This window comes from Streptomyces sp. T028, from assembly GCF_048159505.1.
Lineage (GTDB): Bacteria > Actinomycetota > Actinomycetes > Streptomycetales > Streptomycetaceae > Streptomyces.
The window spans coordinates 126116-182601 of the sequence record NZ_JBLRVZ010000052.1; the positions used below are offsets into that span (position 1 = coordinate 126116).

The window sequence follows — 56486 nt, forward strand, 5'->3', positions numbered from 1 at the left end:
CGCCGGCCCCCGTTCCACCCGATGTCGCCGGCACCCCCAACCCTCACCACCCCCCCCAGAAAGAGGACCCGCACCTCATGACCGCCGCAGCCACCCGCAGCGAACACGACCTGCTCGGAGACCGGGACGTCCCCGCCGACGCGTACTGGGGCGTCCACACCCTGCGCGCCATCGAGAACTTCCCCATCACGGGCACCACCATCTCCGCCTACCCGCACCTCGTCGACGCGCTCGCCGCCGTCAAGGAGGCCGCCGCCCTCGCCAACGAGGAACTCGGCCTGCTCGCGCCCGAGAAGGCCGCCGCGATCGTCGCCGCCTGCCGCGAGATCCGCGCGGGAGAGCTGCACGACCAGTTCGTCGTCGACGTCATCCAGGGCGGCGCCGGCACCTCGACCAACATGAACGCCAACGAGGTCGTGGCGAACCGCGCCCTGGAGCTGATGGGCCACGAGAAGGGGCAGTACCAGTACCTGCACCCCAACGAGGACGTCAACCTGGGCCAGTCCACCAATGACGTCTACCCGACCGCCGTCAAGACAGCGACGGTCTTCGCGGTCCGTGGACTGCTCAAGGCGATGGCTGTACTGCAGGACTCCTTCGCCCGCAAGGCCGTCGAGTTCCGCGATGTGCTCAAGATGGGCCGTACACAGTTGCAGGACGCGGTCCCCATGACACTCGGTCAAGAGTTCTCGGCCTATGCGGTCATGATGGACGAGGACCGCAACCGTCTTGACGAGGCCGTCCAGTTGATCCACGAGATCAACCTCGGCGCCACGGCCATCGGTACCGGACTCAACGCCCCCGCCGGCTACGCCGAGGCCGCCCGCCGCCATCTCGCCGACATCACCGGCCTCCCACTGGTCACCGCCGCCAACCTCGTCGAGGCCACCCAGGACTGCGGCGCGTTCGTCCAGATGTCCGGCGTGCTGAAGCGGATCGCGGTCAAGCTGAGCAAGAGCTGCAACGACCTGCGCCTGCTGTCCTCCGGTCCGCGCGCGGGCCTCGGCGAGATCAACCTCCCGCCCGTGCAGGCCGGATCGTCCATCATGCCCGGCAAGGTCAACCCGGTGATCCCCGAGGTCGTCAACCAGGTCGCCTTCGAGGTGATCGGCAACGACGTCACCATCACCATGGCGGCCGAGGCCGGACAGCTCCAGCTCAACGCCTTCGAGCCGATCATCCTGCACTCCCTGTCGGAGAGCATCACGCATCTGCGGACCGCCTGCCTCACCCTCGCCGAGCGCTGCGTCGACGGCATCACCGCCAACACCGAGGCCCTGCGCGTGACCGTCGAGAACTCCATCGGCCTGGTCACCGCCCTCAACCCGCACATCGGGTACACGGCGGCCACCGACATCGCCAAGGAGGCCCTCGTCACCGGCCGCGGTGTCGCCGAACTCGTCCTGGAGAAGGGCCTGTTGCCAGCCGAACGGCTCACCGACCTGCTGTGCCCCGAGGTCCTGGCCGGCAGCGGAGCACCCGCCGTATGAACCCTTCCTGACCTGCGGTGACGCACCAGGACCGGCCCGGAGGCACAATGGTGATCATGACAACGACGTCGTCCCTCTCCTTCCAGCCGGTCCTGGAGCGCATCGCCGAGGAGATGGAGCACACCCCCGGCCGAGGCCGACCCGCGGACTACATCCCGGCGCTCGCGGCCCGTGATCCGCGCAGCTTCGGCATGGCCGTGGCCGAGCTCGACGGCACGGTGTACGGCGTGGGGGACTGGCGCGAGCCGTTCTCCACGCAGTCCATCACCAAGGTCTTCACCCTCGCCCTCGACCTGGCCCGCGAGGGCGACGAACTCTGGGAGCACGTGGGCCGCGAGCCCTCAGGCAACCCGTTCAACTCCCTGGTCCAGCTGGAGTACGAGCACGGCATCCCGCGCAACCCCTTCATCAACGCGGGCGCCCTCGTCGTCACCGACCGCCTCCAGACCTGTACCGGAGACGCCGCAGGGGAACTCCGCGCCTTCCTGCGTGCCGAGAGCGGCAACCCCGCGCTCGACTTCGACGAGGAGGTCGCGGCCTCCGAGGCCGGGCACGGTGACCGCAACGCCGCCCTCGCCCATTTCATGGCGTCCTACGGCAACATCGACAACCCGGTGCCGGACCTCCTCGACCAGTACTTCCGGCAGTGCTCGCTCACCGCGTCCTGCGCCGACCTCGCCCTCGCGACCACCTTCCTCGCCCGGCACGGCATCCGTGCCGACGGCACCCGCCTGCTCACCCGCAGCCAGGCCAAGCAGGTCAACGCGGTGATGCTGACCTGCGGCACCTACGACGCGGCCGGTGACTTCGCCTACCGTGTCGGCCTGCCCGGCAAGAGCGGTGTCGGCGGCGGCATCATCGCCGTCGTACCCGGCCGCTGCACGCTGTGCGTCTGGAGCCCCGGCCTGGACGAACGCGGCAACTCGGTGGCGGGCGTCGCGGCCCTGGACCGCTTCACCACCCTCACGGGCCTGTCGGTCTTCTGACCCCCACCGGTCCTCCGCCCTTTCTGCCCCCTCCGCCCCCGCGGCCCCGTTCCGGCGCCTCCGCAATTCGGTTGAGCGCGGCTCGGTCACCCGCGAAGATCGCACACATGTTCTCGCGCAAGCATCGCCGCCGCCCCAAGTCCCCCGAACTGCTCAAGGCATGGGAGTACCTGGACGGGGGAGACGTCCCCGGTGCGCTGCGCCAACTGCGGCACGCCTCGGACAGCCTGCCCCTCGCCGAAGTCTCCCTCGTGGTCGGCCGGGCCGCCGGGGCGGCCGGTTTCGACGACCTGAAGGAGGCCGCCGCGGCCCTCGCCGACCGGCCCGACCAGGCCAAGCCGCTGTACGAGTACGGGTACGCGTGCGTGGAGCGCGGCGTCCCCTACCTCGCGATCCCCGCCCTGCGTGAGGCGCTGCGGCTCACGCCCGGCTCGGCGGCGGTACTGCGGGAGCTGGTCTCGGCGTACGAGCGCGAGGAACGGCACCGCGACGCAGTCGACGCGCTGTCCGCGCATGAGGACGCCCTCGCCGACTGGCCGGACCGCTACCTGCTGGTCTTCAACGCGGTCCTCGCGGGCGACCTGGATCTCGCCCGCAGGCAGCACGCCCTGCTGCCTGCCCCCGACGACGACATCTGGCTGCCCGCCCGCGACCGGCAGAACCGGGTCCTCGCCCGCGCCGCGAGCGCCGCGGAGGCGAGCCCGCTCGACGCCGCCGACCTGCGCGGCTGGCAGTACGTCATGGGCGGCACCCTGCTCGGCATGCTCTCCCCGTTCGGCTTCGAGGACGGCATGGCGGGCCGGTACGCCTGGCTCCAGGACAGCCATGAGCAGTGCCTGCGCGGTCTGCTGCGGCTGAAGGCCGTGCTGGAGGCGGCCGAGGCACGGCCGACGTCGGTCTCCCTGCTGCCCGACCGGGGCAGCCGCATCCTCGGCCTGGCCGCCGCCGAGGTGCTGGGCCTGCCGGCCCACCCCTTCGAGGAGGGACGCCACGACACCGTCGTGATCGCCTACGACCTGAACGAGACGGCCCGTGCCGAACAGGGCCCGGGCCCGGAGATCATCGGACAGCTCTTCGAGCGCGCGCCCGGTCAGATCCTCCACGAGCACGCGAGCTGCTGGACCGACCCGCCGGTGATCACCGCCGACAGCGTCACCCTCCTCCACCAGTCGCTGATGGCCCCCTGGGACGCGCAGCTGCGCCAGAGCGCCGACGGGGGAGTGGAGTCCGGCGAGCCCGACGACCGGCCGCAGACGGAGATCGCGGCGGACATCGTCGCCGCCGATCCGGCACCGGAAGAGGACATCGACCCCGTCGGCCGGCTCACCGACTTCGTCACCGCCGTCCGCGGCACCTGGCTGCACGGCGACCGGGCGGGACTGAAGTCCGCGGGCCCGGTACGGAGTTCCCGCTTCCACTGAGACCCGCTCCCGCGATCACCCGCCGGTCATGCGCAGGACCCCGCGGCGAGAGCGGCATGTCAGGTTCCGGCCACCCCGCGTTGACACGCTGACCGAGTGTTGGCCATGGGTTTCCCCGTCGATCTCCGTCGCTGCCAGGTCATCGGCCTGGCCGGGACGGCCTGTCTCGCGCTGGGCGGCGAGAGCGCCGGCGCGCTGCCCGCGCGGGAACTTCTGGCCCCGTCCTCCGTGCACGCCGTACTCGGTCTGGTCGGCGTGTACTTCGGGCTGGTGCTGCTGACCGCTGCCTGGGTCCTCCTCGGCGGGCTCGTCCGCAGCGCGGACCCGCCGACACCGCGCGCCCTCGTGTTCGTCCTCGCGGTGTGGGCGGCGCCGCTGGTGGTCGGGCCGCCGCTGTTCAGCCGGGACGTCTACAGCTACCTTGCCCAAGGGGCGATGGTGGACGCGCACATCGACGTGTACGCGTACGGCCCGGCCCAGCTCGGCGGCCCGCTCGCGGCCGAGGTCGCCCCGTTGTGGCGGCACACGGGAGCCCCGTACGGCCCGGTCTTCATGGCCGTCGCCTCCGCGCTGTACGGACTCACCCGCGGGGAACTGCCCGCCGGGCTCCTCGGCATGCGGCTGGTCGCGCTGTGCGGGGTGGCCCTGATGGCGGCGGCCCTGCCCCGGCTGGCCCGGCACAGCGGCGCCGACCCGGCCGCCGCGCTGTGGCTGGGCGTCCTCAACCCGCTGGTGCTGCTGCATCTGGTGGCGGGCGCCCACAACGACGCCATCATGCTGGGCCTGCTCGGGATCGGACTCGTCGCCGCGCTCGCCCGCCGCCCGCTCCCCGCTGCCGTTCTCGTCACGCTCGCCGCCCTGGTCAAGGCCCCCGCGATCCTCGGCCTCGCCGCGGTCGTGCTGCTGGCCGTGCGCGCGGGCCGGCATCCCGTACGGGCCGTCCTGACCACCCTGGCCGCCAGCGCCGCCACCACGGTCGCCGTGACCGCCCTCGCGGGCACCGGATACGGCTGGATAGCCGCCCTCAACACCCCGGTCTCCCCGCAGAACTGGGCCCTCACCAGCCTCCTCGGCCGCGCCACCGGCGCCCTTCTCGAACACCTCGGCAGCGACCTCGCCCCGCTGGCCGTTCCCGCCTGGCACGTGTTCGGACTCGCGGTCACCGCCGTCGCGCTGGTCGCCATATGGTGGCGGCTGCGCCCGCGCCCGGTGTACGCGCTCGGCCTCAGCCTCGCCACCGTGGCCGCGTTCGGCCCGGCGATCCGCCCCTGGTACGCCCTGTGGGGCCTGTTCCTCATGGCCGCGGCGGCCCCCAGCACCTCCGTACGGCACCGCATGGCGGCCGTGGCCGGCGTCCTCGCCCTGGCCGTGCTGCCCGACGGCGGGCCCGCCGACGGCAGCCGACTGCTCCTCGCGGTCTGCGGCGGCGCGCTCGCCGTGGTCGTCCTGTGGCAGGCCCACCTCGCGGCCCAGGCCCCGGCCGCGCTGGGACGTACGGCATGAGAACACCCGCCACGGACCGTGGCCGTCTGCTGCTGCTCGGCTGCCTGGTCGCGGCCGTCACCCTCTTCACGGCGACGGTCCCGCTGCTGCGCGACTGGTTCGACCTGCGCGTCTACTACGGCACCGTCAACACCTGGATCCACCACGGCGGCCACGTCTACGACTACCTGGTGCCGGGCACGCCGTACGGTTTCACCTATCCGCCGTTCGCGGCCGTCACCATGCTGCCGATGGCGCTGGTCGGCCTGCGGACCGCGATCGCGACCGCCCTGCTGCTCAACCTGGCGGCGCTCGCCGTCGTCGTACGCGTCCTGGCGGGGCCGGGCTGGCGGCGGCACGGCTGGTACGGCGTGGTCCTCGCGGCCTGCGTCCTCGCGCTGTTCGAACCGCTGCGGGACACCTTCAGCTTCGGCCAGGTCAATCTGCTCCTGCTGGCCCTGGTCCTGGCCGACGCCTGGCTGCTGGCGAGCGGCCGGGGCCGCTGGGCCGGGGTCGGCATCGGGCTCGCGGCGGCCGTGAAGCTCACGCCCGCCGTCTTCATCGGTCTGCTGCTGGTCGCCCGCCGCTGGCGCGCGGCCGCCGTCGCGACGGCCGTCGCGCTCGCCGCCACGGTGTTCGCGGCCCTGGTCGCCCCGGACGCGTCGCGCTTCTACTGGACACAGGCCCTGTGGGACACCAGCCGCGTGGGTCGGCTCGGCTATGTGTCGAACCAGTCGCTCCAGGGCGTCCTCGCCCGGCTCGATGTGGAGAGCAAGGCCGTGTGGGCGGTGCTGGTCGTGGTGGTGCTGTGCGTGTGGGCGCGCCGGGCCCGGCAGGCCGTGACCGCCGACGACTGGCAGGCGGCCTTCGCCCTCACGGGCGTCACCGCCTGCCTGGTCAGCCCCGTCACCTGGGTGCACCACCTGGTGTGGCTGCTGCCGTCGTTCGCCGTTCTGCTCCGCGCCGGGCACGCGCGCGTGGCGGGTGCCCTGTACGCGGTGCTGTGCACCAGCGTGGTGTGGCTCTGGTTCGACGACGCGTCCGGCGTCGACGGCTTCCTCGGCAGCAACACCTACACCTGGGTCACGCTCGGCCTGCTGCTGTTCCTGCCGGTCGGTCACCTCCGTGCCGAGCGCCGCCCCACGAGCCACAACGCCAGCGCGACGGCGGACCCGCCCAGCACGGCCGCCCCCGCGATCGCCGCCGCCCGCGACCAGCCCGGACGCAGGCCGACGGCGGCCACGGGGACGGCCGCCGATCGCGCCACCGACCGTGCCGACGGGGCCGCCACCGGCCCGGCAGCGGGCCTGGGCCGGGCGCGCAAGGCGTCCAGCGACCCCACCGGCTCGACCCGCCCCTCGGCCGCGAACCCCCAGTCGAGCAGCTCGCGCGCCTCCTCGTAGACGGCGTACCCGCCGCCCTGCCGAGGGTTCATCACCGTCACCACGAGCGTGCGCCCGCCCCTGCGGGCGGCGGCGACCAGGGTGTTGCCGGCGTTGCTCGTGTAGCCGTTCTTGACCCCGACCAGCCCCGGGTACGGCTCGACGCCGTCGTGCCCGGTCAGCAGCCGGTTGGTGTTCGCGATCCCGTACGACCCTCCGTCCCGGCCGGGGAACGTCGCCTCCGCCAGGCCGCAGTACCGCGAGAAGTCCGCTCTGCGCAGCCCGGCCCTGCCGAACACCGCGAGGTCGTACGCCGACGACACCTGACCGGGCGTGTCGTATCCGTCGGGCGAGCGGACGTGCGTGTCCAGCGCGCCCAGCGCCCGCGCCTTCTCCTGCATCCGCGTGGCCGTCGTCCGCCAGCCGCCGTTGAGGGCCGCCAGGACGTGCACGGCGTCGTTGCCGGAGTTCAGGAACACCCCGCGCCACAGATCGGCGACCGAGTACGTCCGCCCCTCGGCGACCCCGACGAGACTGCTGCCCGGCCCGATGTCCGCGAGTTCCTCCTCGGACACCTCGTGCCGGACGCCCGCGGGCAGGACCGGCAGCACGGTGACCGCGAACAGGGTCTTCAGCGTGCTGGCGGGCGGCAGCTTGCGGTGCGCGTTCGCCGCGGCGAGCACCTCACCGCTCCCGACGTCGGCCACCAGCCACGACAGCGCCGAGAGATCCGGCACCTCGGGGGCTCCGCGGTGGGGTCTGACCTGCGTACCGGGACGGAAGAGGAGCGACGGCCCCGGCGCGTGTGCCCGCGACGGCGTGCGCACGGTTCCGGGGCCGGGGTCGGCTCCGGGAGGGGCGGCGGCCGCGGTCGGCCCGAGGGCCAGGGCACCTGCCGCACAGAAGACACAGGCCGACAGTCCGACCCGAGAAGGGAATCCGATCTTCATATGGTCAACGTAGGAATGGGTGCGGTGTTCCCCGCGCTTCCCGTGCCGTGCGCCGGTCAGTGAGCACCCGGATGCCGCACGCTCAGCGGTCCGAGGGCAGTGTCGGCTGGATCCGCCGCAGGAACGTCGCGTTGTCCGGGGTCTCCCGCAGCCGCTCCAGGAGGGTGTCCAGGTTCGCCTGCCCGTCGCGGGTCTGCAGCGCCCGGCGCAGTCCGCGGGTCGCGGTCAACTCGGCGGAGGAGAGAAGGAGTTCCTCACGGCGGGTGCCGGAGCCGTTGATGTCGACGGCCGGGAAGACACGGCGTGAGGCCGGTTCGCGGTCGAGGCGCAGCTCCATGTTGCCGGTGCTCTTCAGTTCCTCGAAGAAGAAGCCGTCGGCACGGGAGCCCGTTTCGACCAGCGCGGTGGCGAGGATGGTCAGCGAGCCGCCCTCCTCGGTGGCCCGCGCGGCGCCGAAGAACCGCTTGGGTCCGATCAGCGCGGTCGCGTCGACGCCACCGCTGAGCGTACGGCCCCCGGCGGCGGCCGCGTTGTTGTGCGCCCGGCACAGCCGGGTCAGCGAGTCGAGGAGGATCACGACGTCCTCGCCCGCCTCGACGAGCCGCTTGGCCCGTTCGACGACGAGTTCGGCGAGAGCGATGTGCTGCCGGGGCGCCCGGTCGAAGGTGGAGGCGTACACCTCGCCGCGCACCGAGCGCCGCATGTCGGTGACTTCCTCGGGGCGTTCGTCGAGCAGCAGCACCATCAGTCGGGCCTCGGGATGGTTGCCGGTGACGGCGGCGGCGAGCTGCTGGAGCAGCACGGTCTTGCCCGTCTTGGGCGGCGCGACGATCAGCCCGCGCTGGCCCTTGCCCACGGGCGCGATCAGATCGGTGACCCGCCCGGCCAGTCCGGCGGCCGGGTGTTCGAGGCGCAGCCGCCGGTGGGGGTGCAGGGGAGTGAGGTCACGGAAGTGCCGGCGGCCGCTCAGGGTCTCGGGCGTACGGCCGTTGACGCACGCCACCTCGGTCAGGGCGCGCTGCGTGCCGCGCACCCCTTCGACGAGGTCGCCCTTGCGCAGTCCGTGACGACGGATCAGCGCGGCCGGGACCTGGAGGTCGGCGGGCGTGGGCAGGCAGTCGGCGGCGCGCAGGTGCCCCTTCCCGCTCGCGTCGATGTCGAGGACACCGGAGGCGACCCGGGCCGGGGGCTGCTGCAGAGGGGGGTGTTCGAGTGTGGTGGTCATCGTGGTCGGTCCTTTCACGGACGGAAGGCATGAGACATGCGAAGGAAGGGGGGTGGCGCCGCGAGGGGAGGGCGCACAGCGCACCTCGGGCGGCGAGAAGCAGCACCTCGGGTACGGCGGAGCGGATCCGCTGCTGAGGTGGTGCGGGAAAGCCACTGCACCGGCCGATGAGAACGGCGGGCGGATCAGCGAGCTGAAGGAGAATCAGTACCTTGCCCGGATCGGGACTTACACAGGTACTGAACGCACTGTACCACAGGAAATTCCCGGGCAGGCCGGCCGCCGGACTCGGCACCGGCCTGATCCACTTCCCCGGCGGCCACAACAGCGACCTCACCCACCCGAATGGCTTTGCGGACAGCCTCCGCGCCATGCTGGGGGCGTCCGCCGCATACCAGCCATACGAACCCCCGATGGCCCCGGCCTGACACATTTCTTGTTCCGGCGATTTCCCCTCCCTACGCTGCCACCACCGCACTCGGGCGGCATGAACAAGGGACTTCTCCATCATGGGTCGACTGGCCGGGAAAATCGCCTTCATCAGTGGAACAGGAGCCGGAATCGGCCGGGCCGCGGCACAGGTATTCGCGGCCGAGGGCGCGCTGGTATTCGGCTGTGACATCGACGAGGAGAACGCGGCCGAGACCGTGGAACTCGTCGAGAAGGCCGGTGGAGTCATGCGCTCCCTCGCCCCGGTCGACCTGTCCACCCGGGACGGCGCACGGGAGTGGATCGAGGCCGGGATCGAGGCCTTCGGTGGGATCGACATTCTCTACAACAACGCCTCCGCGCTACGGAACGGCCCGTTCGAATCCATGCCGGCCGAGGACTGGTACTTCACCATCAGGAACGAGCTGGACATCCCCTACTTCTGCACCCAGGCGGCCTGGCCGCACCTGATCGCGCGCGGTGGAGGCGCGGTCCTGAACGTGGCGTCCGTGGCCGCCGTACGCGGTGCCCCGTTCCTGCCGATGGTGCCGCACGGCGCCGCCAAGGGCGGGGTGCTGGCGATGAGCAAGCACCTGTGCGCGGCCGGCGCCCCGCATCACATCCGCGTCAACACCATCGCCCCCGGCATGACCCACACCTCGGCCACGGCGCCCTTCCTGGACGACCCCGAGGGCCCGAAGGCGCACCTGGAGGCCCGCATCCCGGTCGGGCGGATCGCCCAGCCCGAGGACATCGCGCGGGTCGCCGCGTTCCTCTGCTCCGACGAGGCGGCCTTCGTCAACGGCGCCAACCTCATGGTCGACGGCGGCGACAGCGCCATGGCCGGCTGAGCCGGTATGGACGCGCGACTCGACCATGTGGGCGTCAACGTCCGCGACCTCGCCGCCCAGACCGCCTGGTACAAGGCCGCGTTCGGGCTGGAGTCCGTCTTCGAGTTCCGTCTCGAAGGGCCCGGCCTCAGCGGTGTCGTCCTGGAGCATCCGCACGGCTGGCGGCTCGAACTGCTGGCCCGAGCCGGCTCCGCACCGGGCCTCAGGGCCCCTGACCCGGTGACCGCCGTCCTCACGGAGGGCTACGGCCACTTCGCGGTCACCACCCCCGAACTCGACCCCGTCCACGACGCCCTGCGGGCGCTCGGGGCGGGCGAGGCCCTCGCACCCGGACCGTCCCCCGAGCCCGGCGTACGCATGGCCTGGGTCACCGACCCCGAGGGAAATCTCATCGAACTCATAGAGCGACGGAGTACGGAATGACAAGCGTGCTGAAAAGACTCGACAGGGGAACTCTCATAGCCTGCTGTCTGGCCGTTGCCGCCGCACAGCTGTGCATTACCGTCCCTTCTCCCATCAACGGAGAAATCCAGGCGGCATTCGGCGCCTCCGGTTCCCAGGTCGCCTGGGTCACCTCGGCGTTCATTCTTCCCACCGCGATTCTCGAGCTGAATTTCGGTGTGGTCGGCGACCTGTTCGGCCGTAAGCGTCTGCTGGTGCTCGGCGGGCTCGTCCTGGCGCTCGGTGAGCTCCTCAACGCCCTCTCGCAGAACATCACCATGCTCTGGATCGGCCAGGCCCTGGCGGGTATCGGCGCCGCCGCGCTCTTCCCCAGCTCCCTCGCCGTGATCGCGGCCGCCACACCCGACGGGAAGGACCGCGCCAAGGCCGTGTCCACCTGGGCGCTGAGCATCTCCCTCGCCTCGGCCGTCGGCCCGCTGTCCTCCGGTCTGCTCGCCACCGTCGCCGACTTCCGCTGGGCGTTCGTACCGCCGGTCGTCCTGGGTTTCGCCGTCGCGGTCTCCAGCCAACTCCTCGTCACCGACTCCAAGGCCCCTGAGGGCCGCGCCCTGGACTGGCCCGGACAGATCACCGTCGCCGTCGGTCTCACCGCCCTGCTCTGGGGTGTCATCGAGGGCGGCGAGCGGGGCTGGAGCAGCCCGGCCATCGTCGGCTCCCTCAGCCTCGCCACCGTGGCCCTGGTCGCCTTCGTGATCGCCGAGAAGCGCGCAGAGTCGCCGATGTTCAACCTCGACCTGCTGAAGATCCCCTCCTTCGCCGCAGCGGCCGTCGTCGCGCTGGCCGGCATGTTCGGCTTCATCGGCACCGCCTACTGCGTCTCCATCCGCCTTGGCGCCGTCATGCACCTCAGCCCCCTGCGGGCTGGCATGCCGTTCGTGATCCTCCAACTGGTCCCGCTGCTCCTCGCCCCGGTCCTGAGCCGGATGCTCACCCGCGTCGAGCCCCGCTGGCTCCTCATGGGCGGTCTGCTGCCCATGGCCGCCGGCCAGTTCTGGATCGCCGCCCTGCCCATCACCACGACCTCCCTCGCCGCCTTCATCGGCCCGGTGCTGCTGCTCGGCGTCGGCTTCATCTGCGTCGTCTCCTCGCTCACCTCCGCGGCCGTGAACGCCGTACCGATCCACATGACCGGCATGGCCAGCGGCGCGACCAGCCTGGTCCGCGAGTTCGGCCAGGGCCTCGGCCCCGCCGTCATCAGCACGGTCGCGATGAGTGCCGCGTCCTCCGCGCTGGCCGGCAAGCTCAGCGGCGCCGACGCCGGCATGGAGGCCGCGGCCGGTCCGCTGGCCGTCGTCAACGCGGGCAGCGACAGCGCCAGGGCCGCCGCCCAGACCGCCCTCGCCCACGGCATGTCGCTCGGCGTGGTGATCTGCGGCTGCGCCTCCCTGCTGGGCGCGCTGGTCACCCTGCTGCTGGTCCGCAAGAACACCGCCCGCGCGGCGGTGCCGGCGCCGGTGCAGACCGCGTCCGCCTAGGACCTGTCCGGCGGATCAGGTCGGAGGAAAGCAGCGGCACCTTATCGGCGCAGGTGAGCGGGGCTTGGTGGGTCTGACTGCAAGGCGGAGGAGGGCGTCGACGCGGAGCGTCGGCAACCGACGACAACGCCGCAGGCAGGCGTGCCAAGCCCCGCGTCTCCGACAAGATCCGCCGGACAGGTCCTGGTCGGCGGGCCGCGGCCGTCGGCCGGCGACGGGCGGCTGGGCCCGTCCGGGGGAGCGGGCTTCCAACCGCCGCGCCCCCGGATGCGGCCTCTCGTCGTTCCCGCCTTCGTCCGGCCGCCGGCTTCGCGCTCCCTCGTCCGGCAGCCGTCGGTCAGCCCGGGCGAGGAGGGGTCCGTGGGGACTTCGGGGCGCCGGGCGTCGTCCCCGCTTCGGCGGTCCGTCTCCAGGGGTCGGCTCGGCGGGCCAGGGTGCGGGCCCTGTGGCGCAGAGCCGGTGGGAGCCGGTGGAGGGCGGCTCGGGCGGCGCGGCGGACGGGGGCCGCGGCCGCGGTGCGCAGGAGGATCTGGTGGGCGACGGTCGTGCCGGCCGGTGAGCCCACGGCGAGGCGCAGTTGGTTGTCGCGGGCGGTCCAGCCGGGGATGACCAGGCGGGGTGGGGTGCCCACGGTGGCCGGGGTGAGCCGGGGGTGGGAGTCGGGGCGGGTGAGGCGGATGCGGCGGCCGATGCCGAGGAGTTGGGCGTCGGCCCAGATCTGGTGGGTGCCGGGAGGCATGGGGTGGCCGCCGGTGAGGGTCAGGGGGTCGATGACCGTCACGCCGGAGACGAGGACGTGGTGCCGGCCGGCGCCCAGGGGTTCCGTGCGGGGGCGCAGTTCGGTGTGGGGGAACCACCAGTGGTTGCGGGTGGTGTCGTGGACGAGGAGTTCTCCTCGGGCGTAGGCGAGGGGGTGGGGGGCCTCCCAGCCTTCGGCGCCCTTGATGCCTTGGAGGAGTTCGGGGTCGAGGAGCAGTCGGCCGTACCGTTCGTGGAGGGTGAGGGGTTCGCCGTCGGGGCGGAGCATGCCGATGGTGGTCGTGATGTGGAGCCTGCCATCGGTCCAGCGGATGTCGTCGATGGTGAGGCGGGGCTTGACGTGCTGGGTCCGGCGGGCCAGTTCGACGAGGGAGTCGAGGAGTCCCTCCTCCAGCAGGGTAGCCCTGAGCCGCGTGATCGCCGGGAGTCCGTGCCGTACGCCCCGCGGGTAGGCGTCGAGGGCCATCCGGCGCACGACGTCGAAGTAGCGTTCGAGGGCCTTGCCCGTGCGCTGCAGGACGCGGGGCTCGCTGACCGGGCGCAGGAGTTCGACGCGGTAGGAGCGGCGCAGCAGGTGGTCCTGGAGGGGGCCCGGCTCCGTGCCCTCCTTGATGCTCTCCACGACCGTGCGCAGGTGGGCGTAGTACTCCTCGGGGACGGCGGGCCGGCTGCTGGTGTTGCCTCCGTCGTCACGGCGGTTCCACAGGTAGCAGGGGTAGTCGCCGAGGATGGAGACCGTCTTGGCGCGTACGTACGCCCGGGCCATGAACACCTGGTCCTCGAGGCGTACGGGGCCCTCGAGGAACTGGATGCCGTGGTCGAGGAGGAAGGCGCGGCGGAACATCTTGTGCGGGGAGAGACTCTCGAAGAGGGGGGTGTCCGCGGCCGTGCAGCGCTCGACGGTGCGTCTGAAGAGGTTGTGGGGCCCCTGCATGGTGCCGGCCACCTTGCCCATGACGATGTCGGAGCCGTTGCGGACGGCGAGGGCGTGGAGGCGTTCCAGAGCCTCGGGGGTCAGTTCGTCGTCCTGGTCCACGAACTGGACGTACGCGCCGCGGGCGTGACGGACACCGACGTTGCGGGGCTTGCCGGGCCAGCCGGAGTTCTCCTGGCGGAAGACGCGCACGTGCGGGTGGCGGGCGGCCAGCCGCACCAACCGCTCGCCGGAGCCGTCGGTCGAGCCGTCGTCGACGTAGACGACCTCGTACGACTCCCGGCCGATGCTCTGGTGGAGCAGCGAGGGCGAGCAGAGTTCCAGGTAACGGCCCGCGTTGTAGACGGGCACCACGACGCTTACTTTGAGCACGAGACCCCCAGGGGGTTGCCGAGCGCCCGAATCCCGAGTCCGGTCACCACGCTAGGCGCAGACGTCCCTGAGCGCCTTACGCGGCCGGTCCCGCTGGTCCGAACGGGGGGCACGACCCGAAGGGGGACCGGGTGAAAAACCCGGCCTCTCAGAGGTTTACGGCAGATGTCCCTAGAGCGTAACGATCCGTCACGTCAAGGGACTTGACTGCCATCAGACCATTATCTTCACGTCATGTCCACGCCGCCTGAGCCTCCGCAGCAGCCCCAACCGCCGTCCGGCGCTCCGGCCCAGCCGAGCGCGTACCCCTATCCGAGCCCGCAGTCGCCCGGCCCCGGCGGCCCGCTGGGATTCCCGCCGGCCGCGCCGGCGCCTCCCGCGGCCCAGACCGGGCCGCAGAGCGTCTACGCCCAGCCGACCCTGGTCGGCGTGCCCGCCCAGCCGGGCCAGCCCGGTCAGCCGCCCCAGCCCCAGCCGGGGAACCCGTACGTCCAGCAGGGCCCGTACCCCGTGGTCGGACCGCCGCCCGGCAGAGGGGGCGGCGGTGCCGGGAGAGCCGTCCTGTGGGCCGCGCTCGGCGCGGTGGTCGCCTCCGCCGCCTGGGCGGCCGGCGTCTTCCTGATCGCCGCCGGCGACAAGGCGGACCTGGCCGGCTACACGGCACCGTCGAACCTGTGCAACGCCATCGACTACTCGTCCTTCAAGGAGGAGTACCCGGACAACGACGGCGCCCCCACCCGCAACCGGCTCGAGGACGACGCCCTCGACGAGGGTCTGTGCAGCATCAGCCTGAAGAAGAGCACGTCGACCTACGCGGACGCGTACCTCTACGCCCAGCTGGACCTGCACAAGAAGACCGATCCGGGCCCCGAGTTCACGGCCACCTGGAAGAACTACGGCGACAGCCACACCGGGTACGACGTGGAGACCGTCACCGGCATCGGCGACGAGGCCTACCTCGTCAGCGACGACACCACCTCCGGCTCGTCGAGCGGCTCGCTCTACGCCACGCTCGCCGTACGGGACGGCTGGGTGACGTACACGATGAGCTACAGCGCCTACTACTCCTCGTACGACGACGACACCGACCCGCCGACCCTCGACGAGGTCACGGACATGCTCAGGACGGACACCAGGACGACCCTGGCGGACCTCAAGGACTGAGGCCCACCAGGGTCACCGGGTTCCTGCGGCACGGTGGCCGGCACATCCCCCGCGTCAGCGGTCGGCCACCGGTGCGTCCAGCGCGTTCGTGATCGCCTTCACCCCGCCGTGCGCCGCGTACCCGCCGTCGACGGTGATCTCCGCGCCGTTGACGTACGACGCCTCGTCCGAGAGCAGATAGACCACGAGCGGGGCGACCTCCTCCACCGAACCCGCGCGGCCCTGGGGCGTCATCGACAGGTGCGCCGCGACGAACACCGGGTTCGCGGTCGCCATCAGCGGCGTCTCGATATAGCCGGGATGCACCAGGTTCGTCCGGATGCCCCGCGGCGCGAGCTCCAGCGCCGCCACCTTCGACAGGCCCCGCAGCGCCCACTTGCTCGCCGTGTACGCCACCGCGTGATGGGCCGTGAGCGCGGCCACGGAACCGACGTTGACGATCGACGAGCCGGCCGGCATCAGCGGCGCGAGGGCCTGGATGCCGAGCATCGCGCCGGTCGTGTTGACCGCGAACGCCCGCTCCCAGTCGGCGAGATCGACCTCGCCCAGGCGGGCCCGCACCGGGATGCCCGCGTTGTTCACCAACCCGTGCACGACGTCGAGCCCGCCCGCGAGCGCGGCCCAGTCGTCCGGCGAGGACACGTCCAGACGCCGGTACGTCACGTCCAGCCCGTCGGCGCGCAGGGCCGCCGCGAGCTTCTCGCCGGTCTCGTCCAGGACGTCGGTGGCGATCACCGCCGCGCCCTCCCGGGCGGCCGCCGCGACCTCCGCGGCCCCCTGCCCCTGCGCTGCTCCGGTGACGACGACGGTGCGTCCGGCCAGACGGGTACGGCTCACGGCTCCTCCAGGGTCGGTGCGGGTTCCCACCCGTCCACGCTAGGAAGCCGCGGACAGCTCCGGAAACGCGTGTTCCCCATGGCTGTCATCCACCTCGGCGATCACCGGCTCGTCCAGCGACGCCCCGACCCTGCGCACGGTCTCCCGCAGCCAGCGGTGCGCGGGGTCGGCGTGCCGGTTGTGGTGCCAGTACATTGCCTCCACCAGCGGGACGTCCGGGAACGGCGGCTCCACCACCGCACAGCGCGCGAACCCCTCGTAGCGGCGGGCCAGCCGCTCCGGCACCAGCGCCACCAGGTCGGTCCCGCTCACCAGGAACGGCAGCACACTGAAGCCCGGCGTGCTGACCTGCACCTTCGGCGTGATGCCGAGGGTCTCCAGCTGCCGGTCGGCCGGTGTGTGGCTCTTGCCGATGGCGCACGCCGCGTGCGGCATCTCCGCGAGATCGCGCAGGCTGAGCCGTCCGTCCACCAGCCGCGGATTGCCCGGGTCGACCAGACACACGAACCGGTCGTGCATCACGGCCTCGCTGACCCCCGGCAACTGGTAGCCGAGCGGCACGATCATCAGGTCGTGGCAGCGCAGATGCGTCTCCGTCTCCAGTTGGCCGTCGACGATCGGATGGAAGTCGATCCGCACCCCCGGAGCCTCCGCCGCGATGACCCGCAGCAGCGGCTCCACGAACACCGTCATCACGTAGTCGGACATCACCACGGAGAACCGCTGGCGGCTGCGCGCCGGGTCGAAGTGCCGGGTCAGCGACAGCGCCTCCTCCGCCTTGTGCAGGGAGGCCTGGACGACCGGCAGCAGCCGTTCCGCGAGCGGCGTCAGCTCGTACTCGCGGCCGACCCGGATCAGCAGCTCGTCGTTGAAGTGCCGGCGCAGCCGCGCCAGCGAGCCGCTCATCGCGGACTGACTGGTGGACAGCCGTACACCCGCGTGAGTGACGTTCTTCTCCTCCAGGAGGGCTTCCAGCGCCACCAGAAGATTCAGGTCGATCGCTCCCAGACCCACGTATGTCCCCTTCCGGCCGCGCCGCGTCCCTGAAGCTCGGTTGAATCGGAGAGTAACCAGCGCGGGCGGTGGCGAGGAAGACTCCGGGACGCAACTCACAGGGATCCGATAACAGCCATCGGATCCCTGGATACCCGCAGGTCAAGACCGTTTACGGGCGAGGGGTGCGGCCCCGCTTGCGGGCCTGCGGCAGATAGGCGTCCGCGCGGCCCGGCACCACCCGGTTGCGCAGGGTGCCCAGCCGCTCCACGGTCAGCTCCACCACGTCACCGGGGGTGAGCGGCGGCGGGACGCGCTCCCCGAGCCGGCCCCAGTGCTCGGCCAGCGCGCCCCAGCCGCAGGTGCCGGAGCCGAGGACGTCCCCGGGCCGCACCCAGGCATCCCGGGAGGCGTAGGCCACCATCTCCTCGAAGGTCCACGACACGTTGGCGAGGGTGTCGCGGCCGATCAGCTCCCCGTTGAGGGTGACGGTCATCTCCAGGTCCAGGAAGCCGTCCGGGTCGCGCCGGTCCTCCACCTCGTCCGCGGTCACCAGACACGGGCCCAGTGTGTTCGCGAAGTCCTTCCCCTTGGAGAAGCCCAGCCCCAGGTTCTTCTCGGGTTTCTGCAGATCACGGGCCGACCAGTCGTTGAACACCAGATACCCGGCGATGTGCTCGCGCGCCTGCTCCGGGGTGAGGTCCCGCCCCGCGCGCCCGACGACCGCCCCGACCTCCAGCTCGAAGTCCAGCACCGAGCAGCCCGCCGGGACGCGTACGTCGTCGTGGGCGCCGTGGCCGGCGTGCGGGTTGGTGAAGTAGAAGTTGGGGGCCCGGTACCACTCCTCGGGTACGTGCTCCAGACCGTCCAGGGACTTCGACACACCCTCGATGTGCGCCTCGAAGCCCACGAAGTCACGGATGGAGGGAGGCTGGAGCGGCGCCAGCAGCCGCACCTGATCAACCGTCAAATCACTGTCCACCGACAGCGCTTCGGCTCCGGCGGTGTGCAGAGCACCGTCCTCCAGGAGCCGCAGGACCGTGACATCCTCGGGCAGCGGGTGCACGAAGCCACCGTCCCGGACCACCCCGGCGCGCTCCACGCCCCGGTACTCGTATGTCGCGAAACGCATGCCTCACTGCTCCCAGTGGTTGGTGTTGGTGACGGTGTCCGAGCTGAGGTAGCCCGCGAACACGCCCTTGGGGTCGCGGGCGGCCCGGATCCCCTGGAGCCGTCGCCACTGCGCGTCTCCCATGAACCTCAGCTGCCGTACGGTGAAGTCGGAGTCGCCGAGGTACTGGCCGGCCGTCACCGGCTGCATCGCCGCCATCGCCGAGTCCAGCCAGGCACGGAGCTCGCCGTCGCGCGCCGGGTCGTCGTGGACGACGTACGTCGCGCAGTAGATCTCGGACTGCAACGAGAAGGCCATGTCCGGCAGTTGACGCAGCGGGGCCATGGAGAACCAGATGGTGAAGGTGCCCGGGGTGGGCTGCTCGGTGAACGCCCTGCGGATCGCGGGGACCACCTCCTGCGCCTCACCGGTCAGCCACGCGTTGTCGACGAGATAGCGGTGGCCCTCGGGGTTCGCGGTCCGCTGGTTCTCCAACTGCGCGGCGAGCGTGGTGGGTTCGGCCTCCACCCGGAACAGGGCCCGGTCCGCGAAGGGGTTCGCGTGCAGCGGGGCGAGCGCCTCGGCCGCCTGTGCCGGGGTGTCCGTCAGCGACACGCCCGTGACCAGCAGTACGGGGGTGTCGGAGCCGGGCGGGGTCTGGGTGAGGGCGACGATCTCCACCAGGTCCGACACCGTGTGGTGCATGCCGTGCAGCCAGGTCATGACCTCGTCGAACAGATCCAGCGGATAGGCGTGGACGGTGTGGGCGAGGTGCCGGGGCAGGGGGCGGGTGCGCAGATGGAAACGGGTGACGACACCGAAGAAACCGGGGCCCGCGCCGCGCGCCGCCCAGAGCAGATCGCTGTTCTGTGTCTCGTCCGCGCGCACCAGCTCGCCGTCGGCGGTGACGACGTCGATCGCCGCGATGTTCTCCGCCGCCCAGCCCCAGCCGCGCGCGTTCCAGCCCTGCCCGCCCTGCAGCAGGAACCCGCCGATACCGACGGAGGGACAGTGGCCGCCGTTGAAGAAGCGCCCGAACCCGGCGAGATAGGGGTTGAGTTCGTCGCCGCCCTTGACGCTGGACGTGGCGGCCACGATCTCCGTTTCCGGGTCGTAGGCCAGCTCGCGGAAACCGCCGAGGTCGATCAGCAGCGCGTCCGCGCGCACCGACCAGGCGGCCCAGCTGTGCCCGCCGGAGCGGACCGCGACCTGCCAGCCGCGCTCCAGGGCGAGCCGTACCCCCTCGACGACGTCCTCCTCGGAGACGGCCATGAGGACGGCGGCCGGCATACGGTCCGACGGGCGGCGCGCGTTGAAGACCCGGCCGAGGACCGCCTCCTCGAAGTCGTCGTCACCGGGCAGGTGGAGCGTGCCGGAGAACCTGTTCATGCGCGTCCTCACTTGATCGCGATCGGGTTGACGGGGGCGCCGACCGCGCCGGTCACCGGAAGCGGTGCCGCGACCAGCAGGAACTCGTACACGCCGTCGGCCGCGCAGTCCTCCGCGAGAGCCTCCAGGTCCCACATCTCACCCAGCGGCAGGCCCATGTTGGGGATCGCGATCTGGTGCAGCGGGGACATCGCCGGCTCGGCGAACTCGTACGGCCGTACCTCCAGGCCCCAGGTGTCGGAGGCGATGGCGGCCAGCTCGGTGCGGTGCAGCCAGCCCAGCGAGGTGAACGAGAGGCCGGGCGCGTCACCGGCCGCGTAGGTGCCCCACTCGCCCAGCCGGCGCACCCGGCCCAGCTGCCCGGTCCGCAGGAGGACGAGATCGCCGCGCCGTACGGTCGAGGTCGCGCCCTGCGCCTCGATCGTGGCCCGCAGGTGCTCCTCCTTGACGGGGAAGCCGTCGGGGAGTTCACCGTGCTCGTCGCCGACCGCACGGCCCACGTCGAGCAGGACGCCCCGCCCGGTGAACGCGTCCCGCATGTGCTCGATGCCGGTGACCGAGTCCCCGTCGCCGTTGACGATGGTGCACGGACGGCCGTTCCACGCCTGCTTGTTGTCGTAGATGTGGCCGAGTCCGTCCCACTGCGTGGAGGCCTGCAACGGCATCACCACATGGTCGTCGGCCCCGCCGAACCCGTGCGGGAAGCCCTGGGTGCCCGCCGCCGCGTCCGAACCGGTGTCCTTCATGTAGTGCACCGGGTTGATCCGGCCCCGGAAACCGCGCTGCGGCCCCGAGTCGTTGAACTCCAGCGAGAGGGAGAAGGAACGCCCCCGCCGGACCAGTCCGGCCGCGTGGGCGCGGATCGCGTCGTCGATGAAGTTGAGCGTGCCCAGCACGTCGTCCTCGCCCCAGCGGCCCCAGTTGCGGTAGGCGGCACGGGCCTTGGCGAGCTCCTCCTCGACGGGACCGAGGGTACGGCCGGAGGTCATCGGGTACGTCCTTTCAGCAGCAGGTGGAGAGCGTTGCCGCCCGCGACGGCGGCCCGGTCGGCCGGGGCCAGACCGGCGGCGTCCAGCCGGGCCAGCGGGTCGTCGACGCCCATGTCGAAGGGGTGGTCCGTACCGAGCACGACCCGGTCCGCACCCACCTCCTCCACCAGATGGCGCAGCGCGCGCGGGGTGTAGACGAGCGAGTCGAACCACATGCGCCGCAGATAGGCGCTCGGCGGCTCGGCACAGCCGCGCGCGTCGTCCCGCACCCGCCAGGCGTGGTCGGAGCGTCCGATGTACGTCGGCAGATAGCCGCCCCCGTGCGCCGCCACCAGCTTCAGCCGGGGGAAGCGGTCCAGCACACCGGTGAAGATCAGATGGGAGAGGGCCACCGTCGTCTCCACCGGCTGCCCGACCGTGTTGCCCAGGTAGCGCGTGGCGAGCCGCTCGCCCAGCGAGCACCCCCACGGGTGCACGAACACGACGGCCCCGAGGTCCTCGGCCGCCTCCCACACCGGGTCGTGCGTCGGGTCGGCGAGCTCCCGTCCGTCGACGTTCGTGGAGACACTGACACCGTGCAGGCCGCACTCGGTGACCGCTCGCTCCAGCGCCGTCACCGCCAGGTCCGGGTGCTGGAGCGGGACCGTGCCGAGCCCGTACAGCCGCCGAGGCTCCTCGGCGCAGTGGGCGGCGACGGCCTCGTTGACGGTACGGGTGAGACGTACGGCACTCGCCCGGGCCGTCCAGTAGTGGTGCATCGGCATCGGACCCACCACCTGCACGTCGACACCCATCGCGTCCAGGTCGGCCAGCCGCGCCGACACCTTGGTCAACCTGGGCTGGAGCCGGTCCAGTTGGGCCCGGTTGACCGCCATGGAGGCGGGGGAGTGGGCGCGCTGCTCGGCGGCCAGCTCGGCGGCGAACCCGGGCGCGCCCGCGACGAGGGCGGCGGCCGCGGGGACGGCGAGATGGCCGTGGAAGTCGACGACGGGGGTGCCGGACGGGTTCCCGTCGGTTTCCGGGGCGCCCCGGGTCTCCGGCGGGCTCACGCGGCCGCCGTCAGGTTGTGCAGCGTCTCCGACATGATCCGGGCCGGGTCGGCGCCGGGCGTGCCCGGGTGGATCTCCCACTCGGCCAGTTGGAGGGAGTTCTCCAGCACCATCCGCACCCGCGGCAGCCGCCGGGCCATGAAGTGCTCCAGCGACTTCTCCAGGGGCTCGTCGCCGGTCACCAGCTCGGCCAGCAGCACCGCGTCCTCCATGCACATGGCGGCGCCCTGGGCGATCAGCGGGGGACAGGCGTGCGCGGCGTCGCCGATCACCGTCGCCCGGCCCCGGTACCAGGGCTCGTCGACCAGCACCGCCTCGATCCACCGGTAGTCGACCGCCGTGTCGTCGGGCAGTGCGGCGAGGATCCCGCCCCAGGTGCCGCCGTAGCCGGCGCCGCGCTCGCGGAGCAGGGCCAGCGGGGCGCGCGGGCCGATCAGCGCGGCGTCCAAGTTCTCGTCGAGGAGGTAGGCGTAGCACTGGTCGGCGGAGATCGGGCTGTAGCCGGCCTTGAAGCGGGGGCCGCCGTAGTAGACCTCGGCGCAGTCCATCTCGGCGGGCCGCTCGGCCACCACCCGGAAGATCGACATGCCGACGGGGCGGGGCCGCTGGGGCAGGCCGATCAGGGCGCGGGTGGCCGAGTTGATGCCGTCGGCGCCCACGAGAAGGTCGTAACGGCCGGTGGTGCCGTCGGAGAACGTCACGTCCACATGGTCGGCGGACTGGTCCAGACGTTCGACGCTCAGTCCGAGACGGACGGTGACGCCGTGCGCGTACACCGCGTCGCACAGCGCGTTCTGCAGGTCCGAGCGGAGCGCGCCCGCGGTGGAGGGCAGGTCGGGGCCGCCGGTGTGCGGGGTGGCGAGTTCGGTGATCAGACCGCCGTCGGCCCGGCGCAGCCGCATGACGTCGAAGGGCACCGCCCGGGCCAGCACCCGGTCCAGCACCCCCACGCGGCGCAGTGCCTTCAGGGCGTTGCCCTGGATGGTGATGCCGTGGCCCACTCCGTACCACTGGGGCGAGATCTCGACGAGCTCCACCTCGACCCCGCGCTGGGCGAGCGCGAGACACAGCACGCTTCCGGTGATGCCGCCGCCGACGACGAGCACCTTCTGAACGGGCATGGGCGATCCTTGCGAAAGTAGAAAAGACGACAGTGGGGGGTCAGCCGGAGAAACGCGGGCCCGACTCGTGGTAGTGCTCGACGGCCGGCGGGGCGGCGAAGAACGGCCCGACCAGGGCCCGCCAGCGGCCGAACCGTTCCGACTCCCGGAAGCCGACCGTGTGCGCCTCGACCGACTCCCAGCCGACCAGCAGCAGAAAGGTCCGGGGCCGCTCCTCGCCGCGCAGCAGCTCGGCCCAGCGGAACCCGTCCGCCTCGGCGAGCACCTCACGAGCCTTGCCGAAGACCTCCTCGAACTCCGCTTCCCGGCCTTCCTCGACGGTCAGCTCGGCATGCTCGACAACCACGGCGTACTCCTCGGTTCGGGGTGGCTCCGAGCCTGATCGGCGGTACGTGCAGGGTCAACGGATCGAGTCATCGGCAAGGGGGACGTCATCCATTCCGGACGGCGATGGCGGCCGTACGGAGCAACCGCACATCGCCGCAGGCAGGGGCGGGGGCAGGACCGGGAACCGCGGGCGATGGCAGCCATCGCGGATGCCCATTTCCGCCGTACGCCCCAGGTGCCTAGCGTCGATGGCGAGCCCCCACCCGTACGAGGAGAGCCGCCCGTGCACCCACCTTCCCCCTCCCATGCCGGCCCCTTCGCGCTCGGCACCTTCAGCGGCGGCGCGGCCGCCTTCCCCGGTCTGGTCACGGGCGCGCGGGTCCGTGACCTCTCCGACCTGGTGCCGTCGGTGCGCACCCTGGTCGAGGACTGGGACGCCTGGCTGCCCCGCCTCCACGAGCTGGCCGACGAGGCCGATGGGACCGACGAGGCCGGCGGGACCCACGGCACCTGGCACGACCTGGCCGAGCTGAGGGTCCTCGCCCCGATCGAGCCCGGCCAGATCCTGCAGAGCGGCGCCAACTACCGCAAGCACGTGGTCGACCTGGTCGCCGCCGAGAAGGAGAGCGTGCACGGCGCGACCCCCGAGGAGGCCCGCGCGGACGCCGAGAAGATGATGGACGAGCGGATCCGCAGCGGCGTCCCCTACGTCTTCCTGGGCTCCCCGCGCGCGATGTGCGGTCCCTACGACGACGTCGTCCTGCCCGAGCTCGGCGAACAGCACGACTGGGAGCTGGAACTCGCCCTCGTCATCGGGAAGCCGGGCAGGAACATCCCGGCCGAGGAGGCGATGTCGTACGTCGCCGCCTACACGATCTGCAACGACCTCACCACCCGCGACCGCCTCTACCGGCCCGACCTGAAGGCCATCGGCACCGACTGGTTCACCGCCAAGAACGCCGACACCTTCCTGCCGACCGGCCCCTTCCTCGTCCCGGCCGCCTTCGCCGGCGATCCGGACGACCTGCGGATCACCCTCAGGCACAACGGCGTCGTCCGCCAGGACGAGTCGACGAAGGACATGATCTTCGGCATCCCACGCCTGATCGCGTACGTCTCCACGACCACCACCCTGCACCCCGGCGACCTGCTGCTCACCGGCTCCCCGGCCGGGAACGGCGCCCACTGGGGTGTCTTCCTCAACCCCGGTGACGTGCTGGAGGCGGAGATCACGGGCCTGGGCCACCAGCGCAACAACGTCAGGAGCGCCCCGTGACCTTCCGACCCATCAGCCATCTGCGCCATGTCGACCTGGCCGTACCCGACTTCGAGAAGCAGCGCGCCTTCTACGGCACCACCTGGGGCCTGACCGAGATCGCGAACGACAGCGGCCTCGCCTTCTTCGCCGCCGAGGGCAGCCCCGAGCACTACGTCGTCCGGATCCGCGAGGACGAGCGCAAGCGCATGGACCTGGTGGCCTTCGGCGCGGTCTCGGCGGCGGCCGTCGACGAACTGGCGCTGCGGCTCGGGCAGGCGGGAGTTCAACTCGTCCATGAGCCACGGGCGTTGGACACCCCGGGCGGCGGCTACGGCATCCGGTTCTTCGACCCCGACGGCCGTGTGGTGGAGGTGTCGGCCGACGTCGCCACCCGCACCCACCGCAAGATCGAGGAACGCGAGGCGATCCCGGTGCGCCTGTCGCACTGCGTGATCAACTCCCGTGACCCGGAAGGCCTCAGGGACTTCTACGTGAAGCACCTCGGCTTCCGGCTCACCGACACCCTGTACTCCACGCACATGGGCGACCTCATGTACTTCCTGCGGTGCAGCCCCCTGCACCACTCCTTCGCCATCGCGCGCGGACCCCATGTCTCCCTGCACCACGCCTCGTTCGAGATGCGGGGCGTCGAGGAGTACATGCGCGGCACCGGACGTGCGCTCCGCGCCGGGACCCGGCTCACATGGGGTCCGGGCCGGCATCTCGCGGGCGACAACACCTTCTCGTACTTCCATGACCCGCACGGCAACACCGTGGAGTACACCACCGAACTCGCCGTCCTCGAAGAGGACCTGTGGCACCCCGGCCGCCACGACGTCGACGACCCGATCACCCAGGACCAGTGGGGGACCGCCGACCCGATGAGCGAGTCGGTCGCCAAGGAGCAGTTCAACGACCCCGACGTGCTCTTCGAAGCCCCGCCCGTCTGAGCCGGACTCCCAAGAACTCCCCTGAGAAAGGCCGCAGTTGTGGCAGAGATCCTGAAGAACGCCGTACCGAGGGCCGAGGTCACCGCCTCCCTGGAGCAGGTGCGGACGACCGTGGCCGGCGTCATCGCCGACATCCGCGCACGGGGCGACGACGCCGTGCGCGCCTACTCCGAGAAGTTCGACGACTGGAGCCCGGACTCCTTCCGCCTCTCCGACGAGGAGATCGAGAAGATCGTCGCCTCGGTGCCCCGGCAGGTCATCGACGACATCCGCTTCGTCCAGGACCAGGTACGCGGCTTCGCCCGCCGGCAGCTCGACTCCCTCGGCGAGTTCGAGGTGGAGACCCTGCCCGGGGTGAGGCTGGGCCAGAAGCACATCCCCGTGCAGGCCGCGGGCGCCTACATCCCCGGCGGCCGTTACCCGCTGACGGCCTCCGCCCACATGACCATCGTCACCGCCAAGGTGGCCGGCGTGCCGAGGGTCGTCGCCTGCACCCCGCCCATCCGGGGAGAGATACCGGCCGCGACCGTCGCCGCCATGCATCTCGCGGGCGCCGACGAGATCTGGCTGCTCGGCGGCGTCCAGGCGGTCGCCGCGATGGCCGTCGGCACGGACACCATGAGCCCGGTGAACCTGATCGCAGGACCCGGCAACGCCTATGTCGCCGAGGCCAAGCGCCAGCTCTTCGGCGGGATCGGCATCGACCTGTTCGCCGGGCCGACGGAGATCCTCGTCCTAGCCGACGACGCCGCGGACCCCTTCGTGTGCGCCGTCGACCTGCTCTCCCAGGCCGAGCACGGCCCCGACTCGCCCGCCGTCCTCATCACCACCTCCCGCGAGGTCGCCGAGAAGACCATCGCCGAGGTCGAACGACTGCTGCCCGGCATGCCGACCCGGGACTTCGCGGAGCCCGCCTGGCGCGACCACGGTCAGGTGCACGTCGTCGACACGATCGACGAACTGTACGCGCTGGCCGACGAGTTCGCCTTCGAGCACGTCGAGGTGCTCACCCGGGAACCGCGCCTGGCCCTGGAGCGGATGACCCAGTACGGTGCCCTGTTCCTCGGCGAGGGCACCTGCGTCTCCTTCGGCGACAAGGTGATCGGCACCAACCACGTCCTGCCGACCCGCGGTGCCGCCCGCTACACCGGCGGCCTGTGGGTGGGGAAGTACCTCAAGACGGTCACCTACCAGGAGGTCACCGACACCGGGTCCCAGGCGCTGCTGGGCCGGCTGTGCGGCCGGGCGTCCCGGGTGGAGCTGTTCGAGGGGCACGCGCGTTCCGGTGACGTACGCGCTGCGAAGGCCGCGGGCGACGAGCTGCCCTGGAACACCGCGTGAGGCTCGACGGGCGTACGGCGCTGGTCACTGGCGGTGGCGGCCCGCTGGGGCGGGCTTTCGCGCTCGCCCTGGCGGCGGCCGGGGCGCGGGTGATCCTCGTCGGCCGTAACGAACGGGCGCTGGCGGAGGCGGCGGCCCGGGTGGAGAAGGAGGGCGGCACCACCCGTACGGCGGTCTGTGACGTCTCCGACCCCGAGTCGGTGCGTGCGCTCGCGGCCGAACTCGCCGACGAAGACGTGTCGTTGCTCGTCAACAACGCCGGAGTCGCGGGACCGGTCAAGCCGTTGGTGGACATCGAACCCGACGAGTGGGACGACGTGTTCGCCGCCAACGTCCGCGGGGTCTATCTGATGTGCCGGGCCTTCCTCCCGCCGATGCTGGCGGCAGGCCGCGGTGACGTCGTCAACGTGGCCTCCGTGAGCGGCAAACGCCCGCTGCTCAACCGCACCCCGTACACGGCCTCCAAGATGGCCCTGCTCGGCCTGACCCGCACCCTGGCGGGGGAGGTCGGCCCGCGCGGTGTCGCGGTCAACTCCCTCTCCCCGGGGCCGGTCCGGGGACCCCGCATGGACCGCAACTTCCGCCTCACCGCAGAACTGACCGGCTGCACGGTCGAGGAGGCGGAACGGGACTTCGCGTCCCGTGCCGCGCTGGGCCGGCTGGTCGAGGAGGACGAGGTCGCCCGGGCCCTGGTGGCCATGCTGGCGATGCCGGGGCTGTGCGGCGCCGACATCGACCTGTCGGCGGGGATGATCGCACCGGCGTGAACGAGGGGACGCTGAAGGGGGCGGTGTCACACCGCCCCCTTCGTGCTTCTGCCACGCTGTGTGATCCCTGTCAACCCATGCGCACGATCCAAGGCATCGGGTTCCGGGATGTGTGTGTGCCAAGCCTATTCGCCTATTTCCAGGGCTGATTCACTCCCTCGTACGCACCCCAGGTGCCCCACGCGGAACCGTTGCTGCCCCCTGTCCGGCGGCCGGTTCGTCACATCGCGTGACGGTGTACTCGAATCCGTGGAAAGGCAAGTCATGACGCTGATGACCCGACGCTCCCTCCTGATCGCCGGCACCGCCACGGCCGGCGCCCTGCTGGTGCCCGTCGGCTCGGTGCAGGCCGCGCCGGTGACGTCGGCGCGGCAGCTGACGGTGGGCTCCGGCGAGACCTACGAGGTCACCGCGACCACCCGGCTGAACCGGCTGACCCTGGCCGAGGGCGGCACGCTCACCGCCCCCGGGGGATACAGCCTCACCCTGACCGTCGACGGCGTCGAGACAGGCCAGCAGCTCACCGCCACCGGCGGCACCGCCACCGTCGTGCGGCCCGGCACCTACCGCGGTGACGTCGTGCTGACCGTGGCGGCCGCGAACGACATCACCTACGAGACCCTCACCTTCCCGTTCCGGCAGGCGGTGTACGTCGACGCCGACGGTGTCGTGACAGACAAGTCGGTGCCGGCCGCCGTGCTCGGCGGGAAGCTCACCGACACCCTCGCCCGCGACGTGTCGATCACCTCGACGGGGGAGTGCTTCGACGGCGTCTTCGTGCAGGACGGCACCTACACGCTCCAGCGGCCCACCATCTCCCTGACGGGCAACGGCCGGTGCGACTTCGCCGGGTACGGCGCGGCCGTCGTCGGCGACGGCTCCGCCACCACCCTCGTCGTCGAGGGCGCCCGCATCAGCACCAAGGGTGTGGTGCGCACGGCGGTCATCTCCAACGACGGCGCCAACGTCGTCGTCAAGGACTCCTGCCTGCGCACCCGCAACGGCACCCTGCCCGACGACTACGAGGCCACCGTCGAGACCCCGTACATGCAGTCCGTGCCGTGGATGCTGGGCCTGGACGGCAACGTCCGCGCCACCAACCTCATCGGGAAGAACAGCAGGGCCACCTACCTCGACTCCACGGTGTTCTCGGAGACCTGGGGCGCCCTGTCCGTCGAGGGCGGCAGCGGGCTGAAGCTGACGGCGATCAACAGCCATGTCGGCAACACCGGGGAGTACGGCTACGGCACCTACGCCATCGGCGACGCGACCGTGCGCGTGCTCGGCTCCCGCTTCGACGTCGGCAGCTACGCCACGATCATCGCGGGCCCCGCGGCCGTCGTGCACTACGGCGACAGCACCCGCGACGCCGTCGCCGCGCTCAACACCGAGCTCGAACTCGGTCTGTCCGCAGCCGAGCTGAAGGCGCTGCCGGTCCGCAACACGGTCGTGAACTCGGGCCACTTCGGCTACATGTTCTTCGGCGCCGGCACCCTCACGCTCGACGGCGGAACCGTCATCAACTCCGAGCGCGCCACCTTCCTCAACAAGGGCCAGCAGACCGCCATCACCGTCGACGGCTCGGGCGGCGCCCGCCTCAACCCGCGCGACGGCGTCATCCTGCAGATGATCGAGCTGGACGACCCGGGCCCGGTCAGGGTCGACGGCAGGATGATGAACGTCGGCGTCTACACCGAGCCGACCACCGACCCGACCAAGGACTCCACCTTCGACGTCACCGCCGTCCACTCCACCGACGGCGCCGCCACCTTCACCGACATCGAGCTGAAGGGCGACTTCTACAACGGCATGCGCAAGGGCAAGAACATGGTCCTCACCTTCGACAACGCCACCGTCGAAGGCGTGATCTCGGCGACGACGGCCAGGCACCGGGTGTCGACCATCGACGCGTCCACCTTCTACGAGCTCGGCATCGTCACCAACACCGCCCAGGCCGCCGTCAACAACGGCGCGATCGTCACGCTGGACAGCGGCTCCACCTGGACGGTCACCGGCACCTCGTACCTGACCTCCCTCACCCTCGCCTCCGACGCGGCCGTGAAGGCGCCGAGCGGCAAGGCGGTGACCCTGACCGTGGACGGCACGGCCACCGCGATCACCGCCGGCAGCACCTACACCGGCGCGCTCGCCCTCACGGTCGCCTGACCCGCGCGGTGACCGGTCAGGGGGCGGAGGCCGACCGGGCCTCCGCCTCCTTCACGATCTCGTCGAACCGCGCGCCCATCGCCGCGGCGAGCGCCTGCGCGCCCGACAACGGCCGCACCATGACGGTGAGTTCGTCGATCAGCCCCTCCTCGTTCAGATGGATGAAGTCGCAGCCGGTGAGCCGCTTGTCGCCCACCCGCGCGGAGAACACCAGCGCCTGGTCGCGCCCCTCGCCCCCGGCGAGCTCACGCTCGTACCGGAAGTCCTCAAAGACCTGCGAGACCGCGCGCAGGATCGCGGCGGTGATGGCCTTGCCCGGGTACGGCTTGAAGACGACGGGGCTGGTGAAGACCACGTCCTCGGCCAGCAGCGCCTCGACGGCCCCGAGATCGCCGGCCTCGACCGCCTCACGGAACGCGCGCATCGGATCACCTCACAGACAGAGTCACTGAGTCGTCATCGAGTCATACAGGATGCTCGCTGCTCATCGGGTGCCGGGCCGCCGTAGGCTGAGGGCGATGTTCAGTCCCGAAGGCCCCAGTCTGCGCGAGCTCGCCGTCCAGGCCCTGTCGTCCGTCGAGCGCGGCTACGACCTCCTCGCGCCCAAGTTCGACCACACGCCCTTCCGTACCCCGGACTCCGTGCTGTCCGCCGTGACCGCCGCCCTCAAGGAGTCCGGCCCCTACGACGACGGCCTCGACCTGTGCTGCGGCACGGGCGCCGGGATGGACGTCCTCACGGCCGTCTGCTCGCGCAGCGCGACCGGGGTCGACTTCAGCGCGGGCATGCTCGCCGAGGCTCGCGGCCGTACACCGGAGACGGGAGCGCGGGTGTCCTGGGTGCGCGCGGACGTCCGCGCCCTGCCCTTCACGGCCGCCTTCGACCTCGTCGTCAGCTTCGGCGCGTTCGGCCACTTCCTGCCCCGCGAGCTGCCGGGCCTGTTCGCACAGGTGCACGGGGTGCTGCGGCCCGGCGGCTGCTTCGCGTTCCCCGTACTCGCCCCGCCCCGGCCCTCGGACCTCGCCTTCTGGATGCTGCTCGGCTTCGACGCCGTGATGCGGGTGCGCAACGCCGTGTGGCGGCCGCCGTTCGTGATGTACTACCGCGCCTTCCGGCTCGGCGAGGTACGCCGGGAACTGGAGCGCGCCGGGTTCCGCGTGGACCTCCGCGCGCTGCCGGAGTTCGGCACGAGGAGCGACGGAAGCCCACGGGTCCGTGTGGTCGAGGCCCGACGGGTGCGGTGACCTCAGAGCCCGTGTCATATCCCCGGCCGGGCGCGCGACGCCTGGCACTCCCCCAGAGGGGGGAGGACCCCCACCCCCAGAGGGGGCACCCCCACCCCCGGAGGGGGACCCCCAGCGGCGTTGCCGAAACGCCCACGTGGCTCCTCCCCCACGCTCGGCTTCGCTCGCGCGGGAGGGGCCCCCATGACGCCGCGCGCTGATCCGGCCGGGGATATGACACAGGCTCTCAGCGTCACAGGGCGCTGTACAGGGCGTCGACCAGGGCCATCTTGCGCGGGTCGTCCGCGATCTTCGGCCCCATCCGGTTCATCACGTACCCCAGCGACACCCCGGCCTCCGGGTCGGCGAGTCCGCAGGAGCCGCCGAAGCCGTCGTGGCCGACCGCGCGCGGATTGGGCCCGTAGGAGCCGCCGGCGCCGCTGAGCCACAGCCCCAGCGCGACCTCCGTCTCGTGCCCGAGCCCGACGCCCAGCACCAGGTCCCGGCAGGCCCCCTGCCCCTCGCGCACCCGCTCGGCGGCCTCGGGGGAGAGCACGCGGTGACCGCCGTAGGAGCCGCACCCTGCCACGACACCGTAGAGCGCGGCGACCGCGCGGGCCGTGCCGTGGCCGTTCGCCGCCGGGATCTCCGCGGCCCGCCACCCGGGCGAGTTGGCCTCGGCGGCGCCGACCATCGGATTGGCCAGGGCGGCGATCGCCGCCGGCGCCAACTGGGCGAAGACAGCGGCTTGTTCACTCGCCGACGAGGCCTGCGGAGGCACCAGCTCGGCGACCCGCCCGGTCTCCTTCTCCGGCAGCCCGATGGTGAAGTCGATCCCGAGCGGCCCGGTCACCTCCCGCTCCAGGAACGCCCCCGGCAGCAGCCCCGACACCCGCCGTACGACCTCCCCGACCAGGACGCCGTACGTGAACGCGTGATAGCCGGACCGGGTGCCCGGCTCCCACCAGGGCTCCATCGCCGCGAGGCGCGCGGTGGTCACCTCCCAGTCGTAGAACTCCTCCAGCGAGTGCGGCTCACGCAGCCCGGACAGCCCCGCCCGGTGCGACAGCAGATGCCGTACGAGCACGTTCTCCTTGCCCGCCGCCGCGAACTCCGGCCAGTACACGGCGACCGGGGCGTCCAGATCGAGCAGTCCCCGGTCGGCCAGGATGTGGGCGCACAGCGCGGTGGGGCCCTTCGTCGTCGACCAGACGTTGACCAGCGTGTCCCGCTCCCACGCGCGCGTGCGCGCCGCGTCGGCCCAGCCGCCCCACAGGTCCACCACCGTCACGCCGTCGACCGTGACGGCCACCGCGGCGCCCAGCTCGTCCCGGTCCCGGAAGTTCTCCTCGAACGCCGTGCGCACCGCCGCGAAGCGCGCGTCGCAGAGGCCGTGAACCTGTGGCACGTGCTCGGACATGGGTCCTCCGTGGTCCGCCGGAACCCCGGACCGCGACCCTGCGGCCCGGGCTCCCCGAACATACCGACTGGTCGGACTGGAGGGAAGGGCTGTGCGTGGCCTCAGACGTACGAGCGCAGCCAGTTCACCTTGGCCGCCTCCTGGTAGGGGCCGCCGCCCTCGTGGTCGTTGAAGTCGTACACCTCGATCGCCTTGTCCTCCCGCCCCCAGGCGTTGAACGCGGCGAACACCGTCGACGGCGGGCAGGTCTGGTCCTCCAGCGCCGCCGAGAACAGGGCGGGCGCGGTACCGCGCGCGGCGAAGTGGACGCCGTCGAAGTAGGACAGGGTGCGCAGCGCGTCCTGGGTGCGGCCGCGGTGCGTCTTGAGGAACAGGCCGATCTCACGGTACGGGTGACGGTCCGTCAGCGTCGCCGCGCGCGGGAAGTCGCACAGGAACGGCACGTCCGGCGCGACCGCCACCAGATCCGGTACGAGACCGCCGACCGCGATCGTGATCCCGCCGCCCTGGCTCGCCCCCAGCGCCACGGTCCGGCTCGCGTCGGTCAGCGGGTGCGAGCGGGCCGCCTCCACCGCGCGCACCGCGTCCGTGTACACCCGGCGGTAGTAGTAGTTCTCCGGCGCGTCGATGCCCCGGGTCATGAATCCGGGGTACGAGGGCGCGCCGCCCACCGGGTCGGCGGTGCCACCGCCGCCGCCCCAGGCGCTGCCCTGGCCCCGGGTGTCCATGACGAAGTGGGCGCGGCCGGTCGACGCCCACAGCAGGTTCTCGTGCGGCAGACCGCGCCCGCCGCCGTACCCGATGAACTCCACGACCAGCGGCAGCGGCCCCTCGGCGGCGGCCGGCACCTTCAGCCAGCCCTTCACCGGGTGCCCGCCGTACCCCGCGAACGTCACGTCGTACACGTCGACCGTCGCCAGGCCCGCCTCGACCCGCTCGAAACGCGCGTCCAGGTCGTGCACGCGGGCCTCCTGCAGCGTCTTGGACCAGAAGGCGTCGAAGTCCTGCGGCTCGGCGGACTCACTGCGGTACTCGTGGAGCTCCTCGAGGGACAGGTCGAACAGGGCCATGAAGGACCGCCTTTTGTTAAGTGGCCATACGAATGATCACACCGTACGTACCCCTCAGGAGCCCTCGCCAGACCGCGTCGGCGGACCCGGAGATGTCCTCAGGCCGGCCTGCGCCGGGTCCACTCCGGTTCCGTGCGCGCCCACTCCCGGTCCCACTCGTCGAGCCGGTGCCGCATCGCCACCCGGCGGATCACGGCGTGGCCGAGGAGCACCAGGGCGGCGGTCCCGCCGGCCCCGCAGACCCCCACGGTGAGCGCGTGCTGCCAGACCGCCGAACCGCCCGGCGGCGGTGGAACGGTCCGGCCCCGCGCGTCGAACCACACGTCCACCAGGTCCCCCTTGTGCGTGCCCTCCGGCACCCGCGCCTCGGCCGTCCGCGCCTTCTCACCGGGCGGGGTCCAGCGCACGGTCACCCGGTACGTCCGCTCCCGCACACCGTCCGCCGAGGGCAGGCCCTCGGGCACCCGCCCGACGACCTCCGCCTGCACCCGGTGACGCTCGGCCCGCTGCTGGACCGCGACCGTCTGCGCGTCGTCGTGGGCCCACCGGCCGGCGACCGTCCCGGCCAGCGGCACGGCGACCAGCAGCAGTACGGCGACGATCAGCGCCGTCCACGCCTCCACGACGTCCGACCGGCGGCGCAACGGGTTCTTCCGCCACCGCCAGCCACGGATCCGGGTTCGCATGTCGACCTCCTCGCCGTCACGCGAGTGCCCACATGAAAGTGGTACCCCCATTGGAGTACATCCGCGACCCGGAGCCGGATGCGCGGCGGTACCGTACCGCCGCGCGGCTCAGCCGAACCGTTCGATCCGGATGCGGTCCACCGGCTGCCCGGCCGCCACCAGCAGCCGCGACGCGTGCTCGGCGAAGGCGTTCGACCCGCACACGTACGCCTCCCAGCCGTCGGCCGGGCCCTCCTCGAACACCGGCCGCAGATGAGCGGCGCCGAGCCGTCCCACGGGCCCGCCCCCCGGAGCGCTCCGGGTGAAGACGGGCGTGGTCTCCACGCCGTACTCACGCGCGTAGATCAGCTCCTCGGGGCCGCGCGCGGACACCAGCAGCCGCAGCGGCACGTCCAGGGCGCGCGCCCGGTGATGCCGGACCATCGACATCAGCGGTACGACCCCGGAGCCCGCGCCGACCAGCAGCGCGGGCCGGTCGCCGGGCCAGGCGAAGAAGCCGCTGAGCGGACCGCGCACCTCGACCTGGTCACCGGGCCGCGCGACCGTGTGGAACCAGCCCGAGACCTCGCCGCCCTCGACATGGTCCAGGGTCAGTTCGATGTGTCCGCCGCCGTCCGGCGCGTCGTCGGGCGCGGAGGCGATCGAGTAGTGGCGCTGGGCGGTGTAGCCGTCGTCGGCGGTCAGCCGCAGCATCAGGTGCTGGCCCGGCAGATGCCCCGCCCAGGCCGGCACCGCGAACCGGAAGGTCGCCGCGTGCGGGGTCTCGCGGCGGATCTCGGTGAGCGTCGCCGTCTGCCACACGGCGGCGGCCCGGCTGCTCACCGCGATCCGGCCGGGCACGGCGAACCGGGTCGGGGGAGTGAAGGAAGCCGCGGGAGCGAAGAAAGGGGAAGCGGCGGTCTCAGTCACCGGAATACCTCTGCTCCTCCCAGGGGTTGCCCCGCTCGTGATAGCCGTTCTGCTCCCAGAACCCCGGCTCGTCATGGTCGAGCAGCCTGAGGCCCGCGATCCACTTGGCGCTCTTCCAGAAGTACAGATGCGGCACCAGCAGCCGTGCCGGGCCCCCGTGTTCCGCGGCCAGCGGCCTGCCGTCGTACTCCCAGGCGATCCAGGCGCGCCCCCCGATGAGGTCGGCGAGCGGCAGGTTCGTGGTGTACCCGGTGTGCGAGTAGGCGACGGCGTGCGTGGCGGACGCGTGCGAACCCACGACGTCGAGGAAGGCGTCCAGCGACACACCCCCGAACCGCACCCCGAACTTCGACCAGCTGGTCACACAGTGGATGTCACCCTCGTAGACCGACGCCGGCAGCGCGTGCGCCTCGTCCCAGTCCCAGGTCCGGGGCTCCCGGACCAGCCCGTCGATCCGGAAGGTCCAGTCGGCGGGGGAGAGGTCGGGCGTGACCTCGGCGGAGAGCACGGGCCAGTCGTCACCCGCGTCGTACTGACCCGGCGGAAGGCCGGGGTTGTCGACACGGGCGCGCCCGGTGAAGCCTCGGGTGACGTTCATGCGTCAACCGTACGCTGTCGTCGCGGATGCTCCGTCCCAGGTCAACGCCCCGATCATGACGGCCGCATGAACTCTGCGCGGCCCCGGGAATAGCCGCCGGGCGTCGGTCCTTGGCGATCGGTGCCGGGGCCGGTGCTCCGGACGCAGCGCAAGGAGAGTGAGGAAGAAGATGCCCAAGGCGTACGTCTTCACGCGGTACGGCGGCCCGGAGACCGAGGCGTTCGTGGACGTGGACCGGCCGAGCCCCGGCCCCGGGGAGGTGCTCGTGGCGGTGCGCGCGGCCGGGGTGAACCCCGTCGACTGGAAGCTGCGCCAGGGCTACCGGCGCCCCGGCGACAGCGCCGAGCGCGTGTTCCCCTCGGTGCTGGGCAACGAGGTGGCCGGCGTGGTCGAGGAGACCGGCGAGGGCGTCACCGGTTTCGCGCCCGGCGACGAGGTGTTCGGCACCGCCGTGGCGGGCGGCTACGCCGAGTACGCGCTGCTCGCGGCCGGCATCACCGCGCACAAGCCAGCCGCCCTGTCCTTCGCGGCCGCGGCCACCCTTCCCGTCGCGGCCGCGACCGCCTACGACGGCGTCCACCAGCTCGGCCTGCCCGCCGGAGCGACGCTGCTGGTGACGGGCGCGGGCGGCGGGGTCGGCGTGGCGGCGGTCCAGATCGCCCGCGCCCTCGGCGTGCGGGTCGTCGGCGTCGCGAGCGAGGGCAAGAAGGCCTTCCTGGAGTCGCTGGGCGTGGTCCACGTCCCCTCGGGCCCCGGCTGGGACGAGCGCGTCCGGGCCGCCGCCCCCGAAGGCGTCGACGGGGTCTACGACCTCGTCGGCGGCGAGGTGCTGCACTCGGCGGCCGGCCTGGTGAAGGATCCCGCGAAGCTGATCACCGCCGGAGCGCCGGCCGAGGAGGTCGCGGCGCTGGGCGGCGCCCGGGTGCTACGGGCCCGCGACGCGGACGTCCTGCGGGCCGTCGCCGACCTGGTTCTCGCCGGTGACCTGGACCCGCACATCACCGGGACGTTCCCGCTGGAGCGGGCCGACGAGGCCCTGCGCGAGGTCGAGAGCGGCCACGCGCGGGGCAAGACAGTGATCGAGGTGGCCGGATGAGCGAGCACGTCCTGGACAACCCCGCGCTCGCCTCCCTCACCGGCCCGCACGCACACTTCGCCGAGCGCCGGGGCCGCGTGCTGCGCTACCCGGTCGACGTCTCTCCCTGGCTGGCCCTGCCGGACGAGCCGGACGCCGACGACTGGGCGGACCTCGCGGCTCTCGCCGGACCCGGTGCGGAGGTGCCGCTGCCCGGTTTCCGGGGTGAGGTGCCCGAGGGCTGGGAGGTCACCTTCCGGGTGGAGGGCGTGCAGTTCGTGGACGACGGACTCGCGGCGGCACCCGAGCCCGACGCCGTCCGCCTCGGTCCCGCCGATGTCCCCGAGATGCTCGACCTGGTCGCCCGCACCCAGCCCGGACCGTTCGAGCGGCGGACCGTCGAACTCGGCACCTACCTCGGCATCCGCCGGGACGGGGCCCTGATCGCCATGGCGGGCGAGCGCCTCCGCCCGCCGGGCTGGACCGAGATCAGCGCGGTCTGCACCGACCCCGCCCATCGCGGCGAGGGCCTCGCCACCCGGTTGATCCTCGCCGTCGCCCACGGCATCCGCGAACGCGGCGAGACCCCCTTTCTGCACACCGGCGCCGGTAACACCGACGCGATCCGCCTCTACGAGTCCCTGGGCTTCCGGCCGCGCCGCAGAACGGCGTTCCTGGCGGCCCGGACACCGGAACGGCCGGGGGCACTGGTGACGTAGGCGGGTGATCAGCCGTGCGCCCGGCGGACCGTGATCTCGTACTGGTCGACCGCTCCCTCCCAGCGGGCGACAAGCGTGCCGCCGGTCTCTTCTTCGTCCTCTGCGTCCTCCATGAGGCAGAGGGCCAGGCCGTCGGACTCCGGGTCGCAGAACGCGGCCAGGTAGTCGCGCAGCCCGTCGTCCCGGACGGCGGCGACCCGCTCGTGCGCATCCTCGGCGACCTCGTCGGCGGCGTCACCGAGGCCGGCGGGCACGTCGTGCGGTCCGGTCGCGGCGTGCAGACCGGTGGCCGCCCGCAGGGCGTCGAGGAGCGTGTCGCCGGAGGCTATCCGAGCCTGGCACACCGTCCATGCCGCACCGGGCAGCCCCGGGGCGGCGAGATCGACGCCGTGCCGGCCGGCGAGCCGCCCCAGTTCGGCGCCGGACAGCACGTCCTCGTGGACCGGGGTCAGCGCGGCGAGCTCCTCGGCGAGACCGGCGGGGAACGCGGCCGGGTCCACCGTGAACAGCGACCGGCTCGCGTCGAAGACCAGGACCGTTTCGTCGAGCTCGCCGGGCGGTGTCAGCAGCAGATGGTCCAGGCGCACGGGCTCCTCACCGGCCAGTGCCGCCCGGTCCACCCAGGCCGGTTCCCGGTCCATCTCGCTCTCGGCGAGGAAGTTGCCCGTGTAGTACGCGCCATAGGGGACGTCCGGGTACGTGGAGAGCGGACGGCCGACGACCTCGCCGAAGGCCTGGGCGAGGGTGTCCGGCCAGGCGTCGGCGAGCTGGGTCGGCTGGGTGTCGGACATGGGTGAACTCCCGGGCGGTGGTGCAAGAGTGACGTACAGGAAGAAGTGAACCGCACGGCACTGACAATCCGGCCCCGGCCCGTCACCCCGCGGGCGCGGCGGGCGGAGACCGTCATTCCCCGCCGGGTGCTAGGGTGATCGACCGGCCGTGGACGTCATGGCCCGTGCGACGCGAGGAGGTGAGACCGATTACCGCCGTTCGTTTCCCCGAAAGGTGCTCGGCTTTCCATGTCTCCTTCCTCGTCTCCTTCCTCACCGTCCGCTCCGTCCTCCTCCCGTGACGCCGTCGTCGCCGCGCTGCGCGCCGCCGGGTGCGTCTTCGCCGAGGACGAGGCGGAACTGATCCTCTCCACCGCCCGTACGCCCGGCGAACGCGCTGCCATGGTGGCCCGCCGAGCGGCCGGTCACCCGCTCGAACTCGTCGTCGGCTGGGCCGAGTTCCGCGGTCTGCGCATCACCGTCGAACCCGGTGTCTTCGTGCCCCGCCGCCGTACCGAGTTCCTCGTCGAGCAGGCCCTCGCGCACGCCCCGCACGCGTCCGTCGTCGTGGACCTGTGCTGCGGCTCGGGCGCGGTCGGCGCGGCCCTCGCCGCGGCGCTGGGCCGGGTGGAACTGCACGCGGCCGACATCGACCCGGTGGCCGTGCGCTGCGCCCGCGCCAACGTCGCCGCCCACGGCGGTCGCGCCCATCAGGGCGATCTGTTCGAGGCGCTCCCCGGCCGACTGCGGGGCCGGGTGGAGATCCTGGCCGCCAACGTGCCGTACGTCCCCACCGACGAGGTCCCCCTGCTGCCGGCGGAGGCCCGCGACCACGAGCCGCGTACCGCTCTCGACGGCGGCGGCGACGGACTCGACGTGCTGCGCAGGGTCGCCGCCGAGGCGCCCGCGTGGCTCGCGCCCGGCGGGATCCTCCTCGTCGAGACCAGCGAGCGACAGGCCCCGGCCGCCGTCGAGGCCTTCACCCGCGCCGGTCTGACGGCCTGTCCCGCCGAGGACGAGGAGCGCCACGCCCACGTCGTGACGGGAACCAGGGTCAGGTAGCGGCGCCGCTGCCCGTGGGGCTCGGGGAGTCGTCGTCCCCGCGGCTCCACGGGCCGTGCCCCGGGAAGCCGCCGCGCCGGTCGTCCTTGTCCGGGCCCCTTCCGCGGAAGTCGCTGAAGTCGCCGGAGAAGACCCGGGTCGCCGTGTACGTGTCGCCGGAGCGGGAGCCGGCGACGACCACCGTGTCGCCCTTCTTCAGCGCGGACGCCCCGGAGCCGGAGTCGCCGTCGGCGCGCACGGTGGCGTCCGCGCCGACCGTCCACGTCCACGAGGTGCCGTCCTCGCTCTTCACCGTGACCCGGTCGCCGTCCACCTTCTCGACCGTGCCGCGCTGCCAGACCCGTACGACCCACTTGCCGGTGTCACGGTCCTTCACGGTCGCCTCGCCGTGCGCCGCGTCGCCGCCGACCCCGAAGCCGAACCAGGGGCCGCCGTGGCCGTGCCGGCCGTCGGGGCCCTCCGACCGCGACGAGGCCGACGGGGACGCCGAGGGCGAGCCGCCGGACGAGCCGCCCGAGGTCGCCGCGTAGGCCACCGTGCCGCCGAGGGCCAGGACCGCGACGGTCGTGGCCGCGATCACCGCCCGCCCGCGCACCGACCGGCGCCGCCATCGCGCGTGCAGCGATCCCGGCTCGCGCTCCTCACCGCCCGGCCCCGAGAGCACCTCGACCTCTTCCGGCTGCTCATGCTCCTGCATCACGGCTCACCTTCCTCGGCCCGGTCGGCGGGCACGGCTGGCATTCCTCACTGTGATTGTCGGATCAATGCGGTAAGGAAGCAGTAATAAATGCCTGTGAATCGGGCTGCCGGGCCGGTGAACCGGGCCGATCGCAGTGTCCATCGCGTGGTCCATCGCGTCGTCAATCGCGTGCTCGGGCCACCAGAAGCGCCACGTCGTCGTGGTTGTCGGGATGGTGGAGCGCGGTCAGCAGGTGGTCGCAGAGCTCCTCCAGCGGGCGCGAGGGATCGTCCAGCAGCGCGAGCAGCGCGTCCAGGCGCTCGTCGAGGGAGTGCACCCGGGTCTCCACCAGGCCATCGGTGTACAGCACCAGCTGGTCGCCGGGCGCGAGGGCGACGTCGGTCGTCGAGAAGGCCACCCCGCCCACGCCCAGTGGCGCGCCCGTGGGAAGGTCGAGCAGCTCCGGGGGCAGTCCCGGGCGTACCCGGGCCGGCGGCAGATGGCCGGCGTTGGCGATACGGCATCGGCCCGGCCGGGGGTCGTGGACGGCGTACACACAGGTCGCGATGGAGTGGTCCAGGCCCTGGGTGATGCGGTCGAGGTGCTCCAGGAGCACGGCAGGGTCGAGGTCGAGGGAGGCCAGGGTGGTCGTCGCGGTGCGCAGCCGGCCCATGGTGGCGGCGGCGTCGATGCCGCTGCCCATCACATCGCCGACCACGAGCGCCGTCTTGTCGTCCGCCAGCGGGATGACGTCGAACCAGTCGCCGCCGACCTCGATCGTGGCGCCCGCCGGCTGGTAGCGGGAGGCGACCTCCAGGCCGCCGGTGACCGGCGGATGGCTGGGCAACAGGCTGCGCTGGAGGGTGACGGCGGTCGTGCGGGCGTTCTGGTACCAGCGGGCGTTGTCGATCTGCACGGCCGCGCGGGCCGCGAGTTCCCGGGCGAGCAGCAGGTCGTCCCGGCCGAACGGCAGCGGGTTGTGGATCCGCTTGAGGTCCAGAGCGCCGAGCACCTCGCCCCGGGCGATGAGCGGGACGGCGAGATAGGAGTGCACTCCGGCCCGGGCCAGCAGCTCGGCCGCCTCGGGGGAGGGCGCGATATGGGGGAGGTCCTCGTCCGCGACCTGTGTCACCAGGACCGGCCGCCCGGTGCGTACGCACTCCGTGACCAGCTGGTCGGGGGCGTAGTGGACCACCTGTCCGGCAGGCTCGGCGGCCCGCAGCGCGTCCGGCCCGTCGACGGCCAGGGCCGCGAGGGAGCGGATCGCTGCCGCCTCGGTGGGCCGCAGGCTGGAGTGCCGGCCCGCCACGACGTCGTCGAGCAGGTCCACCGAGGCCGCGTCCGCCAGCTCCGGCACGGCGACCTCGGCCAGTTCGCGGGCGGTGCGTTCCAGGTCCAGGGTGGTGCCGATCCGGGCCGAGGCGTCGGCGATCACGGCCAGCCGGCGCCGGGCCGCCTCGGCCTCCAGGCCCGCCCGGTACTGGTCGGTGACGTCGATGACCGAGGCCGCCACGCCGAGGACCGTGCCGCGCGAGTCCTCCAGCCGGTACAGCGAGATCGACCAGGCGTGATCCTGGTCCGGGTCGGCCTGCGTACGACCCACGGTGGACGGTCGATGAGGGGCTCCCCGCTGCGCAGCACCGCGCGCACCGCCGCCTCCAGGGCGTCCGCGTCCGCCGAGGGCAGCACCTCGCGGAGCCGGCGGCCGACGTGGTCCTCGGGAGGCAGGCCGTTCATCCGGGCCAGCGCCGGGTTGACCGAGACGAAGCGCAGATCGGGGTCCACCACGGCCAGGCCGATGGGGGACTGCGCGACCATGCGGGTGGACAGCGCCACGTCCCGCTCCAGTCGGCGCACCGTCGACTGGTCCGCGGCGAGCCCGAGGGCGTAGACGGTGCCCTGGTCGTTGACCAGCCGCATGTTGCGGAACTCCACCATCCGGGTGGAGCCGTCCTTGCAGCGGATGGGGAACGCCCCCGCCCAGCTCTGGCCGGTCGCCATGACATCGGCGAAGAGTTTGACGACCAGGTCGACATGGCGTTCGTGGATCATCACCTGGGCCGCGTACTGGCCCAGCGCCTCGTCCGCCGTGTAGCCGAACAGCTCCTCGGCCTGCGGGCTCCACAGCACGATGCGTCCCTTGGTGTCGAGCACCACCGAGGCCACGTTCAGTACGTCCAGCAGCCCGCTGGGCAGGGCCGGGGCGCCGCCCGCGGCGGTGGACGATCCGGCTGCCGCACTCATGCCACGCACCGCCTCCGCGCGTCCGCGTATCGCCGAGGCACGTTCTCCCCCCGTGCCGACTCCCCTGTTCCACCGCGCTCAATCCTTTTCACCCGGCCCCGTTCGCCGGGTGTGGCGGGGCCGGGCGCTGGTCCCGCCCGGAAAGTGGTGCTTTTCTGGGGTTGTGGCGCGGTACGCGGGGAGGCCGTATCACTGTGCGGCTCCGCCGCGCGACCGTACGAGAGGAGCGATCACGATGGACCGTGAGCGTCTGCACGAGGAGCCCGTCTCGCTCGAGATCAGCGGATGCAGCAAGGAGGACGCGCGGATCGTGTTCGACACGCTGTGCGCCTGCTTCGAGTCCGACCGGGGCCCCGACGAGGTGCCGCAGCAGCTCCACGAGACCCGGCCGATGGTGTGGCTGGGCACGTTCGAGGTCACCGAGGCCCACGAGTGCCCGCCGCCCGCCCGGCTGTCCGCCTCCGTCGAGGCCGACGCGCAGGGCGGCTACTGGGCGATCGAGCGGCTGCGCTCCACCCTCGACTCGCTGTTCGCGGTGCGCGACCTCACGTCGGCCTCCGGGGACCAGGAACGCGAACTGCACGTCCTCCTCGAAAGCAGGTGAGTGCCGCACATCACCCCTGACGTCGTTTTCCAGTTTTGCAACTAGTTGCATAAACCGTGTGCGGTCCTCTAGAACTGGAGGTGAACACCGCCGCGCACGGAGGCCGCCATGAGCCGTTACCCCCATCTGCTGAGCCCGCTCGACCTGGGCTTCACCACGTTGCCCAACCGCGTCCTGATGGGCTCGATGCACGTGGGCCTGGAGGAGGCCGTGCGTGGCTTCGAGCGCATGGCGGAGTTCTACGCCGCCCGGGCCCGCGGGGGAGTGGGCCTGATCGTCACCGGCGGTATCGCCCCCAACGACGAGGGGCGCCCCTACGAGGGCGGCGCCAAGCTCACCACCGACGAGGAGGCGGAGCAGCACCGCGCGATCACCGACGCCGTGCACCGCGAGGGCGGCCGGATCGCCCTGCAGATCCTGCACTTCGGCCGCTACGCCTACCACCGGGACCTCGTCGCCCCCAGCCCGCTCCAGGCCCCCATCAGCCCCTTTCCGCCCCGCGAGCTCACCGACGCCGAGGTCGAGCGCACGATCGACGACTACGCCCGCACCGCCCGCCTCGCGCGGCAGGCCGGCTACGACGGCGTCGAGATCATGGGCTCCGAGGGCTACCTCGTCAACGAGTTCATCGCCGCCCCGACCAACCACCGCACCGACCGCTGGGGCGGCTCGTACGAGAACCGCGTGCGCTTCCCGGTCGAGATCGTGCGCCGGGTGCGCGAGGCGGTCGGCGAGGACTTCATCGTCGTCTACCGGCTGTCCATGCTGGACCTGGTGCCCGGCGGCTCCACCCTCGACGAGGTCGTCACCCTCGCAAGGGCCGTCGAGGAGGCCGGCGCGACCATCATCAACACCGGCATCGGCTGGCACGAGGCCCGTATCCCCACCATCGCGACCTCCGTGCCGCGCGGCGCCTACACCTGGGTGACGAAGAAGCTCATGGGCGCGGTGAACATCCCGCTCGTCACCACCAACCGCATCAACACCCCCGAACTCGCAGAGCAGTTGCTCGCCGACGGCTGCGCCGACATGATCTCCATGGCCCGCCCGATGCTCGCCGACCCCGACTTCGTGAACAAGGCCGCCGCCGGCACGCCGGAGGCCATCAACACCTGCATCGGCTGCAACCAGGCCTGCCTCGACCACACGTTCAGCGGCAAGCTCACCTCCTGCCTGGTCAACCCGCGCGCCTGCCACGAGACCGAACTCGTGCTCTCCCCGACCCGGCGGCGCCTGCGCGTCGCGGTCGTGGGCGCCGGACCGGCCGGTCTCGCCTGCGCGGTGTCGGCGGCCGAACGCGGCCACGACGTCACGCTGTTCGACGCGGCGGGCGAGGTCGGCGGCCAGCTCAACGTCGCCCGCAAGGTCCCCGGCAAGCAGGAGTTCGACGAGACGCTGCGCTACTTCCGCCACCAGCTCGACGCGCACGGCGTGGACGTACGCCTCAACACCCGTGTCGCCGCAGGCGACTTGGCGGGTTACGACGAGGTCGTCGTCGCCACCGGCGTCAGTCCGCGCACCCCCGACATCCCGGGCGTCGACCACCCGAGCGTCGTCGGCTACCTCGATGTCCTGCGCGACGGCGCGCCCGTCGGCGACCGCGTCGCGATCCTCGGCGCGGGCGGCATCGGCTTCGACGTCGCCGAGTTCCTCACCGACGGCGGCGACAAGGCGAGCGAGGACCCGGCGGTCTACTTCCGCCAGTGGGGCGTCGACATGGACTACGCGGCCCCCGGCGGCCTCGCCGCCCCTAAGCGCCCCGCCGCGCCGCGCACCGTCCACCTCCTGCAGCGCAAGGAGACCAAGGTCGGTGCCGGTCTCGGCAAGACCACCGGCTGGATCCACCGCACCGAGCTCAAGCACCGGGGCGTCACGATGGTCCCGGGCGTGCGCTACGACCGTATCGACGACGCCGGTCTGCACATCACCGTCGGTGAGCAGAGCACGGTCCTGGAGGTCGACACCGTCGTCCTGTGCACCGGCCAGGACCCGCGCCGCGACCTCTACGACGCCCTGCTCGCCGCCGGCACGAAGGCCCACCTCATCGGCGGCGCCGACGTGGCCGCCGAACTCGACGCCAAGCGCGCCATCAAGCAGGGCACGGAGCTGGCGGCGGCCCTGTAGGACCGCAGGGGCACATCCCTAGGATGACTCCATGTCACTGCCGCACGCGATCCTCACCGCCCTGCTGGAGAAGCCGTCGTCGGGGCTGGATCTGACCCGCCGCTTCGACAGGTCGATCGGGTACTTCTGGTCGGCGACGCACCAGCAGATCTATCGCGAGCTGGGAAAACTTGAGGCCGAGGGGCATATCAGGGAGCTGCCCGCCGCACAGCCGGCCCGGGGCCAGAAGAAGGCCTACGAGGTCCTGCCCGCGGGCCGCGCCGAACTGGCGCGGTGGACGGCCGCGTCCCAGGACCCCAAGCCGCACCGCGACGCGCTGCTGCTCAGGCTGCGTGCCGCGGCCGTTGTCGGCACGGCGGGCCTGGAGGCCGACCTGCGCCGCCATCGGGAGCTGCACCGGCGGCAGTTGGCCGAGTACGAGAAGATCGAGCAGCGCGACTTCCCGCCCGGCGACGACAGCGCGCAGGCCAGGCTGCAGCACCTGGTCCTGCGCGCGGGCATCGAACTGGAGACGTTCTGGATCCAGTGGCTCACCGAGGCGCTGGAGGGACTGCCGGTCGTGGAGGACACCCCTTGGGGGCGGTGAGGACACCCCTTGGGGGCGGTGCGGCCGGTTGTCACAGGCGGTACGGCTTCGAGCGGCGGCGCAGGAACCAGGCCGCCGCGATGACGCCGACGCCCACGAGCGTCCCGCCCACCCCCATCGTCACCGGACCGACGTCGCGGGCCGCGCCGCCGAGGCCGCCCATGACACCGCGCGACGGCGAGGGCGACGTCGTCGCGGAGATCGTCGGGGTGGACGGCGCCGACACGATCACGGACTGGGTGCCCGCCGTGGTGCCGTTGGAGCACATGACGACCACGGTGTAGGTGCCGGGGGAGACACCCGACCAGGCGGCGGACTGGCTGACGCTCGTCCCCGACAGCACCACCTGGCGCCCCTGGGCGAAGCTCGCCTGACCGCTGCCCAGCAGTGCCGCGGTGCCCCAGCTGCCGTTGGTCTGGGCGCAGGCGCCGGTCACCACGGACACCGTGGAGCCGGTCGTGCTGACGGAGATGCCGGAGACCGCGGCCGCCGGCTGCGCGGTCAGGGCGAACGGCAGCACGGCGGCTGCCACGGCCGGTCCTGAGCGGAGAAGAAGACGGGAAGTGCGCATCGGATGCCCTCCGGCGGCACGGTCGGCGGTACATCCCTTGCACCGCCGAGGATCGGGTACGCCCGCGCTGCCTCAAGCGCAGCCAACGTGCCCCCGGACCGGCCCGCACCCGGACCGCATCCGGGCAGGTGACGAATTCCTTCGGACGGCCCAGGCACCGGACGTCAGGTGCCCGCCCCCGTGGTCACGCTCCGCTCCGCCGAGTACGCCCCCCACGTCCCGTCCGGCAGCCGTGCCCGCAGCCGCACCCGGTGCGTGACCCCCTTCTCGCGTCCCACGTAGAAGCTGTACGTCGCCCTGCCGCGCGGCGGCGTCCCGCCCCACACCAGCGAGGTGGCCGTCGCCCCGTCGAGCCGGATCCCGTACTCCGTGACCACGCCGTCGACCCTGGGCGCCACCCAGGACAGGTCGATGTAGTACGCCCCGTCGGCCGCGCGCCGGGTCGTGGCGCGGAAGCCCGCGGGTGCCGTGTCGCCTCCCTCGTCGTCGCCGGGCGGGGTGGTCACGCGCACGGCCGGGCCGGCCGGGGAGAGGTTGTCGGCGGCGTCCCGCGCCCGGACGGTGAAGGCGTACGCGGTGCCCGGCCGCAGGCCCGTGACGACCGTCGCCGTCTGGCCCCCGCCGACGCTGTGGATCCTCGTGCCGCCCTGGTGGACGTCGTACGACACCACCTTGCGGTCGTCCGTCGACGCCGACCAGGACAGCTGGACCGCCCTGCTCCCCGCGGCCCGGCCGGTGACATCGCCCGGGCGGGTCGGCGCCGAGGTGTCCGCCGGGGTCGCCGCCGGTGTCGTCGCCCGCACCCGGCGACCGGGCGGACCGAGCCGGCCGGCGCCGTCCCGGGCCCGCACGGTGAAGACGTACGAGGTGGCGGGGGCCAGCCGTACGACGTCCAGCATGTGCGCGGAGCCGGGCACGTCCGCCACCTTCGCGGAGTCCCGGTACACCTCGTACCCGTCGACCGGCGGATCCGCGACGACCGCGTTCCACATGACGTGCACGCTGGTCGCGCTCCCGGCCCGCGCGGTCACCCCCGTCGGAGCGCCGGGGGCCCGCCCCTCGTCCCCGCCGTCGGCCGCGCACCCGCTCGCCATGGCCAGCGCCAGCCCGCACAGCATCACACGTCGCACGGCTTCGCCTCCCGGGACCGGCGCGGCGGAATTGGTCCGGACCAATATGGCGCGGTGGTGCGAGCACATCAAGACGGCGAACAGATGAAGACGGCGAATGAACAAAGACGGCCGTACCGGCCCGGGGGTTGCGTGATAACTCAGGAAAGTTACGTATGCTGAACCTCCTCCCGGACCGAACTCTCCTTGAGGGAGGTCGAGTTCGGTCCGGTGGCGCGGACGCTGTCGTCGCTGATCCCGCGCCGGCGCGGTGGGCCGGGGGGCCGGATCCGAGAGGTCACCGGCCCCCCGCCCCCTGTCGGGCCGTCAGAAGCGTGCACCGTACGGCCCCCTCGAAATGGCCTCGGCAGGCCGCTCACACCAGATTGGGCTGAGTGTCCGTCACCGTCCCACGAGAGGCTCCCGTATCGTGCGCGCCCAGTCGATGACCCTGGCCGCGGCCGGCCTCGCCCTGCTGGCCCCCTCCTCCGTCTCCGTCGCCGCCCGGCACACCCAGGGCAGCCCCGGTGCACCCGCGATACGGCAGGAGGGCACCGTCCGTGCCGCCGATCTGCTGGCCCGCGTGCGCGACTGCGCCCCGGTGTCCCGGGGGCGTTACCGCACCGACGACGGCGTGCCCGCCACCGTTTCGGTCTGCGGCACCCGCGAGGCCGTCTTCTGGACGGCCGACATGGACATCGACTGCGACGGCCGCCCCGGTCCGCGCTGCAACAGCCGCACCGACTCGCTGTTCTCCGACACCACGGCCTTCGCCCAGTCCGACGGCCGCTACCTCAGCGCCGAGACACTGCCGTACATCGTCGTGCCCGGGGTGAGCGACATCTGGAACCACCGGGATCACGGGGTGCGAGGGGGCTCGGTGGCGGCGGTCGTCTACCGGGACCGGGTCCAGTACGCGGTCGTCGGTGACGTGGGGCCGTACGACATCATCGGCGAGGCGTCCTACGCCACCGCCGCCGCCCTCGGCATCCGACCCGACCCCCACGGTGGCGGCGCGCCCTCCGGCGTCACCTACATCGTCTTCAGGAACTCCCGGGCCACCCCGGTCGAGAGCCACGCGTCGGCCGTGGCGGCGGGGGAGTGGCTGGCCAGGTCGTTCGTGGAGGCCGTGGGCGGGACGGCTCGGGGGCCGGGGCCATCGGTGGGCGGAGGGGCGGCGAAACGCTGGCCGGGGGCATCGGCGGACGGGGGGAACGTGGGCCGATGGCCGCCTGTGCCGACGGCGGACGAGGGGGTGGCGCCCCGTCCGTCGGAATCCCCTGAGGCCGACGCCGACGGAGAGGCCGCGGAGGACGGGGGAGCGGCGGCCGACGAGACGCCGGAGGAACCGGACGGCGAGGAGGGCGAGGGCTCGGAGGAAGTCCAGGACGGCGGCCAGGAGGCCTCCGACGTGGGGACGGACGAGGAGGCGGAGGCCTCGGAGGAGGATGCTGCGGAGGAGGAGTAGAGGGGGGCGGGAATGCGCGGGCCGGCCGGGCCGGACCACGGCGACCGCGCCGGTCGGACGGCCGGGTGGGTGGCCGAGTCGCCGTCCGACCGCCGACCCGGGGTGGTGTCAGACCGCGGACCAGCCGTCGTCGACCGGCAGGACCACGCCGTTGATGTTGCTCGCCGCGTCCGAGGCGAGGAACACGATCGCCGCGGCCTGCTCCTCCGCCTCGGCGAGGCGGCCGACGTTGACGAAGTGCGGGCCGAGCGCCGCCGGACCGTGCGCCGCCTGGTCGGCGTCGACGACGATCGCGGTCTTCGTGCCGCCCGGAGCGATCGCGTTGGCGCGTATGCCCTTGCCGCGGTACATCACCGCGAGGTTCTTCGTGAGCCCCACGATCCCGTGCTTCGAGGCGGTGTACGCCGCACCGGCCGCGCTGCCCCGCAGGCCCGCCTCCGAGGCGGTGCTCACGATCGCTCCCTTGCCGGCGGCCAGCATGTGCGGCAGCACCGCGCGGGTGAGCAGGAAGGGCGCCGTGAGGTTGACCCGGATGACCCGCTCCCACTCGGCGTCGGTGACGTCCGCCAGCGCCGACATCCGGTCCATGATCCCGGCGTTGTTCACCAGCACGTCGACCCCGCCGAAGCGCTCCACCGCGGTGTTCGTCACCTCGTCGACGACGGCCTGCTCGCTGAGGTCCCCGGTGACGGCGACGGCCGTACCGCCCGCCTCCTCGATCTCCTTGACGACGGCCTGCGCGCCGTCCGCGTTGAGGTCGGCCACCAGGACCCGCGCCCCCTCCGCGGCGAAGGCCAGGGCCGTGGCGCGCCCGATGCCCGAGCCCGCTCCGGTGACGACGACGCTGCGGCCTTCCAGTCCAGTGGCCATGTGGTGCTCCTAGCTGCGATGTGCGCGCTGCCCGCGCTCGTGGCGACACCCTACGAGTTAATGTCTGTGAGTGACATAAAGTCGTGGTGAAGAATTCGGGGCACGGAGTTTTGTGGGCGGCGACCGAGACCGGAGGACGACTGGATGACCGCATCCCGCGGACGCACGGGCCGGCCGCCCCTGACCGAGGAGCGCAAGGCGGAGATCCGGCTGGAGATCGCCCACGCCGCGGTGGAACTCTTCGTGGACCAGGGCGTCGCCGCCACCACCGGCGAGCAGATCGGCCAGGCGGTGGGGGTCTCCGCGCGCACGGTCTGGCGGTACTTCCCCAGCAAAGAAGCCTGTGTACGTCCCCTGCTGACGGCCGGCATCGACGCCCTCGCGGCCTGTCTGCGGCAATGGCGCCCGGGCACCGGCCTGGGTGACGCCTTCGCCCGGATCCTGGAGGCCGACGAGCGCCTCGTCGTGGGACCCGACCCAGCCACCGTCGGCGCGCTCGTCCGGCTGACCCGCACCGAACCGGGCCTGCGCGCCGTCTGGCTCCAGACCTACGACGAGGCCGAACCGGCGTTCGCCCGCGCCCTCGCCGATCGGGCCGGACTGCCCGCCGACGACCTGCGGCCGGCGATCCAGGCGGCGATGTTCAACGCGGCCCTGCGCGCCGCCGTGGAGCACCACGCCTGGCGCGCGGCCGACACCGCCACGGCCCCGGCGACGGCCCGGACCGAACTGGCGGAGGCCATCCGCGCGGCCCTCACGGCCGCCGCGGAGGGGCTGGCCTGAACGGCCGCCCGCGGCCCCCTTCGAGCCCGGCCCGCGTCACACCTTTCGGTAGTCGTACGCCTCCGAGGCCGCCGCCATCACCGCGTCGAGGTCGGCTCCGGTCGCCGCCGTGACCACCGCGGCCACCGCGCCCTCGACAAAGGGGGCGTCCACCAGGCGGGCGGTCTCGGGGAGTTCGTCGCCCTCGGCGAGCAGTGCCTTGACCGTGAGGACGGCGCTGCCCAGGTCGGTGAGGAGGGCGACGCCGGCGCCCCGGTCGACGGAGGCGGCCGCGGCGGCCACCAGCTCCGCGCTCGTGCCCAGCCCGCCGCCCTCGGTGCCGCCGGCCGCGGCGACCGGGACGGCGGCGCCGCCGCCCGCGAGCCCCTTCGCCAGCTCGGCCACGGCGGTGGCCACGGCCGCGCTGTGCGAGACCAGCACGATCCCGACCAGCTTCTCGTCGCTCACCCTCGCCTCACTTCCCGCCGGCTTCCACGAGCGCCGCGATGAGCAGGGCGGACGAGGTGGCCCCCGGATCCTGGTGCCCGATGCTGCGCTCCCCGAGGTAGCTGGCCCGGCCCTTGCGGGCCTGAAGGGGTGTCGTCGCCTCGGCGCCCTGCTCGGCGGCGACGCCGGCGGCGCCGAACCCGTCACCGAGCGCGGCCACCGCCGGCACCAGCGCGTCGATCATCGTCTTGTCGCCCGGCGCCGCGCCCCCGAGCTGCATCACGGCGTCCACTCCCGCCCGCAGCGCCTCGGCGAACTGTGCCTCGTCCACCTCGGCCGAGTCCCCGAGCGCCTTGCCGGTCCGGCGCAGCAGAGTGCCGTACAGCGGGCCGGAGGCGCCGCCGACGGTGGAGATCAGCTGGCGCCCGGCGAGCACGAGGACCGCGCCCGGTGTGTCCGTCGACTCCTTCTCCAGCGCCGCGGTCACCGCGGTGAACCCGCGCTGGAGGTTGCTGCCGTGGTCGGCGTCCCCGATGGGCGAGTCGAGGGCCGTGAGCCGTTCCGCCTCGCGGTCGACGGACGCGGCGGTCGCCGTCATCCAACGGCGGAAGAAGTCGGCGTCGAGCACAGGGTCTCCTTGCGTGGTCGTTTCGGTGCGCCTGCCGGCCTTTCGGCCTGTCTGCCTGCCTGCCGTGCTGCTGTCCGCCGTACGGCTTGTCCCCTCACATGCCCCAGCGCAGGCCCGGCGTGCTCACCGGCGCGTCCCACAGCCGCAGCAGCTCCTCGTCGATCTGGCAGATCGTCACCGAGGCACCGGCCATGTCGAGGGAGGTCACGTAGTTGCCGACGAGCGTGCGGGCGACGGCCACCCCGCGCTGGGTGAGGACCCGCTGCACCTCCGCGTTGAAGCCGTACAGCTCCAGCAGCGGTGTCGCGCCCATGCCGTTGACCAGCACGAGGACGGGGTTGCGCGGCGGCATGTCGTCCAGGACGGCCTGTACGGCGAAGTCGGCGATCTCCCCGGACGTCATCATCGCCCGCCGCTCCCGGCCCGGTTCGCCGTGGATGCCGATGCCCAGCTCCAGCTCACCGGCCGGCAGGTCGAAGGTCGGGCTGCCCTTGGCGGGCGTGGTGCACGCGCTGAGCGCGACACCGAAGCTGCGGGAGTTCTCGTTGACCTGCCGGGCGACGGACTGGACCCGCTCCAGCGGCTGTCCCTCGTCGGCCGCGGCACCCGCGATCTTCTCCACGAACAGCGTCGCGCCGGTACCGCGCCGCCCCGCCGTGTACAGACTGTCGGTGACGGCCACGTCGTCGTTGACCAGGACCTTGGCGATCTGGATGCCCTCGTCCTCGGCGAGCTCGGCCGCCATGTCGAAGTTGAGCACGTCGCCGGTGTAGTTCTTGACGACGAACAGCACACCCGCGCCGCTGTTCACGGCGGCCGCCGCGCGCAGCATCTGGTCGGGAACCGGCGAGGTGAACACCTCGCCCGGACAGGCCGCGGAGAGCATCCCCGGTCCGACGAACCCCCCGTGCAGCGGTTCGTGCCCCGACCCGCCGCCGGAGACCAGCCCCACCTTCCCGGCCACCGGAGCGTCCCGCCGTACGACCACCCGGTTCTCCACGTCGACCGTCAGCTCGGGATGAGCGGCCGCCATCCCGCGCAGCGCGTCCGCGACCACGGTCTCCGGAACGTTGATCAGCATCCTCATGGGTACCTCCCAGTGACACTAGCAGCGTAGCCCCTGACCGACGTCTTCGCAGGTCAGAGCGGGTTTGATCGATTCCTGATCTTGGCTGTCCGCAGGGGTCGAAAGCGGCTTCCGGTGAGGCGGTGACCGCGAGGGTCGCGGTTCACGCGAGGGTTCCTCCGAGGGAAGTATCGACCTTGCGGCCGTGAAGGTCACGTGGGCGGGACCTGAGCACCGGAACGGGGGAGCGGGCGGCCGGCGGGGTCTCGCGCCATACTTGCCGACGGAGATGGCGTCGTGGGTGGCAGGGGGCCTCGATGGTCGAGCTGCGTGGGGAAGCGGTCCGGTGGGTGGGCGACGAGCCGTTCCCGGGGATCGTCGAGGTCCGGTTCACGGATGCCGCCGGGCGGCGGTGGTCGCTGTTCGACAAGGCTCCGGTCTTCGGGTCCCGGACCGAACTGCGCCCCGACACGGCCTACCCGGTGGAGGTCACCGTCGCCTGCGTGGTGCTCGGGGACTCGTCGGAGGACGACGCGATCGTCACGGTCTCCACCTCGCCGCACGGTGTGGCGGCGCCGGACGGCTGCGAGGAATTCACGGTGCGGCGGGAGCGGCTCGTCCGCTGAGGGCACGGCGATCGAGTCGGTCCGGCCGCAGCGTCACATGGTCCGCCTACCGCGCAACACGCGGGAAGAGGCGTTCGACCGCGGCGACCAGGGCGGTGCGGCGGGCGGCGAGGGACGGGTCCGCGGCCTGTTCGGCGGCCCGACGGAGCCGATCTCGGTCTGGGTCGCCCAGGTGGTGGCGATCTGGTTGACGAGGGCGAGGACGTCGACCGGATCCCAGACCGGATCGAGTCGCCCGGCCCGCTGCGCCTCGCGCAACTGGTCGACCTTGCGGGCAACGGCCTCACGAGGTTCGAGGCGTCGCGGATGCCCTGGCACATGCCCTGTGCGAGGAACGGCGGCGTCATATGGGCGGCATCCCCGAGGAAGAACAGCCGTTCGGTACGCCACTGCCTGAGGACGAGGGCGTGGAAGCGGTAGGCCGACGCGCGCCACACGACCCGGGGCTCGGCCATCTCCTTCGGATCCTCGTCCTTGTCGAGCATCAGTTCCCAGCGGCTCGCAGTACTGGACGTTGGTGCGCGGCAGCGTCCCGCCCGCGCCGGGGTGCAGGAGGGCGTCCACCGCGAGCCAGGGTTCGTCGAACTCCAGGTCGCGCATGGACAGGCCCGCGTCCGCCCGGATCCGGCTGCTGCCGCCGTCGCACGCCAGCACGTAGCGCGCCCGTACGCTGCGTCGGCGGCCCGCCTCGTCGACCGTCCCGAGCGTCGCGCCTTCACCGTCGGCCTGCACGTCGGTCACCGTGGTGCCGAGTCGGACGTCGACGCCGTCCGACTCGGCAAGGCGTCGGCGGAGGGCCTTCTCGAGCTCCGGCTGGAGGAAGACGTAGTTGGGCGCCCAGCCCAGCGGGTGGGGCGGTGGCGCGGGGCCGTGGCTCGACGGCCGTGGCCCGGTCGAAGGCCACCGCGGTCAGCCCGTACGAACTTTGACAGTCAAGGTTCGATCGAATGCAATCCCGTCGGCCGACAGGGGGACACAACGCCTGGCGCGCCGGACGAACCTGCGGGCCATGTCACATCGCCCCGCCCTGCGATAAATTAGTAGGACGTCCTAGTATCTCGGGGTCGGCGTACCCCTGACCTGTCCGGGAAGGCCTCCATGAGCGAAGTGCATCGGCCCGTGCACCCCATACGTCTGATCACCGCCTCGGCCCTGTTCGACGGGCACGACGCGTCCATCAACATCATGCGCAGGATCTTCCAGTCGCAGGGCGCGGAGGTGATCCACCTCGGCCACAACCGGTCTGTGCAGGAGGTCGTGGACGCGGCACTGGAGGAGGACGCCCATGGCGTGGCCGTCTCGTCCTACCAGGGCGGCCATGTGGAGTACTTCGAATACCTGGTCGACTCGCTGCGCGCCCAGGGCGCGGACCATGTGCGCGTGGTGGGCGGCGGGGGAGGGGTCATCGTCCCCGAGGAGATCGCCCGGCTGCGCGGCAGCGGGGTGACCATCTTCTCCCCGGAGGACGGGCAGCGGATGGGCCTGGCCGGGATGGTCAACTCGGTCGTCAGGGACTGCGACTTCGACCTGTGGGACGGCAAGCCCGCCGACGTTCCCGCGGTCCTCGCGGGCGACCGGTTCGCGGTCGCCCGTGCGATCACCGGCGCGGAGCTCGGCAAGCTGCCGGAGGACTTCCTGGCCCAGGTGCGGGCCGCGGCGGCGGGCCGGACCGTGCCGGTGCTCGGCATCACCGGCACCGGCGGCTCCGGAAAGTCCTCACTGACCGACGAGCTGGTGCGCCGGTTCCGGGTCGACCAGCAGGACAAGCTGCGGATCGCGGTGATCGCGGTCGACCCGACCCGCCGCCGGGGTGGCGGCGCCCTGCTCGGTGACCGCATCCGGATGAACTCCCTGGACGGCAACCGGGTGTTCTTCCGGAGCCTGGCCACCCGCGGCAGCCGTGAACTCCCCGAGCACCTGTCGGACGTGATCGACGTGGTGAAGGCGGCCGGGTTCGACCTGGTGGTCGTGGAGACGCCGGGCATCGGGCAGGGCGACGCGGCGATCGTGCCGTTCGTCGACACCTCCATGTACGTGATGACGCCGGAGTTCGGCGCCGCCTCGCAGCTGGAGAAGATCGACATGCTCGACTTCGCCGACGTGGTGGCGATCAACAAGTTCGAGCGGCGCGGCGCGAAGGACGCGATGCGTGACGTGGGCCGCCAACTGGTCCGCAACCGCGAGGCGTTCGGCCGGCGGCCGGAGGACATGCCGGTCTACGGCACCTCGGCGGCCACCTTCAACGACGACGGCGTCACGGCGCTCTACCAGCACCTCAGGACCGCCCTGGGCGAGCAGGGGCTGCCGCTGATCCAGGGCGCGCTCGCGCCGGTCGACGTGCGTCACTCCTCCGGCATCCGCCAGGTGGTCCCGGCGGACCGGGTGCGCTATCTCGCCGAGATCACCGACACGGTCCGCGGCTACCACGCCGAGACCGGCCGGCTGGCCGAGGCGGCCCGGCGCGTGCAGCGCCTGGAGGCCGTACGGGGCGAACTCGTCGGGGCCGGCTCCGACGCCGCGAACGTCGAGTCACTGCTCGACGGCGCCCGCCGCGACCTCCCGCACGAGATCGGCGAGCAGCTCGAGAACTGGCCGGCGGTCGTGGCCTCGTACTCCGGCGACGAGCAGGTGGTGAAGGTCCGCGACAAGGAGATCCGTACCAAGCTGACCCGCGAGTCCCTCTCCGGCAACAAGGTCCCCCGGGTCGCCCTGCCCCGCTTCACCGACCACGGCGAACTGGTCCGCTTCTGGCGCGCGGAGAACCTGCCCGGCTCCTTCCCCTTCACCGCCGGGGTGTTCCCCTTCAAGCGTGACGGCGAGGACCCGGCCCGGATGTTCGCCGGCGAGGGCGACCCGTTCCGCACCAACCGCCGCTTCAAGCTGCTCTCCGAGGGCCAGCCCGCCACCCGGCTGTCCACCGCCTTCGACTCCGTCACCCTCTACGGCCGCGACCCCGACGAGCGCCCCGACATCTACGGCAAGGTCGGCACCTCCGGCGTCTCCGTGGCCACCCTGGACGACATGAAGGCCCTCTACGACGGCTTCGACCTGGTCGCCCCCACCACCTCGGTCTCCATGACGATCAACGGCCCCGCGCCCACGATTCTCGCCTTCTTCCTCAACACCGCGATCGACCAGCAGGCGGAGGCCTTCCGTACCGCCGAGGGCCGCGAGCCGAACACCCGGGAAGCCGCCGAGCTGAGCGCCCGCGCCCTGGCGAACGTGCGCGGCACGGTGCAGGCGGACATCCTCAAGGAGGACCAGGGCCAGAACACCTGCCTGTTCTCCACCGAGTTCAGCCTGCGGATGATGGCCGACATCCAGGAGTGGTTCATCGAGCGCAAGGTCCGCAACTTCTACTCGGTGTCCATCTCCGGCTACCACATCGCCGAGGCCGGCGCGAACCCGATCAGCCAGCTCGCCTTCACCCTCGCCAACGGCTTCACCTACGTCGAGGCCTACCTCGCCCGCGGCATGCACATCGACGACT

The 56486-nt window shown here is 72.3% G+C and carries 49 protein-coding genes and 5 pseudogenes; 25 read left to right on the plus strand and 29 right to left on the minus strand.

Going from position 1 to position 56486, the window contains the following annotated elements; translation table 11 throughout:
* The first annotated feature begins 77 nt into the window (after window positions 1-77).
* From aspA to ACLZN2_RS41195, 5 genes are all read left to right on the plus strand, one after another.
* On the plus strand, window positions 78-1490 hold the full coding sequence (gene aspA / locus ACLZN2_RS41175) for an aspartate ammonia-lyase (RefSeq protein ID WP_416984828.1): 1413 nt from the start codon (window positions 78-80) through the stop codon (window positions 1488-1490).
* A 47-nt stretch (window positions 1491-1537) separates the two neighbouring features.
* Window positions 1538-2476 carry a glutaminase gene (locus ACLZN2_RS41180; RefSeq protein ID WP_416984829.1) on the plus strand — a complete coding sequence of 313 codons (939 nt, stop codon included), beginning with the start codon at window positions 1538-1540 and terminating at the stop codon, window positions 2474-2476.
* Between the two features lie 107 nt (window positions 2477-2583).
* Complete coding sequence (locus ACLZN2_RS41185) at window positions 2584-3897, plus strand: hypothetical protein (protein ID WP_416984830.1); 1314 nt, start codon at window positions 2584-2586, stop codon at window positions 3895-3897.
* Between the two features lie 105 nt (window positions 3898-4002).
* Window positions 4003-5400: a polyprenol phosphomannose-dependent alpha 1,6 mannosyltransferase MptB gene (gene mptB / locus ACLZN2_RS41190; protein ID WP_416984831.1), complete on the plus strand. Its 1398-nt coding sequence runs from the start codon at window positions 4003-4005 to the stop codon at window positions 5398-5400.
* Window positions 5397-6782: a glycosyltransferase 87 family protein gene (locus ACLZN2_RS41195; protein WP_416984832.1), complete on the plus strand. Its 1386-nt coding sequence runs from the start codon at window positions 5397-5399 to the stop codon at window positions 6780-6782. The genes mptB and ACLZN2_RS41195 overlap by 4 nt, the downstream gene beginning before the upstream one ends.
* Before the next feature lie 83 nt (window positions 6783-6865).
* Here ACLZN2_RS41195 and ACLZN2_RS41200 read toward each other — a convergent pair.
* Window positions 6866-7711, minus strand: a pseudogene (locus tag ACLZN2_RS41200) (D-alanyl-D-alanine carboxypeptidase family protein); the annotation flags it as partial.
* Window positions 7712-7793: 82 nt separating this feature from the next.
* A complete protein-coding gene (rho, locus tag ACLZN2_RS41205) occupies window positions 7794-8936 on the minus strand; it encodes a transcription termination factor Rho (RefSeq protein ID WP_416984833.1) in 1143 nt (380 codons plus the stop codon).
* 509 nt (window positions 8937-9445) lie between these two features.
* Between rho and ACLZN2_RS41210 the strand changes: the two genes are divergently transcribed.
* Genes ACLZN2_RS41210 through ACLZN2_RS41220 form a run of 3 tightly spaced genes read left to right on the plus strand, consistent with a single transcriptional unit; the run spans window position 9446 to window position 12153 of the window.
* Window positions 9446-10216: an SDR family NAD(P)-dependent oxidoreductase gene (locus ACLZN2_RS41210; RefSeq protein ID WP_416984835.1), complete on the plus strand. Its 771-nt coding sequence runs from the start codon at window positions 9446-9448 to the stop codon at window positions 10214-10216.
* A gap of 6 nt (window positions 10217-10222) precedes the next feature.
* Window positions 10223-10639 (plus strand): VOC family protein, encoded by a 417-nt coding sequence (locus ACLZN2_RS41215; protein WP_416984836.1) that lies wholly within the window; start codon window positions 10223-10225, stop codon window positions 10637-10639.
* Window positions 10636-12153: an MFS transporter gene (locus tag ACLZN2_RS41220; RefSeq protein ID WP_416984837.1), complete on the plus strand. Its 1518-nt coding sequence runs from the start codon at window positions 10636-10638 to the stop codon at window positions 12151-12153. The genes ACLZN2_RS41215 and ACLZN2_RS41220 overlap by 4 nt, the downstream gene beginning before the upstream one ends.
* A gap of 337 nt (window positions 12154-12490) precedes the next feature.
* Here ACLZN2_RS41220 and ACLZN2_RS41225 read toward each other — a convergent pair whose 3' ends face one another.
* On the minus strand, window positions 12491-14218 hold the full coding sequence (locus ACLZN2_RS41225) for a glycosyltransferase family 2 protein (RefSeq protein WP_416984839.1): 1728 nt from the start codon (window positions 14216-14218) through the stop codon (window positions 12491-12493).
* A 234-nt stretch (window positions 14219-14452) separates the two neighbouring features.
* Between ACLZN2_RS41225 and ACLZN2_RS41230 the strand changes: the two genes are divergently transcribed.
* Window positions 14453-15382 carry a hypothetical protein gene (locus ACLZN2_RS41230; protein ID WP_416984840.1) on the plus strand — a complete coding sequence of 310 codons (930 nt, stop codon included), beginning with the start codon at window positions 14453-14455 and terminating at the stop codon, window positions 15380-15382.
* Window positions 15383-15436: 54 nt separating this feature from the next.
* On the opposite strand, the gene ACLZN2_RS41235 is transcribed toward ACLZN2_RS41230, so the two are convergent.
* From ACLZN2_RS41235 to ACLZN2_RS41270, 8 genes are all read right to left on the minus strand, one after another.
* Entirely contained in the window at window positions 15437-16219 is a 783-nt protein-coding gene (locus tag ACLZN2_RS41235) for an SDR family NAD(P)-dependent oxidoreductase (protein WP_416984841.1), read from the minus strand.
* A gap of 39 nt (window positions 16220-16258) precedes the next feature.
* Window positions 16259-17233: a LysR family transcriptional regulator gene (locus tag ACLZN2_RS41240; protein ID WP_416984842.1), complete on the minus strand. Its 975-nt coding sequence runs from the start codon at window positions 17231-17233 to the stop codon at window positions 16259-16261.
* A gap of 151 nt (window positions 17234-17384) precedes the next feature.
* Complete coding sequence (locus ACLZN2_RS41245; protein WP_416984843.1) at window positions 17385-18344, minus strand: fumarylacetoacetate hydrolase family protein; 960 nt, start codon at window positions 18342-18344, stop codon at window positions 17385-17387.
* Window positions 18345-18347: 3 nt separating this feature from the next.
* Window positions 18348-19712: an FAD-binding oxidoreductase gene (locus ACLZN2_RS41250; protein ID WP_416984844.1), complete on the minus strand. Its 1365-nt coding sequence runs from the start codon at window positions 19710-19712 to the stop codon at window positions 18348-18350.
* An 8-nt stretch (window positions 19713-19720) separates the two neighbouring features.
* Complete coding sequence (locus ACLZN2_RS41255) at window positions 19721-20701, minus strand: cyclase family protein (protein ID WP_416984845.1); 981 nt, start codon at window positions 20699-20701, stop codon at window positions 19721-19723.
* Window positions 20698-21750: an amidohydrolase family protein gene (locus tag ACLZN2_RS41260; protein ID WP_416984846.1), complete on the minus strand. Its 1053-nt coding sequence runs from the start codon at window positions 21748-21750 to the stop codon at window positions 20698-20700. Before ACLZN2_RS41260 ends, ACLZN2_RS41255 begins: the two co-directional genes overlap by 4 nt.
* Window positions 21747-22871 carry an FAD-dependent monooxygenase gene (locus tag ACLZN2_RS41265; protein WP_416984847.1) on the minus strand — a complete coding sequence of 375 codons (1125 nt, stop codon included), beginning with the start codon at window positions 22869-22871 and terminating at the stop codon, window positions 21747-21749. The genes ACLZN2_RS41260 and ACLZN2_RS41265 overlap by 4 nt, the downstream gene beginning before the upstream one ends.
* Before the next feature lie 40 nt (window positions 22872-22911).
* Window positions 22912-23217: an antibiotic biosynthesis monooxygenase family protein gene (locus tag ACLZN2_RS41270; protein ID WP_416984848.1), complete on the minus strand. Its 306-nt coding sequence runs from the start codon at window positions 23215-23217 to the stop codon at window positions 22912-22914.
* A gap of 264 nt (window positions 23218-23481) precedes the next feature.
* Here ACLZN2_RS41270 and ACLZN2_RS41275 point away from each other — a divergent pair, with 264 nt between their 5' ends.
* The 5 genes from ACLZN2_RS41275 (at window position 23482) to ACLZN2_RS41295 (ending at window position 29680) form a co-directional block, all read left to right on the plus strand.
* The gene (locus ACLZN2_RS41275) at window positions 23482-24474 is read left to right on the plus strand and encodes a fumarylacetoacetate hydrolase family protein (protein WP_416984849.1); all 993 of its coding nucleotides are present in this window, start codon (window positions 23482-23484) and stop codon (window positions 24472-24474) included.
* The gene (locus ACLZN2_RS41280) at window positions 24471-25406 is read left to right on the plus strand and encodes a VOC family protein (RefSeq protein ID WP_416984851.1); all 936 of its coding nucleotides are present in this window, start codon (window positions 24471-24473) and stop codon (window positions 25404-25406) included. The genes ACLZN2_RS41275 and ACLZN2_RS41280 overlap by 4 nt, the downstream gene beginning before the upstream one ends.
* 39 nt (window positions 25407-25445) lie before the next feature.
* The gene (gene hisD, locus ACLZN2_RS41285) at window positions 25446-26747 is read left to right on the plus strand and encodes a histidinol dehydrogenase (RefSeq protein ID WP_416984852.1); all 1302 of its coding nucleotides are present in this window, start codon (window positions 25446-25448) and stop codon (window positions 26745-26747) included.
* Complete coding sequence (locus tag ACLZN2_RS41290) at window positions 26744-27514, plus strand: SDR family NAD(P)-dependent oxidoreductase (RefSeq protein WP_416984853.1); 771 nt, start codon at window positions 26744-26746, stop codon at window positions 27512-27514. Before hisD ends, ACLZN2_RS41290 begins: the two co-directional genes overlap by 4 nt.
* 264 nt (window positions 27515-27778) lie before the next feature.
* Window positions 27779-29680, plus strand: coding sequence for a hypothetical protein (locus ACLZN2_RS41295; protein WP_416984854.1), 1902 nt, complete (start codon window positions 27779-27781; stop codon window positions 29678-29680).
* Between the two features lie 16 nt (window positions 29681-29696).
* Here the strand turns inward: ACLZN2_RS41295 and ACLZN2_RS41300 are convergent, their stop codons facing one another.
* Window positions 29697-30104, minus strand: a complete 408-nt coding sequence (locus ACLZN2_RS41300) for a nuclear transport factor 2 family protein (RefSeq protein WP_416984855.1) — start codon at window positions 30102-30104, stop codon at window positions 29697-29699.
* Window positions 30105-30198: 94 nt separating this feature from the next.
* On the opposite strand from ACLZN2_RS41300, the gene ACLZN2_RS41305 reads away from it, so the two are divergent.
* The gene (locus ACLZN2_RS41305) at window positions 30199-30924 is read left to right on the plus strand and encodes a class I SAM-dependent methyltransferase (RefSeq protein WP_416984857.1); all 726 of its coding nucleotides are present in this window, start codon (window positions 30199-30201) and stop codon (window positions 30922-30924) included.
* A gap of 232 nt (window positions 30925-31156) precedes the next feature.
* Here ACLZN2_RS41305 and ACLZN2_RS41310 read toward each other — a convergent pair whose 3' ends face one another.
* The 5 genes from ACLZN2_RS41310 to ACLZN2_RS41330 all read right to left on the minus strand — a co-directional run bounded on the left by ACLZN2_RS41310 (window position 31157) and on the right by ACLZN2_RS41330 (window position 35586).
* On the minus strand, window positions 31157-32323 hold the full coding sequence (locus ACLZN2_RS41310; RefSeq protein WP_416984859.1) for a serine hydrolase domain-containing protein: 1167 nt from the start codon (window positions 32321-32323) through the stop codon (window positions 31157-31159).
* Window positions 32324-32424: 101 nt separating this feature from the next.
* Window positions 32425-33393, minus strand: coding sequence for an acetylxylan esterase (locus ACLZN2_RS41315; protein WP_416984861.1), 969 nt, complete (start codon window positions 33391-33393; stop codon window positions 32425-32427).
* A gap of 98 nt (window positions 33394-33491) precedes the next feature.
* On the minus strand, window positions 33492-34079 hold the full coding sequence (locus ACLZN2_RS41320) for a hypothetical protein (protein ID WP_416984862.1): 588 nt from the start codon (window positions 34077-34079) through the stop codon (window positions 33492-33494).
* A gap of 108 nt (window positions 34080-34187) precedes the next feature.
* Window positions 34188-34988: a ferredoxin reductase gene (locus ACLZN2_RS41325; protein WP_416984863.1), complete on the minus strand. Its 801-nt coding sequence runs from the start codon at window positions 34986-34988 to the stop codon at window positions 34188-34190.
* Window positions 34981-35586, minus strand: a complete 606-nt coding sequence (locus tag ACLZN2_RS41330; RefSeq protein ID WP_416984865.1) for a sulfite oxidase-like oxidoreductase — start codon at window positions 35584-35586, stop codon at window positions 34981-34983. The genes ACLZN2_RS41325 and ACLZN2_RS41330 overlap by 8 nt, the downstream gene beginning before the upstream one ends.
* A gap of 169 nt (window positions 35587-35755) precedes the next feature.
* Here ACLZN2_RS41330 and ACLZN2_RS41335 point away from each other — a divergent pair, with 169 nt between their 5' ends.
* Both ACLZN2_RS41335 and ACLZN2_RS41340 read left to right on the plus strand, forming a co-directional pair.
* Entirely contained in the window at window positions 35756-36682 is a 927-nt protein-coding gene (locus tag ACLZN2_RS41335; protein WP_416984891.1) for an NADP-dependent oxidoreductase, read from the plus strand.
* A complete protein-coding gene (locus tag ACLZN2_RS41340) occupies window positions 36679-37380 on the plus strand; it encodes a GNAT family N-acetyltransferase (protein WP_416984866.1) in 702 nt (233 codons plus the stop codon). The genes ACLZN2_RS41335 and ACLZN2_RS41340 overlap by 4 nt, the downstream gene beginning before the upstream one ends.
* An 8-nt stretch (window positions 37381-37388) precedes the next feature.
* On the opposite strand, the gene ACLZN2_RS41345 is transcribed toward ACLZN2_RS41340, so the two are convergent.
* The gene (locus ACLZN2_RS41345) at window positions 37389-38171 is read right to left on the minus strand and encodes a hypothetical protein (RefSeq protein ID WP_416984868.1); all 783 of its coding nucleotides are present in this window, start codon (window positions 38169-38171) and stop codon (window positions 37389-37391) included.
* Between the two features lie 228 nt (window positions 38172-38399).
* Between ACLZN2_RS41345 and ACLZN2_RS41350 the strand changes: the two genes are divergently transcribed.
* Window positions 38400-39212 (plus strand): putative protein N(5)-glutamine methyltransferase, encoded by an 813-nt coding sequence (locus tag ACLZN2_RS41350; RefSeq protein WP_416984869.1) that lies wholly within the window; start codon window positions 38400-38402, stop codon window positions 39210-39212.
* On the opposite strand, the gene ACLZN2_RS41355 is transcribed toward ACLZN2_RS41350, so the two are convergent.
* On the minus strand, window positions 39205-39909 hold the full coding sequence (locus tag ACLZN2_RS41355) for a hypothetical protein (RefSeq protein ID WP_416984870.1): 705 nt from the start codon (window positions 39907-39909) through the stop codon (window positions 39205-39207). The two genes, ACLZN2_RS41350 and ACLZN2_RS41355, sit on opposite strands and share 8 nt — an antisense overlap.
* 163 nt (window positions 39910-40072) lie before the next feature.
* A pseudogene (locus ACLZN2_RS41360) lies at window positions 40073-42135 on the minus strand (SpoIIE family protein phosphatase).
* 235 nt (window positions 42136-42370) lie between these two features.
* On the opposite strand from ACLZN2_RS41360, the gene ACLZN2_RS41365 reads away from it, so the two are divergent.
* The 3 genes from ACLZN2_RS41365 to ACLZN2_RS41375 all read left to right on the plus strand — a co-directional run bounded on the left by ACLZN2_RS41365 (window position 42371) and on the right by ACLZN2_RS41375 (window position 45449).
* Complete coding sequence (locus ACLZN2_RS41365; RefSeq protein ID WP_416984871.1) at window positions 42371-42739, plus strand: hypothetical protein; 369 nt, start codon at window positions 42371-42373, stop codon at window positions 42737-42739.
* Window positions 42740-42847: 108 nt separating this feature from the next.
* The gene (locus ACLZN2_RS41370) at window positions 42848-44863 is read left to right on the plus strand and encodes an FAD-dependent oxidoreductase (RefSeq protein WP_416984872.1); all 2016 of its coding nucleotides are present in this window, start codon (window positions 42848-42850) and stop codon (window positions 44861-44863) included.
* Between the two features lie 31 nt (window positions 44864-44894).
* On the plus strand, window positions 44895-45449 hold the full coding sequence (locus ACLZN2_RS41375) for a PadR family transcriptional regulator (protein ID WP_416984873.1): 555 nt from the start codon (window positions 44895-44897) through the stop codon (window positions 45447-45449).
* 31 nt (window positions 45450-45480) lie between these two features.
* Here the strand turns inward: ACLZN2_RS41375 and ACLZN2_RS41380 are convergent, their stop codons facing one another.
* Both ACLZN2_RS41380 and ACLZN2_RS41385 read right to left on the minus strand, forming a co-directional pair.
* Window positions 45481-46020, minus strand: a complete 540-nt coding sequence (locus ACLZN2_RS41380; RefSeq protein ID WP_416984874.1) for a hypothetical protein — start codon at window positions 46018-46020, stop codon at window positions 45481-45483.
* Between the two features lie 164 nt (window positions 46021-46184).
* Complete coding sequence (locus ACLZN2_RS41385; protein ID WP_416984892.1) at window positions 46185-47138, minus strand: fibronectin type III domain-containing protein; 954 nt, start codon at window positions 47136-47138, stop codon at window positions 46185-46187.
* A 421-nt stretch (window positions 47139-47559) separates the two neighbouring features.
* On the opposite strand from ACLZN2_RS41385, the pseudogene ACLZN2_RS41390 reads away from it, so the two are divergent.
* Window positions 47560-48255 (plus strand): annotated as a pseudogene (locus tag ACLZN2_RS41390) (glycoside hydrolase family 75 protein); the annotation flags it as partial.
* Between the two features lie 450 nt (window positions 48256-48705).
* Here ACLZN2_RS41390 and ACLZN2_RS41395 read toward each other — a convergent pair.
* Window positions 48706-49467 carry an SDR family NAD(P)-dependent oxidoreductase gene (locus tag ACLZN2_RS41395; protein WP_416984875.1) on the minus strand — a complete coding sequence of 254 codons (762 nt, stop codon included), beginning with the start codon at window positions 49465-49467 and terminating at the stop codon, window positions 48706-48708.
* A 144-nt stretch (window positions 49468-49611) separates the two neighbouring features.
* Between ACLZN2_RS41395 and ACLZN2_RS41400 the strand changes: the two genes are divergently transcribed.
* Window positions 49612-50250: a TetR/AcrR family transcriptional regulator gene (locus ACLZN2_RS41400; RefSeq protein ID WP_416984876.1), complete on the plus strand. Its 639-nt coding sequence runs from the start codon at window positions 49612-49614 to the stop codon at window positions 50248-50250.
* Between the two features lie 36 nt (window positions 50251-50286).
* On the opposite strand, the gene ACLZN2_RS41405 is transcribed toward ACLZN2_RS41400, so the two are convergent.
* The 3 genes from ACLZN2_RS41405 to dhaK all read right to left on the minus strand — a co-directional run bounded on the left by ACLZN2_RS41405 (window position 50287) and on the right by dhaK (window position 52391).
* The gene (locus tag ACLZN2_RS41405; protein ID WP_416984878.1) at window positions 50287-50697 is read right to left on the minus strand and encodes a PTS fructose transporter subunit IIA; all 411 of its coding nucleotides are present in this window, start codon (window positions 50695-50697) and stop codon (window positions 50287-50289) included.
* A gap of 7 nt (window positions 50698-50704) precedes the next feature.
* The gene (gene dhaL / locus ACLZN2_RS41410; protein WP_416984879.1) at window positions 50705-51304 is read right to left on the minus strand and encodes a dihydroxyacetone kinase subunit DhaL; all 600 of its coding nucleotides are present in this window, start codon (window positions 51302-51304) and stop codon (window positions 50705-50707) included.
* Between the two features lie 94 nt (window positions 51305-51398).
* Window positions 51399-52391: a dihydroxyacetone kinase subunit DhaK gene (gene dhaK, locus ACLZN2_RS41415; protein ID WP_416984880.1), complete on the minus strand. Its 993-nt coding sequence runs from the start codon at window positions 52389-52391 to the stop codon at window positions 51399-51401.
* 296 nt (window positions 52392-52687) lie between these two features.
* Here dhaK and ACLZN2_RS41420 point away from each other — a divergent pair, with 296 nt between their 5' ends.
* Entirely contained in the window at window positions 52688-52996 is a 309-nt protein-coding gene (locus ACLZN2_RS41420) for a hypothetical protein (RefSeq protein ID WP_416984881.1), read from the plus strand.
* A 33-nt stretch (window positions 52997-53029) separates the two neighbouring features.
* Here the strand turns inward: ACLZN2_RS41420 and ACLZN2_RS41425 are convergent, their stop codons facing one another.
* The 3 genes and pseudogenes from ACLZN2_RS41425 to ACLZN2_RS41435 all read right to left on the minus strand — a co-directional run.
* Window positions 53030-53386, minus strand: a complete 357-nt coding sequence (locus ACLZN2_RS41425) for a hypothetical protein (protein ID WP_416984893.1) — start codon at window positions 53384-53386, stop codon at window positions 53030-53032.
* A pseudogene (locus ACLZN2_RS41430) lies at window positions 53326-53481 on the minus strand (FAD-dependent monooxygenase); the annotation flags it as partial. The pseudogene ACLZN2_RS41430 and the gene ACLZN2_RS41425, both read right to left, overlap by 61 nt.
* 82 nt (window positions 53482-53563) lie before the next feature.
* Window positions 53564-53842: pseudogene (locus ACLZN2_RS41435) on the minus strand (FAD-dependent monooxygenase); the annotation flags it as partial.
* A 252-nt stretch (window positions 53843-54094) separates the two neighbouring features.
* Here ACLZN2_RS41435 and ACLZN2_RS41440 point away from each other — a divergent pair.
* Window positions 54095-56486: methylmalonyl-CoA mutase family protein (locus ACLZN2_RS41440; protein WP_416984883.1), on the plus strand; the 2392-nt coding region annotated here is incomplete at its 3' end.

Bases quoted from the DNA above. Each gene is read 5' to 3' on its own strand.
- aspA (WP_416984828.1), top strand. From the start codon at position 78: ATGACCGCCGCAGCCACCCGCAGCGAACACGACCTGCTCGGAGACCGG.
- ACLZN2_RS41180 (WP_416984829.1), top strand. From the start codon at position 1,538: ATGGTGATCATGACAACGACGTCGTCCCTCTCCTTCCAGCCGGTCCTG.
- ACLZN2_RS41185 (WP_416984830.1), top strand. From the start codon at position 2,584: ATGTTCTCGCGCAAGCATCGCCGCCGCCCCAAGTCCCCCGAACTGCTC.
- mptB (WP_416984831.1), top strand. From the start codon at position 4,003: ATGGGTTTCCCCGTCGATCTCCGTCGCTGCCAGGTCATCGGCCTGGCC.
- ACLZN2_RS41195 (WP_416984832.1), top strand. From the start codon at position 5,397: ATGAGAACACCCGCCACGGACCGTGGCCGTCTGCTGCTGCTCGGCTGC.
- rho (WP_416984833.1), bottom strand. From the start codon at position 8,936: ATGACCACCACACTCGAACACCCCCCTCTGCAGCAGCCCCCGGCCCGG.
- ACLZN2_RS41210 (WP_416984835.1), top strand. From the start codon at position 9,446: ATGGGTCGACTGGCCGGGAAAATCGCCTTCATCAGTGGAACAGGAGCC.
- ACLZN2_RS41215 (WP_416984836.1), top strand. From the start codon at position 10,223: ATGGACGCGCGACTCGACCATGTGGGCGTCAACGTCCGCGACCTCGCC.
- ACLZN2_RS41220 (WP_416984837.1), top strand. From the start codon at position 10,636: ATGACAAGCGTGCTGAAAAGACTCGACAGGGGAACTCTCATAGCCTGC.
- ACLZN2_RS41230 (WP_416984840.1), top strand. From the start codon at position 14,453: ATGTCCACGCCGCCTGAGCCTCCGCAGCAGCCCCAACCGCCGTCCGGC.
- ACLZN2_RS41245 (WP_416984843.1), bottom strand. From the start codon at position 18,344: ATGCGTTTCGCGACATACGAGTACCGGGGCGTGGAGCGCGCCGGGGTG.
- ACLZN2_RS41250 (WP_416984844.1), bottom strand. From the start codon at position 19,712: ATGAACAGGTTCTCCGGCACGCTCCACCTGCCCGGTGACGACGACTTC.
- ACLZN2_RS41255 (WP_416984845.1), bottom strand. From the start codon at position 20,701: ATGACCTCCGGCCGTACCCTCGGTCCCGTCGAGGAGGAGCTCGCCAAG.
- ACLZN2_RS41265 (WP_416984847.1), bottom strand. From the start codon at position 22,871: ATGCCCGTTCAGAAGGTGCTCGTCGTCGGCGGCGGCATCACCGGAAGC.
- ACLZN2_RS41295 (WP_416984854.1), top strand. From the start codon at position 27,779: ATGACGCTGATGACCCGACGCTCCCTCCTGATCGCCGGCACCGCCACG.
- ACLZN2_RS41300 (WP_416984855.1), bottom strand. From the start codon at position 30,104: ATGCGCGCGTTCCGTGAGGCGGTCGAGGCCGGCGATCTCGGGGCCGTC.
- ACLZN2_RS41305 (WP_416984857.1), top strand. From the start codon at position 30,199: ATGTTCAGTCCCGAAGGCCCCAGTCTGCGCGAGCTCGCCGTCCAGGCC.
- ACLZN2_RS41310 (WP_416984859.1), bottom strand. From the start codon at position 32,323: ATGTCCGAGCACGTGCCACAGGTTCACGGCCTCTGCGACGCGCGCTTC.
- ACLZN2_RS41315 (WP_416984861.1), bottom strand. From the start codon at position 33,393: ATGGCCCTGTTCGACCTGTCCCTCGAGGAGCTCCACGAGTACCGCAGT.
- ACLZN2_RS41320 (WP_416984862.1), bottom strand. From the start codon at position 34,079: ATGCGAACCCGGATCCGTGGCTGGCGGTGGCGGAAGAACCCGTTGCGC.
- ACLZN2_RS41330 (WP_416984865.1), bottom strand. From the start codon at position 35,586: ATGAACGTCACCCGAGGCTTCACCGGGCGCGCCCGTGTCGACAACCCC.
- ACLZN2_RS41335 (WP_416984891.1), top strand. From the start codon at position 35,756: ATGCCCAAGGCGTACGTCTTCACGCGGTACGGCGGCCCGGAGACCGAG.
- ACLZN2_RS41340 (WP_416984866.1), top strand. From the start codon at position 36,679: ATGAGCGAGCACGTCCTGGACAACCCCGCGCTCGCCTCCCTCACCGGC.
- ACLZN2_RS41345 (WP_416984868.1), bottom strand. From the start codon at position 38,171: ATGTCCGACACCCAGCCGACCCAGCTCGCCGACGCCTGGCCGGACACC.
- ACLZN2_RS41350 (WP_416984869.1), top strand. From the start codon at position 38,400: ATGTCTCCTTCCTCGTCTCCTTCCTCACCGTCCGCTCCGTCCTCCTCC.
- ACLZN2_RS41355 (WP_416984870.1), bottom strand. From the start codon at position 39,909: ATGCAGGAGCATGAGCAGCCGGAAGAGGTCGAGGTGCTCTCGGGGCCG.
- ACLZN2_RS41365 (WP_416984871.1), top strand. From the start codon at position 42,371: ATGGACCGTGAGCGTCTGCACGAGGAGCCCGTCTCGCTCGAGATCAGC.
- ACLZN2_RS41370 (WP_416984872.1), top strand. From the start codon at position 42,848: ATGAGCCGTTACCCCCATCTGCTGAGCCCGCTCGACCTGGGCTTCACC.
- ACLZN2_RS41375 (WP_416984873.1), top strand. From the start codon at position 44,895: ATGTCACTGCCGCACGCGATCCTCACCGCCCTGCTGGAGAAGCCGTCG.
- ACLZN2_RS41380 (WP_416984874.1), bottom strand. From the start codon at position 46,020: ATGCGCACTTCCCGTCTTCTTCTCCGCTCAGGACCGGCCGTGGCAGCC.
- ACLZN2_RS41385 (WP_416984892.1), bottom strand. From the start codon at position 47,138: ATGCTGTGCGGGCTGGCGCTGGCCATGGCGAGCGGGTGCGCGGCCGAC.
- ACLZN2_RS41395 (WP_416984875.1), bottom strand. From the start codon at position 49,467: ATGGCCACTGGACTGGAAGGCCGCAGCGTCGTCGTCACCGGAGCGGGC.
- ACLZN2_RS41400 (WP_416984876.1), top strand. From the start codon at position 49,612: ATGACCGCATCCCGCGGACGCACGGGCCGGCCGCCCCTGACCGAGGAG.
- dhaK (WP_416984880.1), bottom strand. From the start codon at position 52,391: ATGAGGATGCTGATCAACGTTCCGGAGACCGTGGTCGCGGACGCGCTG.
- ACLZN2_RS41420 (WP_416984881.1), top strand. From the start codon at position 52,688: ATGGTCGAGCTGCGTGGGGAAGCGGTCCGGTGGGTGGGCGACGAGCCG.